Below are 57,671 nucleotides of genomic sequence, written 5' to 3'. Positions count from 1 at the left end.
TAAAGCAATAAAAAATAATACAAATGAAACAAAAGATATTAGTTATTTTGAATTTGAAGGGCAAGGAATATTGGTAGTAAATCAAAATAATGATCAAGAAATATATCTTAGTAAAGGTGCCGCTGCCATATTAAAACTTCCTGCTGGTCAAAAAGCATTGAGCAGTGAAGTAATACAGAAAATGAAAGAGAGAATCGTAACTGCTTTTGAATAGTTAATTATAAACTGAACAAATATATGTATTTAATATGAAATTTCATGTACTGTATTATTTTTAAAAATGAATCATTTCATAAATAATACAGTAGAAGGTGTAGAAAAGATAACAAGAGAAACCAGTGTGGGATGTTATGAAAAATGATGATTATAGTAGGAATAGTTGATTCTTATTTGTTATTTATACGTGGGTGAAAAGAGATCAGGTAAGAGGATTCATGCCAGGGGTATAAACATAATAATGCATATAAAAAGGTTAGAGAGGCTAATTCTCTAGCCTTTTTATGTGCATTCCAGAAGTTTTAAAAATAGTGAAGTTACTCCCTACTCATCAAGGTGAAATCTCATACCATCTCCAAAAAGAAAATATTATATATTTTGTTTGGAAGGATACTGTTCGTTTTGTATAGAGTTCGATTCAAATCACGACTATCATTTGGAATGTTTAAATAATTTAAATAAATCAAACAGAAAAGCTTGACCTTCACACTATGTAAAGGTTTACAGTAAGACAGAAAAGGAGGTTAAGAAATGAAAAAAATAACGAATTTGTGTATGAGTGCTGTACTAACCACATCTATTATCAGTGGTTATGCTTTAGGTAAGGGGATTGAGAAAGTTCAGGCGAAGGAAATTGAAAAAACGCAGAGAAAAGATATGAAGAAAGTAGAGGTGCAAAAACAAGTAGGAAAGTATACAATGCCAGATGAAAAAAGCAAACATGAAGGAACGTGGCTACAATGGCCTCATGAATTTACATATGGGCAAAAATATCAGCAAGAGGTAGAGCCGATTTGGATTCAAATGACAAATACTTTAAGCAAAGGCGAAAAAGTTCATATTGTTGCATATGATCAAGAAGAAAAAGAAAGAATTACTGAAGTTTTAATGGATCAGGGGGTGAATATGGGAAAAGTTGATTTCTTTATCGCACCTACTGACGATGTATGGGCTAGAGATACTGGACCGATTTTTGTTTATGATAATGACAAAAACCTAAAGATATTAGATCCAGGATTTAACGGATGGGGAAAGAAAACACCATATAAGAAAGATGCTCGTCTTCGTGAGAGTCTTAGCAAACAGTTAGGTATTGAAAGAATTGATTGGAATAAATTTGTTCTTGAAGGCGGCGCATTTGAATTAGATGGTAATGGAACTGCTTTATTAACTAGAAGTGCTGTGACGAATAAAAATAGAAACGCTAAATTGTCAGAAAAAGATATTGAAAAATATATGAGTGACCTTGGGATAACAAATTTTATTTGGTTAGATGGAGTACCCAACTTAGATATTACTGATTTTCATATTGATGGATTTGCAAAATTTCACGATAAATCTACTATTATAACGTTAAACAAAAAAGATTTAGCTGAATGGGGAACGTCTGATAAAGATATTAACAAGTTGTTGCAGGCAAAAGATGCTGAGGGGAATAAATACAAGTATGTATATCTGCCGCTAAGCAAGAATAATGTTACATTAGCAAATGGGAAGCAGCTTGATTATAAAGGTTCATATATTAATTATTATATAGCGAATCAAGTTATCTTAGTTCCTAACTATAATGATCCTAATGATAAAATAGCAAATGAGATGATTCAAAAACTTTATCCTGATCGTAAAGTGGTGGGGATTGATGTAAGAGAGCTTTATAAAAATGGTGGTATGATTCATTGTATTACTCAACAACAACCAATCAATTTGAAATAATATATTTATAGATTTTTTTAGTTGTCTATTTCTTATGAAGACTTGTTTATCCATAAGATAGGTAAAGATGCCATGGTATTTTTACCTATTTTGTTGTGTTTTTTATGAGTTAATTATTATTTTCCTATAAACTGCAGAAACTAATATATTTTATGTATAAAAGTTAGATTATTTTAATGCTCTTATTGCAGTAATATGCTGTTTAAGGGGAGTTCAAAATTACACAATTTGACTTGTGTAATTTATTGCGTTATGCTTTTTTTTAGTATAAACGAAAGGCTTGAAGATAATGATTCGTCGTTTGAGAAAGCTAAAGAATGTAGCAGTCGTAGTAAGCTTCTAAGTAAATTGCAAAAATCTACACTACTTAGAAGCGAGGAATAAAGTTATGAAGCATCCATTATTTAATCATTGGTCAGAAACAAAGTATATAAAAGATATAGTAACAAATCCACTCATTAAGGTAGGAGAGTACTCCTATTATTCAGGCTATTATGGTCATCAAAATTTTGAAGATGGCTGTGTAAGGTATTTGTGGGGGGATGCTAAGTCCCGAGCGCTTTTCAATCCAATTGAACAGATGGGTTGGAAACTTGATAAACTCATTATTGGAAATTATGTTTGTATTGCAAGTGGAGTTGTCATTCTAATGGGTGGGAATCATAATCATCATCCTGAATGGATTACAGTATATCCATTCGCTGAGCAAATTGAACAATCATATGAACCGAAGGGTGATACAGTCATTAAAAGTGATGCTTGGATTGGAATGAATGCTATCATAATGCCTGGTGTTACAATCGGTGAGGGTGCAATTGTTGCAGCAGGAACTGTCGTAAGTAAAGATGTTCCGCCGTATACAATAGTTGGTGGAAATCCTGCTAAGGAAATAAAGAAACGATTCACTGATACAGAAATGAAAATGCTAATGGAAATGCGTTGGTTTGATTGGAATAGAGAATTAGTTGAGCAGGCAATTCCTATTTTATCTAGTGCATCCATAGAATTATTATATGATTTTTATAAAAAGGAAGTAAAAAATAAATAAATCAGCTAGAAAAACTACATTCAATATAGGGTGTAGTTTTTTTATTACAAAAAAATAATAGATTAGACTAAAGAAAATTCATCTCTGGTATGAGTCTAGCAATAGCTGAATTGAATAATTAAAATCCTTGATAGCTAATAAACGTATGCTTGGTTACCAGTGTGTCTCGATATTTAATCGGGACACACTGGTTTTATCCCGCTATTCGCCGGGCAGTAAGGCCCCCACCTCAAAATTCAGCGAAAGCGAAGAAGTTAGGTGGGGGATCAACTGCCCGTAAAAGCCCGATTGGTGTGGGCTGATAATCAGTGGGGGATGAACAAAACCCCCACTGATTAAAGTTTCACTTTATTTTTTGTAAATGTGGAACAAATGTATTATTTAGATTGTCTATTAATTGTAATCCTAAAAAATATGAAAGTACGGATCATTTTGAAAAATACAAAGGTATTAAAAAGAGGGATGTGTGTGGGAATACGAAGTGTCAGTGCCCTAAAAGGGTTTGATGAGATGGTCTATATGAAAGCGATCCTAACGTCTTATATGTATATAGAATTTGAGAACACTGTCTATTTTTTGGGGGATTATGTTAGAATAACGTTTTTTTGAGTACAAAGATATTGGAGGTAACAGAAGTGAAAGGTATGTTTTGCAAGAGATTTATTGCAATAGTAACAGTGCTTACACTATTTTGTAGCATTGTTGTTACATCTGGAAGAGCATCAGCGGAAACAGTTCCTGCTATAGACGTTGAAGCAGGATCAGCAATTTTAGTAGAAGCAAATTCTGGGAAAATTTTATATGAAAAAAATGCAGATGAATCATTAGCAATTGCTAGTATGACAAAAATGATGAGTGAATACTTAGTACATGAAGCGGTGGATAAAGGAAAACTTAAATGGGATCAAAAAGTTAAAATTTCTGAATATGCATATAAGATTTCGCAAGATCGCTCATTATCAAACGTTCCATTAGAAAATGGTGGCTCTTATACAGTTAAAGAGTTATATGAGGCAATGGCAATTTACTCTGCAAACGGTGCAACAATTGCTTTAGTTGAAGAGATTGCTGGAAAAGAAGTTAATTTCGTAAAAATGATGAACGCTAAGTCAAAAGAGTTTGGAATGAAAAATTATAAATTTGTAAACTCTACAGGTTTAACAAACCATGATTTAAAAGGACATCACCCAGAAGGAACAACTCCAGACGAGAAAAATAAAATGTCTGCAAGGGATTGTGCGATTTTAGCGCAACGTCTCATTCAAGATTTCCCAAAAATATTAGATACAGCAAAAATCCCCAAAAAAACATTCCAAAAGGGTGGCAAGTATCCAATTGATATGGTGAATTTTAACATGATGTTACAAGGCTTAATTAAGCAATACGAAGGTGTAGATGGGTTGAAAACAGGAACTACTCCAGAAGCTGGTGATTGCTTCACTGGTACAGTAGAAAGAAACGGTATGCGCCTAATTTCTGTAGTGATAAAAGCAAACTCTCATACAGCACGTTTTGATGAGACGAAGAAATTATATGATTATGGATTTGCGAATTTTGAAGTGAAGAAAGTTTATGGGAAAGATGCAGTAGTAAAAGGGCATGAAACAGTGCGAGTAGCAAATGCAAAAGACAAAGATGTAGTTGTTCAAACGAAGCAAGCTGTTTCACTTCCAATGCCAAAGGGCAACAATGACGTTTATAAAAAAGAATTTAAAGTACCGAATAAAGAACAAGAAGCGCCTATTAAAAAGGATGTAACAATTAGTAAAATGATTATTTCGCCTAAAGATAGTACAGATCCTGGATTTTTATCAGGTAAATCATTACAAGTAGACCTTGTAACAAACTCTGATGTAGAACAAGCAAATTGGTTTACACGTTTTATGCGCGAAATCGGATCTTTCTTTAGCGGTATGTGGGATAGTGCGGTTGATATAGTAAAAAGCTAATTTTATGGGATGAAACTAAATGTTAGTCTGAAACAAAAAGTTTCAAAGTATTATAGATTTTTATGTGGATAGCTTGGAATTGAAGATTACATTAATTTTCAAATTTGGTCCTTCGGAACTTTTGGTATTGCAATCAAGCTAAGATAAATTTGTATCCATATAATCAAAAAACGCTATTCTTTTTGTAGAAATATACAGAAAGGATGGCGTTTATTATGAATCTTTCGATTTAAAGGGTTCTGATGCAAGGTTAGTTTAATAAAGTTACATGATGAAAGAACATTCATTATTCCACCAAGTGAAAATGAAAATTGATACCTGGTACTTATTTCTGTTATCAAATTTTATAAAAATTTAATAAAATCTTTTCTTTCTATTAAATATTTTGCTTTAAATTAATTATATAAAGAAATGGAGGCCAAAAAATGAATTTTTTAAAGAAGTTTAAGTATCTTTTTATAGCATTTATCCCTTTGTATATAGTTATTCTTTAATTTCAATCGAATAGAAAACAAAGTATTCGAGAAAAAAGTACGATTTTAATGGGATATACCATATAGAGGGCTCCCTAATAATTTCACTTGAAAATCGGTAATTAATGAAACCAAGAATAATCATATGATACACGATTACGAGTTAATATACCCAAAAGATATGATTACTAGAGACAATCTTTGATACTGACAAGTGAGGTGACGTCGATGAGAGGGACATTAATAAAAATCGGAGTATTTATTTTGGTTTTAACAGTAGGGATATATCTTGCGAAATCCGTATATGACCATCATACGAACCGAGCTAAAGTAAGAGACACGATTCAACAAATATCAATAGAGCATGGTATACCGCCATGGATTCCTTTATCTATTGCATTCCATGAAAGTAAGTTTGATCGAAATGCAGTTGGAGATCAGGGCACATCATTTGGATTGTTTCAGCTTCATCGAGGTGGACTAGCACCTAAAGATTTAACGAATGAAGATTTGAAAAATGCAGAAACCAATACTCGAATTGCAATATCTAATATGATAAATGCGTATAACCGTGGTTTACAGCAAAATTTAAAAGGGCCAGAGCTATTAAAACATGTTGCAAATACCTCAGGGTGGCCTGGAAATAAGGGGGTTCAATGGACAGATAAACAGACAGACTATAACGAGGGTTTAGAAAACAGTTTTAAAATGTTTTCTAAACGACAATACGATTTTATAGAATGAAATTTCTTTTTTCTTTCTATTATTATATAAATTATGCCTAGATACGAAAGTTCCCTAAAACAGATACATAGATTAACTTTGTACTGCTTACATTAGGAATTTAAAGAAACAATATGTACAATTCTCCCACTACATTCGCATAGTGGCCTTTATGAACAGCAAAATTTACAATTTACAAGGAGAACATTTTATGAGTAAGAGAATAAAAGAATTAGATTCCATACGAGGGTTAGCGGCACTTACTGTGGTATTTGGACATTTTTGTTTAATGCTACCATCGTTGCCTAATTCTATTAAATTTTCCCCGCTTAGGTTTTTATGGGCGGGTGGGGAAGCTGTTATCGTTTTTTATGTACTAAGTGGTTTTGTGTTATCTATGGCACTTTATCATTCAAAAACAAATTATTGGGGATATTTAATTAAGAGATTTGTAAGAATCTATATTCCTTATTATTTTTGGATAATCGTTACCTTTGTTTTATTTATTTTATTTTCGTCGTATGAAGTGGTAGGACTACGGGATTGGTTCTATGATAGGTGGCAAGGGTCTATAACAAAATTAGATATTCTAAACCACTTTGTGCTTCTTAATAACTTTTTTACGGAAAATTATAATCCAGTTATTTGGTCATTGGCTCAAGAAATGCGTATATCTATTGTGTTTCCTTTGTTATTCCTTCTTTTTTATAAACTGAATTGGAAGAAAACGATACTATTTGCTTTGAGCTTTTCTTTAATTAGTGTTGTTCTTAATATGTTGCATATTGGGAAAGCTGAAGGATTTTATAATGGTTATGCTGATACACTGCATTTTACATCTATGTTTATGGTTGGAATGTTACTTTTTAAGTATCAGGAAAAACTTATCTACTCATATAGGAATATGAAAAAATTTAAAAAAGGATTTCTTATTGCATTAGGGATTATTCTATATTTATATTCCATTTTAATTTATGGTTTTTCCCGTAATGATACAACTTTCTTATTAAAAGATTGGGGTGTCGTAATGGGGGTTAGTATATTTATTATAATGGCTATGAGTAACCTAAAAGTAAAAGCATTTTTAAATAAGAGTGTATTTGTATATTTAGGAGAAATTTCATACAGTATCTATTTGTGTCATTTTCCAATCATGATGGTACTATTTAAACTTTTGTATACAAAGATACCTATCTTTTTCCTTCTTACTTTGTGCATTGCAATGACACTACTTTTTTCTATAGTTTCATATCATTTAATCGAAAAGAAATGTATCAACTGGGCAAAACAAAGAACAACAAATTTTTTGAAAAAAGTATAATTCCTAGATAGATTTTATTTCTTTAGTAAATATATGAATATGACCGATTCCTAAGTATACTTAGGAATCGGTCAATTTTGGATTCTAAATGTAAATATAGTAAAGTGGAATATAATTGAAATCGAAAATCACTTAGAAATAACAATACGGTGTGAGCTATTGTATAGTATAGATATGGTTAATAATAAAGGGGGAATACATATGTGGAAGCGATTTGTAGCAATTGGTGATAGTTTTACAGAGGGGATAGGGGATGAAGTTGAGGGAATTGCATTAAAAAGCTGGGTAGATCATTTTGTTCAACTGTGTGAAAACGATATAGAATATGCCAATTTTGCAAAGCGTGGGTTAGTAACTAAAGAAATTCGCTCGCAGCAATTGGAAAAGGCTTTAACTTTTAATCCAGATTTGGTTAGTCTCATTGCAGGGGCAAACGATGTTTTAAAAGGACGTTGGAATCATGATGCATATAAGAACGATATGGAATTTATGATAGATACATTAAGTAAAGCAGGGGCTGATATTATTATAGCAAACCTTCCAGATTTTACAGTTAGGCTTCCTTTTGCTTCTGAAAAAAAACAAGTAATAAAAGAACAATTATTAGAGGCAAATGAAGTTATACATTCACTGAGCAGAGAGTATAAGCTTCATCATGTTGATTTTTGGAATCATCATTTAGTTAATGATAATACGCTTTGGTCTAAGGATTTAATTCATCCAAACTCAAAAGGATATGTAAAAGTTGCTGAATTGATTTTTAGTAGTTTGCCTGTACATGACTCTTCTAAATAAGCTGTAGAATGACCTAAACCCCTGTCGCATGCTGTACAGGGGTTTTTGGTGCGAAAAAGAAGGATATAGAGTGCTTATAAATTATACTTTAAGTAATTCTTTTTATTGTTTATATTTTTGTTATTTTCTGTTGCAGAATCCTTAGTATAAGGATTCTTTTTTTGTATCAAAAATCTATAAAGAAAAAAAGATAAGATCGGTGAAAATGAACTAAAAGGTATTTTAAATGAAATTGTTAAAACAACACTAATAATGATAACGTTCGCTAAATATATTCGCTCCTTATGTTTGGAAGAAACTTGAAATCTTCCCTCTCGGAATGCAGCTTAACCATAAATTTAATCTTTTTGTAAATATGGAACAATTTTATAACTTACACTGTCTATTAAGCGTTAAAACATTTTTAACTAAGGGAGAAGATTGAATTGAAAAAATTATGGATACTGCTTTTCTTTTGTTTTGCAGTTATGTTGGTAGGATGTAATAAAAATGAACCGCCAAAACAAGCATTTGAAGAATATATCAATTTATGGAATGATAAAAAGTTTGCAAATATGTATGATCATTTATCAGAACATGCAAAAAAGACGATTTCCAAAAAGGATTTCGCAGAGAAATATCAAAAAATCTATGATGGTATTGGAGTTAAGAATTTAAAAGTCAAAACGAAAGGAGAGAATACGAAAGATAAAGAACTTTTTCTTTTTGAAGTTAATATGGATACGGATGGAGGAACTGTTTCATTCATCCATGAAGCAAAACTCGTGAAAGATAAAGATAAGGAGTCTTGGAAAATAGATTGGACACCAGACTTCATTTTCCCAGGTATGAAAAAAGATTACAAAGTCCGTATGCAAACAGAACAAGGAAAACGCGGAGAAATATATGATCGAAATGGAAAAGGGCTTGCAACGAATGGTAAAGCGACTGAGGTTGGAATTATTCCAGAGAAACTAGGTGAAACGGCAGCGCAGACAAAAGAAATAGTAGCACAATTACTTGATATGTCTACAGAAGAGGTCAATCAGAAGCTCGCAGCGAAATGGATAAAACCAGACTCCTTTGTACCAATTGGTATTTTAAAAGAGGGAACTAGACAGAATGATTATATTGAATTAGAAGGGGTTTCATCTCGCCCAGTAAATATTCGTACGTATCCATTAGGAGAAGCAGCCGCACACTTAACTGGATATATAGGAAAGGTGAATGCAGAGGAGTTAAAATCGCTTCAAAAAAAAGGTTATCAAGCAGATGATTTAGTAGGTAAGACGGGTTTAGAGAAAGTACTTGAGAATAAATTGCGTGGTGAAAAGGGTGGACGCGTATTTATAGAAGATGAGAATGGGAAAGAGATTAAAAACGTAGCAAAAAAAGAAGCAAAAGAAGGGGAAAATGTTACGTTAACAATTGATGCTGCAATTCAAGAAAAAATCTTTAATGAGATGAAAAATGAAGCAGGATCTAGTGCAGCGGTCAATCCTAAAACGGGTGAAACAATCGCACTTGTAAGTAGCCCTGCTTATAATCCAAATACAATAGTTAGAGGAGCATCAAAAGCCCAACGAGAAGCATGGAATAACGACTCGAAACTGCCAATGATGAATCGTTTCACACAAGCATTTGTACCAGGTTCCGTATTTAAAACGATTACAGGTGCAATTGGTTTGGAAACAAACACAATAAACCCTAAGGAAGAATTTAAAATTCAAGGATTAAAGTGGACAAAAGATTCATCTTGGGGAAATTATTATGTAACACGTGTGAAGGAAGCTAGTCCAGTTGATTTTGATAAGGCAATGAAGTACTCTGATAATATTTATTTTGCTCAACAAGCTTTGAAAATGCGAAAAGATCAGTATGTAAATGAATTTAAGAAATACGGATTTCATGAAAAATTACCAATCGAATACGAATTTCCTATTTCATTAATTGCAAAAGATGGAATAAAAAATGATATTCAACTAGCAGACACGGGATACGGACAAGGACAAGTATTAATGACACCACTTCATTTAGCATTAACATATGCGCCAATTGTGAATGAAGGAAATATTCCGTCGCCACATCTTTTAAAAGAAGCAACAGGAGCGGGGAATTGGAAAGAAAATGTGGTTTCTAAAAAGAATCAAGAGATATTAAAGAGTGCATTAATAAAAGTGATTAATGACCCTGATGGCGCGGGGAGAATTGCTAAGGTTGATGGTGTAACTCTTGCTGGTAAAACTGGTACAGCAGAACTGAAAGAGTCGAAAGAAGCAGACGGAAAAGAACTTGGATGGTTTGCAGCTTTTGATGCAAATGCGCCAGACATGATTGTTACCATGATGATCGAAGATGTAAAAGGAAGAGGAGGAAGTAACGTTCCAGGTGAAAAAGTAAAACATGTATTTCAGAAATAACACTTAATTATAAGGTGAACTTTTTCACTAAATTTATCCCGCATTAACGGGCAGTAAGACCTCCATCTCAAAATTCAGCGAAAGCGAAGAAGTTAGGTGGGGGTCGGGCTACCCGTAAAAGTCCGATTGGTGAGGGCTGATTAAAGTTTACTTTATTATATGTTTGCTTAACTCAAAGGTATAAACTGGTGGAAATATAGAACAATTAAATTTCAAAAAAGCATTCTTTCTAATCGAGAATGCTTTTTTGCTGCGACTCTAGAAAATTGATACCTTATCTTTATTTTCATTTCTGAAAAGTTGGCATTGCTAATGGTAAATAGAAGAGTATAGCAAATTGAAATGGACAAGTGGAGTGTTACGTTAAATTCAAAAAAACAGATTTTTATGAGTGGATTTTTATCATTGTATGCTTTACTTGTTTTTTAGTAGTATTATTCTGCCTGAAAAAAGATAAACAATGGAACAAATGAAACTTGTATCTTGTCTATATATTGAAACCATAATAAAAGTGAGGGCAGTTTTATGTTTATTCAAATAAGTTTGAGGTGTGGAAATGGAACAGACGTTTATTGAAAAGTGTAATCATGATGAGCTGGACTATGTTATAAGAGACTATTGGCAAGATGTATGGAATTATTCATTTATTATTACGAAAGATCCACACTTATCAGATGATATCACGCAAGATGTATTTATAAAGGTGTTTAAAAATTGGAATTCATTTCGAAAGGAGTCATCTATTAAAACGTGGATATTAAAAATCACAAGAAATACGGCAATAAACTATTTGAAATCCTCCTATTTTAAAAGGATATCTTTAATAGGATTTTTTAGTGACGATAAGCAATCCCTGTCAGCAGAACAAGAATTTTTTAACCAAGAAGAAATGAATGAGGTGTGGAAGGTTGTATTAAAACTACCTAAAAAGCACCGTGAAATAATTATATTGGACGCAAAATATGAATTATCTTATGAAGAAATGGCTGAAACATTAGGAGTATCCATTGGAACTGTAAAATCGAGATTAAGTAGAGCGAGAAGTAAGGTTTCAAAATTAATAGGGGAGGGTAGTAGTGATGAACAATAAACAAAATCCTGACTGGTATAGAAAAATAAAAAAAGGTCCAATGGAGAATCGTAAAGATGAAGAAGAATTTATTTTTAAAATTAAGCAGTCTATATACGAAAATAATGAAAGGGATTTTGTAAAACATAAAAGCCCGTTTCGTAAAAAAGCATTACCTATTGTAGTTGTTTTCGTTTGTACAATGTTATTTTTTATTGTTCAACAACCTTGGTTTGATGATAATAAATCACCGGTACAAAGTAGTACTCAAATTAAGTCGAAAACAAAAGATGAATCTGATCAAGATCCCTCACTAAAACAATTTATGAATGATTTATATCGAAGTACAAATTCAAAAAATGAAAATGACCTTTATAGAGCGTTAAATGATGAAGTTCTATTTAAAGGGATTATGTATAAGAAGGATGAATTACAGATTGATGATGATATTTTTCATGAGTTGCAAGTCGCTCTTACAATGGGGGGAGAATTTGTGAATGATACGAAGAAAGTTTACAAAGTGCCAAGTGGATCGACAGAAAGTAATCAATCAAATCAAGAACACTTTATATATGCAACTGTTACTGGAAACAAAACGAAAATTTTAGCTGAACCAAAACTAGAATCACAAGTTTTGTATGAAGTATCTAATGATATGGTAAAAGCTTGGATCCCGGAAAAATTGCAAAATGATGGATATATAAAAATATCGACTATTAACGGTGATACTACTGGATATGTACAAAAAGAGTATGTTTTAACTGATATTAAATATTCTTTCATGTTCGAAAAGAATCATGAAGGTATATGGAAAATAACGAATATAGAATCTATATGGTAAAAGAGGAAGGTTCACTTTAATGAACCTTCCTCTTTATTTTTATTCTCTTTTTGAAGAGTATCCCAGGAATCTAAAATTTCTGCTGTAACAAGAGCGGCACTATTCTTTTCTGAATTACCACCAGGAATAACAACAGAAATGGCGATTTGTGGATCTTTGGCAGGAGCATATGCAATGAAAAGAGAATGATTTATCACTCTTTCTTGCTCATTCGGTGAACCTGTTATACCCGTTTTACCTGCGACATCAAAGGGCAAGTTTTTAATCTCCTCTATATTGTGACTCATCCCACCTTGCACGACGCTCCAAAATTTCATCGGATATCGATTAGAACTTTCTAAGATTGGTTTAAACTTTTTTGAATCATTACCGTCATGATCAATAATGGCACTTACGATTTGAGGTTTATATTTATCACCTTTACTTGCAAAAGTTGCTGTATATTGGGCAAGCTGAAGAGGAGTGTGCACTTCATTTCCTCCCCAAGAAGCATTTAATAAAGAGGAGATTCCATTTTCAAACTTATTAGATGGATGAAATTCATATTTTCCGTCTTCTTCAAAGGGTAAATCGATCCCAGTTTTAGAACGAAGGCCGAATTGCATTAAATAATCTGTCCATATATTTGCTACTTTTTCTATATTCCCATTATTTTGGTTGAATAAGGGTAGCGCTACTTTTGCTGTCATAAATGTGTTAGATGAATTAATGATAGCCTGACTCGGTGTGATCTCACCTGTTGGCGTTCCAGGTGCATTCGTAATGTTATTTTGATTATCATACTGAAAAGTACCTTTATCTAAATAAGTATCTTCAGGTTGAAAAAGCTTTTCGTTTAATCCAATTAAAATAATAAGGGGCTTTATAGTAGAGGCCATATTTACATAAGATTCACCATACTTTAATTTTTGAATTGCTTTATTTTGCGACAATGATTTGATGTTTTCTTTTTTAGATGATACATGTGTATGTAATGTATTTGGATCAAAAACTGCTGAGTTGGCCATAGTTAAAATTGCACCAGTTTTTACATCGGTCACTACAGCATAACCAGCATTAGCATCAGGTATTTTCTTAAGTTGAGATCTTAATGCTTCCTCTGTTTTTTGCTGCAGCTTAGAATCTAAAGCTAGCCGGACATCTTTTCCTTTTTGTACTTTTTGAATGTTCCATAAGAACTTTTTATTATTCATTTTAAAAATCAGAGTTTTTTCTGGTTTTCCTTTTAAATCATTTTCATATTGAAGCTCAATCCCACTTTTACCAACAGGTACATACTTAGAATTAAGGTCATTTTCTACATACCCAATTACTTGTGAAGCAATTTCGTGCTTTGGATAATATCGAATCCATTCATCTTTGATTATTACATTATTGGGTTTGTTCTTGTTTATGAATGTAAGTTCACTCTCATTTATGTCAGAGTATAACGGTATATCATTCATAGTCTGCTTTTTACAAGATTGTTGTAATTGTGATTTCATGTCCTCTGCAGAAATGTCATGTTGAAACTCGCTTGAAAATTGATTGAAAAAAGCTAATGTGTTTGATGTATCTTGATTCGATAGTTTTTCATCATTAGAAGTGCAATATAGAGATTTAACTTTCTTATTTGTAGCTAGTATTACACCATTTTGATCAAAAATTTTTCCTCTTTCAGCTGAAGAAGTTGCGATAGTAATTGAAATGAAGTTGATTTTTAATAAAATTAGTAAAATCAAACCTACAAAAGAAAGAATCGCAAAAAATCTCCATCTTTTTATTTTTTTATGTAACATAAAACCCTCCCTTTTTTAGCTTATTTCATCTTATAGTTAATTATTTTTTTTGTAAATGTGGAACAACTTTATTGTTTAGGTTGTCTATTAAGTATTACAGCAGTCAGAAAGGAACAATCAGTATGAAAAATTAATAGTAAGTCTACGTGTAAGTTTAATATGAGTCATTATACAGTTTAGCATTTCTAATGCAAGCGACAAAAAAATAACAGGAAGGGAGATTTATTAATTACCCGGCTAAACCAAAAGGAATGGATGCTTACAAGGATTTAGCAAAAAAGTTGAGACGATATTTATAACCGGCCAGCGGTATCTAATATATAGGGAACGCTTTTTGTATTTACTAAGTATTAGAAGCAATTCTCAGAAGAATTATATGGAGGATTTATGATAAAACAAAAAGGAAATAAGCAGAAAACATATATATCTATTCGATTAAATATAATGTTCCTTTGCATCTTTCTGCTATTCTCGGCTATTATTATGCAGCTAGGAAAGGTACAAATTGTTGAAGGAGAGGCTTATAAGAACCAAGTGGAAAACAGTCAAAATGAAAAAACTAGTATTCCGGTTCCACGTGGACAAATTCTAGATCGAGAAGGAAAAATGGTTGTTAATAATCAATCTCTTCGTACGATTACGTATACAAGGGTGAAGGGGATAACGAGTAAAGACATTTTAAAAACAGCAAAAGACTTGGCAATAGTACTTGAAATGCCTGAGCAAGATATAAATAAATTAACTGATATCGATAAAAAAGATTTCTGGATGCAATTGAATACAAAACGTGCGGAATCAAAGATTACTAAAAAAGACATAGGAAAGTTTAAAGAAAAGGGAATAGAGGGAAAAGAGCTAGACAAAAAGATTGAAGATTTAAGACGAAGTCGTGTGACAGAAGTGGAATTGGCAGAATTAACAGCACAAGACTTAAAGGTGTTAGCTATTAAAAGTAAAATGAGTTCAGGTTATCAACTGACACCACAAATTATTAAAAAAGATGTAACAGATCAAGAGTATGCGCGCATAAGTGAAAACCTTGCGGAGTTTCCAGGAGTAGATGCAACAGTTGATTGGGAACGGAATTATGTAAATGGTAATTTATTTCGTTCCGTGTTAGGTAATATTACAAGTAGTGAAGAAGGATTACCGAAAGAAAACTTAGATTCTTATTTGGTACGTGGATATAACCGTAATGATCGTGTAGGAAAAAGTTATATTGAACAACGATATGAAGATGTGTTACACGGCACAAAAGAAGAAGTGAAAAACATTACTGATAAATCAGGAAACATTGTTAGCGCAGAAATAATCTCTAAAGGAAAAAGTGGTAATAGTTTAACATTAACGATTGATATGGAATTACAAAAAAAAGTGGAAGAAAGTATTGAGAAAAATTTGAGAGCTTTTAAGAGTTCAGAGCCACTGTTGGACCGAGCTTTTGTCGTCATGACGAATCCAAATAATGGGCAGATTTTATCTATGGCAGGCAAAAAGATTGTAGAAAAAGAAGGGAAAATAGAGATTGAGGATTTGGCATTAGGTAACATGACAACTTCGTATGAGCTAGGGTCAGCTGTAAAAGGTGCTACTTTATTAACTGGATATGAGACAGGGGCAATACATCCAGGAGATCAATTTTATGATGCACCGATGAAATTTAAAGGTACACAAGCTAAGAAATCGTGGAACGTATCTGGTTTTGGTAATATTAACGATTTAAGAGCTTTACAAGTTTCTTCGAATGTATACATGTTCCAGACAGCTTTAAAAATTGCGGGAGTTAATTACGTACCAAATGGTTCGTTGGATATTAAACAAGAAGCATTTGATACGATGCGCTATTATTTTAAGCAATTTGGTTTAGGCGTCCCAACAGGTATTGATTTACCGAATGAAATAATTGGACAAACGAGAAAAGTAGATAGTCAACCTGGTTTTTTATTAGATTTTTCTATCGGTCAGTATGATACGTATACGCCATTGCAATTGGCACAATATATTTCAACGATTGCAAATGGTGGATATCGTATGCAGCCCCAAATTGTACAAGAAATACGAGAACAATCAATAAAAGAAGAAGAGGTTGGCAAAGTTATACGCTCTATAGAGCCTGTCGTATTAAATCGAGTTGATATGAAGAAAGAACATATTGATCGGATAAAAGAAGGCTTTAGATGGGTATTCCAAGAAGGTGATGGAACTGGAGTGAAGTATTTCAAAAATGCTCCATATAAACCAGCAGGAAAGACAGGGACAGCTCAAACTGTATATGGTGGAGATGATCCTATTGGTAGAAATGCAAAAGGAGAACGTATGGAATGTTATAACTTAACATTAGTTGGATATGCTCCATATGATAATCCAGAAGTAGCATTTTCTGTAGTAGTCCCATGGCTTCATGATGATAAAAATGGAATTAATTCTATAATTGGAAAGGAAGTTTTAGATGCATACTTTGATTTAAAACAGCAACGTATACATGGTGAAGCTGCTAGTACAGTTAGTTCGAATCAAAATTAGAACAATATGTGCACTTTTCTCAGGGAAAGAGCCCCTGTTTATATAAAAACCTTAATAAGTTAAATAAAAAGGAAGATTTAAGATAAGAGATAGCAGCTAACATAGTTGCTATCTCTTATTTTTGTTAATATCTTGGCTACTAGTTAAAAAGGTTTTAAATTTATGGAACAAACTTGTTTCCTAGTTGGTCTATTATGTGTACGTATAAAAACAGGTGTTCAAATTGGATACAGTGTATTGAAAATTTGAAAGGAATGATGATTTTGAAAAACAAGAGGATGCAAATAATAGGGATCTGTGCTGGCATATTAGGCTTAGGTCTTACAAGCTTAGGAACTTTTACAGGAGGGGCATTGCAAGTTGAAGCGAAAGAAAAGACAGGACCAGTTAAACATAATAATCATGCGACGTATAAAGAATTCTCTCAACTTGAGAAAAAATTTGATGCTCGATTAGGTGTGTATGCTATTGATACTGGTACAAATCGAACAATTTCTTATCGACCTAACGAAAGATTTGCCTATGCATCAACCTATAAGGCCTTAGCGGCAGGGGTATTGCTACAGCAAAACTCAATTGATAAATTAAATGAAGTCATCAACTATACGAAAGATGATTTAGTTGAATATTCACCCGTTACAGAGAAACATGTAGATAGTGGAATGACATTAGGAGAAATTGTTGAGGCCGCTGTTCGTTCCAGTGATAATACTGCAGGGAATATTTTATTAAATAAAATAGGCGGCCCTAAGGGATATGAAAAGGCACTTAGACAGATGAGTGATCGGGTTACTATGGCTGATCGCTTTGAGGCAGAGTTAAACGAAGCTATTCCAGGAGACATCCGTGACACTAGTACAGCAAAAGCAATTGCTACAAATCTCAAGGCTTTTACGGTCGGAAATGCGCTTCCAGCTCATAAACGTAACATTCTTACAGAGTGGATGAAAGGCAATGCCACAGGAGACAAACTTATTCGTGCAGGCGTACCAACTGACTGGGTAGTTGGAGATAAATCAGGAGCTGGAAGTTATGGGACAAGAAATGATATTGCTATCGTTTGGCCGCCGAATAAAGCACCTATTATCATCGCAATTTTATCCAGTAAAGATGAAAGAGAGGACACCTATGATAACCAACTAATTGCAGAGGCAGCTAAAGTTGTAATCAATGCTCTTAGGTAATAAACTCTCAGTTTTCTCATTTCTTTACCTAATTTTATACAAAGTCTTATGCGGGGGAAAAGTGGGGAAGACTAGAGGGGAACAAATAGTATGAAATTATTTAAGAATAATAAATAATAAAACGGACAAATTCAAGAAAGTATGAATTCGTCCGTTTTATTTACTACTTATAATGAGGATTATCTAAACCAAATGTGAATATGGTATACAACTTAATTAAGGCATACGCAATTGGTAAATTTTATTTTAATTGTTTTTCGTTAGACTAGATAGTTCAACAGATTTTTGAGTACAACGCTTCATAGCTGAAATGATGGCTGTTCTTAAACCTTTTTCTTCTAATGTTGCTACAGCTTCTATAGTCGTTCCACCTGGAGAACAAACCATATCTTTCAATGCACCCGGATGTATTCCTGTCTCTAGTACCATTTTTGCAGAACCTAATACAGCCTGGGCTGCGAATTTATATGCTTGATCCCTTGGCATTCCTTCCAATACAGCAGCATCTGCCATGGCTTCTATAAACATATATACATAGGCTGGCGACGAACCACTTACAGAAGTTACAACATCCATTAATTTTTCATTTACTATCTCTGTTTGACCAAAACTATTAAAAATGTTTAATATATCTTCTAAATCTTTTTCTGTAACCAGTTTATTAGGGCATAATGCAGACATTCCTTCGCCAACAAGAGCTGGTGTATTAGGCATTACTCTTACAATCTTTAACTTTCTACCAAAAGCATCCTCAGTACTCATAATGCTTTTTCCAGCAGCGATAGTTACGATTATTACATCGCCATTTATTTGGTCTTTTATTTCGTTAATTACTGATAAGTATAAGTCTGGCTTAATTGACAAAATTAAAATATCAGCATTTTTAGCTACTGCATTGTTTTTAGAAGTTATAGTTACGCCATATTTTTCGCTAGCATTTTTTAAATTAGTAACGTTTACGTCTGAACAAATTATTTTTTCTGCAGACACTATATTTTCGTTTATCATTCCGCCAATCATAGCCATCCCCATATTTCCGCATCCGATGAATCCAATTTGTTTGTCCATAATAACTCTATCTGGCTCCTTTTATAATCAATTTTATCGGTTTTAAAATATTATTCTGAAAAAGTTAAATAATATCCCATACAATATAAAGAAATATTTTAAGAGAGTGTAGTCCTTTTTGCAATACTAAAAATAAAGATAATAATTTTATTTGAAACTATATAAGTTGAATTAAAAGATTACAATCGAATGCATAATCGATCGATCACTTTTTCAGGTGTGCGATTTAATTCCTGAATAAAAGCCTGTACATTTTTTTGAATTTCATAAATCGATGAATAAAAAACATTATGAATGATGTCTGATTTGAGCCATTTCCATACCCCTTCAATTAAATTTAAATCGGGACTGTAGGGAGGTAAAAACACTAATTCTAAGCGATGACAGTGTTTCCTTAAAAGTGGTTGGATGAGCTTCGCATGATGAATACGCGCATTATCTAGAATAAGAGCTATTTTCCCGTTGGGATACAGTTCAAGTACATGCTGAAGAAAACGAAGAAATGCTTCGGCATCATACCGCTCCTCTTCTACACAAACTAACTCACCTGTTTCATAATTAAGTGTACCAATAAGTTTAACACCTTGGTGTTTCCCATAAGTAGGAATACTGCGTTGTTTTCCTTTTAAAAACCATGTATGCTGCAGTGCTTGGTAATCGCGGATCATGGACTCATCTTGAAACAGAAGATGGTCAATCTCCTCGTTTAAAAGTTTTTTTTTTATAGGCGGGGAAGGTAACTTCCCTAAACTCTTGTTGTTTCACCGGGTCTGCTTTCGCTAATGTATACGTCGGTTTTGTGTAACTAAGCCCTAAATCATGTAAAAGTCGAGACACCCCGCGAAGTGTGTAACTTACGTTCCATTCTCTTTTAATGAAAGAAGCGATAATGGATAAAGTCCAATTATGTTTAGCTGGAAATCCAACATCAACGGGTAGATGAGATGCAATCACTTGAACTAACTCCTGTTCTTGTTCAGGGGCTAATTTACGTGGTGCTCCTGTTGATTGTCCCATGAGTAAGCCATGCAATCCTTTTTCTTTGTAAGCATTCACATAATTATAGATTGTTTTTTCAGAACGACCAATCATGTTCATTATTTCTTTTATAGAAAAGCCTTGTACATAGAAATAGATCGTTTGATAACGTTCATACATTCGTTTCGTTTTAGTCGTTTTCATTGCTACAAGTAGGCTTTCTTTTTCGTTTTGGTGTACATGTGTCATTTTGCTCCGCTCCATTTGTCAATATATGTTACTTATTATATTTCGACAAACAGTAGCTGTAACCTTTTAATTCAACTTATATATATAAGTACATGCAGTATAATTTAATGTTTTGTATTGTCTACACTTGATAACATCAAAAATCATGTTTGATAATAGCAAAACATTCTATTATTCGCATAAGGAATTAGGAGAAGTTTTAGGATTTGTAACATAACTAGCTCTATGTGTTGCAGGCTAAAAAGCTGTAAGTTGATTAATAATCGATAAGGTATAGTTAAATCCACATTTTTAAGAAATGGTGATGTTCATAATTTTATACTAAAAACTTGTCGCTCTAATAATTTTTCAAAATATCTCTTGACACAAAAACAAACAATATCGCATAATATAAAAAAATTAGATCGAAAATCGTTGAAGGGAATTAGTACATATGTCTTCTTACGAAAGAGAGTGGAATTCACCGGCTGAAAGATTCCTCGTATAGAATGTATCGAACCTATCCCTGAGTCTTAAATGAAAGTTTAGGCGTACGCCTGCGTTATAGGCGCCAAGTGGATATCTATGTATATCAATTAAGGTGGTACCGCGGAACAATGACCGTTTCGTCCTTTTTATTTTATTAAGGGCGAAGCGGTCATTTTTATTTTGCTCTTTAATAGGCTAGGTGCGGCATTGGTGAGAATAGAAATCGCTGCAAGCTGTATGAATAGAAGTGTAATTTATAAAAAACTTTGATTTTAGACTTGGGGGATACAAAAGTGAAAAAACAACGAATTGTTGTAAAGATTGGGAGTAGCTCTCTAGCAGATAGTCATGGAGGCATTTCTAAAGAACAACTTTTAGATCATGTTGCCGCATTGGCTCGATTGAAAGAGGAAGGGCATGAAGTTTTGTTAATTACATCTGGGGCCGTCGCTGCAGGTTTTTCTGCTCTAGGGTACCCTAACAGGCCAGTAACAATTAAAGGTAAACAGGCTGCTGCGGCTGTCGGGCAAAGTTTGTTAATGCAGGCATACACGGAGGAATTCCGTAAATATGATATCGTTACCGCGCAACTTTTACTAACAAGAAGTGATTTTTCAAGAAAAGAACAATACAGTAATGCTTATGCCACTTTAGGGGAGCTACTAAACCGTTCCGCTCTTCCTATAATTAATGAAAATGATTCTATTTCTTTAGAGGAGTTGACGTTTGGTGATAACGATATGCTGTCTGCTTTAGTAAGCGGACTTGTTTCGGCGGATATGCTCATGATTTTTACAGATGTGAACGGTTTATATGACCAGAATCCCCAGAATAATGCAAATGCGAAAAAATATTATTTCCTCCCTGAGGTTACGGAAGAAATCGCTTCTCTTGCTGGTGATGCTGGATCAAAACTGGGAACTGGCGGTATGAAATCGAAAATCGATGCTGCAAAAACAGCACTTTCTCTTGGTGTGAGTGTATTTATCGGAGCAGGTCGTGGACATGAGAAGTTTTTAGATGTTTTGAAGGGGAAAGGTGATGGAACGTATATCGGTAATGCTCCTCCAAAAGCGATTAAGATGAATAAGCAGTGGATTGCGTTACATTCACTTGTTAGCGGACAAATCGAAGTGGATGCTGGAGCTGCTGCTGCTATCATTCAGCATGGAAAGAGTCTTCTTCCTGCTGGTGTTACTAGTGTGTCCGGGTTCTTCCAAGCAGGAGAAGTTGTGGAGGTCGTAACGCAACAAGGGCGTGTAATAGGGAAAGGTCAATGCAGATATAGTGCAGAGGAAATAAAAGATCTAAAAGGTATGCAGAGCCAAGACATTCAAGTTCGAGGTGAAAGGCATAGCTATGAAGTCATCCATAGAGATAATTGGGTTTCATTTTAAGAATAGAGTAGACTCATCTGAATCTTAAAGAAGGAGGAAATGAAAATGAATGAAGTGTTGGCAAAGGGACAAATAGCGAAGAAGATCGCTAGAGAACTTGTACTAAAATCTACAGATCAAAAAAACGAAGCACTTATCGCGATTGCTGATCAATTGATATTAGAAACCGCATATATTTTAGAGGAGAACAAACGAGATATTGAGGAAGGGAAGGAAAAAGGATTGTCTGCTTCTCTCCTTGATCGCCTTATGCTGAATGAGCAACGTATTATTGATATGACAGAAGGTATTAAGCAACTGATTGATTTGCGTGATCCTGTTGGAGAATGTGTAAGTGCATGGGAACTGGAAAATGGTTTATCTATTCAGGAGATGCGCGTGCCACTAGGTGTTGTCGGGATGATTTACGAGGCGCGCCCAAACGTGACAGTGGATGCGGCCACGATTTGCTTAAAAACAGGAAATGCAGTGATCTTACGTGGTAGTTCTTCCGCTACGTATTCTAACAAAGCCATCGTGGCTGTTATTCACCGAGCGCTTAAACAAACGAGTTTGCCTTCAGAATGCGTACAACTTATAGAAGATACGTCACGTGATAGTGCAAAGCAACTGTTTACACTAAACGAATACTTGGATGTTCTTATCCCAAGAGGTGGTAAACAGTTAATCGATACTGTAGTGAGAGAAGCATCTGTTCCGGTATTGGAAACTGGTGCAGGGAATTGTCACATTTTTATTGATGAAACTGCAGATAAACAAATGGCATTTGATATTATCATAAACGCCAAAACGCAGCGTCCATCTGTATGTAATGCAATTGAAACGATTATACTTCATGAAAATTGGGGGCACCGATTTGGTAACGAACTGTTTTCTTCGTTAAAGGAAAGAGGAGTAGAACTACGTGGAGATAATAAAGTATTAGCAATTGATGCTTCTATTGTACCCGCTATAGAAGCAGACTGGGGGACAGAATTTTTATCTCTCACGCTAGCAGTCAAAATAGTTTCCTCTGCTGAAGAAGCGATTAATCATATCAATACTTATGGATCCATGCATTCTGAAGCGATTATTACAGAGAGTGAAGAAAACGTTAGCAAGTTTTTCACATCCGTCGATGCTGCGGCACTCTACCATAATGCTTCGACACGCTTTACTGATGGTTTTGAATTCGGCTTCGGCGCAGAAATCGGCATCAGTACGCAAAAGCTACACGTAAGGGGACCAATGGGGCTTCCTGCATTGACTTCCACAAAATATATGATTCGTGGGAATGGACAGATTCGGAGATAATAAATATAAGGGAAGAGAAAAAAGCTAAATGCCTACTAAACTAACAAGACAGGTTGAGACTTTATTAAAATGCGTATGCTGAAGATTTTTAAATTGATAACATTAAAATAGAAAGAGGACTGGAATACGGTCCTTTTTGTTTTTTATCGAAGCATCATGCTCGTGAAAATTTTTTAATAAAAGGGCATGTCTATAAGTTGAAATGACCGATTCTTTTTCTATTAGGGTTACATTAGCGTTAATATCGAAAGTAAGTACAAATATATAACAGGAAGACATACGAAGCCATTCAAGGTTCCAATGTTATGGTGATCCGGACTCGATTTTTGTGTTATCGTTATGGAAAGCAGATTAATACAAGTTAAGGAAATAAAGTAGTAAGGAAATAGTTATGGATTTTGGTGCTGAAAATAATTAGAGAAATAATTCTATATGTTAAATTAGTGAAAACCTTTTAGGAGAAACTATGAAAAAAAATATTAATAGAATCATATTTATTATTGGTACATTAGCGGGTATTAGTATATTTTTATATTTGCAGAACAATTTAATAAGTGTAAGTGAAATTAAAATAACATCTAGTAAAATCCCCTCCTCTTTTAAAGGCTTTAAAATCCTCCAGCTTTCAGACTTACATAATAAAATGTTTGGTGATAATCAAGACGTGTTAATTAAAAAAGTAAAAAGTATTCAACCGGACATTATTACTATAACGGGTGATTTAATAGATAGTAAATCGTACGATGCAGAAGGTAGTTTGCAAGTAGTACGAGAGCTTGTAAAGGAGTATCCGGTATATTTTGTGACAGGGAATCATGAAAAGTGGTCAGGGCAATATAACAGTTTAGAGACAGAATTGAAGAAGCATCATGTCACTGTTTTAAGAAATGAACATATAAACATTCAAAAAGACGGACAGGAAATATATTTGTTAGGTATAGATGATCCTGAGTTTACTAGTGGAAATCATAATGAAGGATCTATAGTGAAAAATGAGATTGCTAAAGCAAAAAATGAAGTAAATCCAGATGGATATAAGGTATTACTTTCTCATAGACCTGAATTTTTAAATGTGTATACTGAGGAAAAAATAGATTTAGTTTTATCTGGGCATGCCCATGGCGGACAAGTAAGACTACCATTTATAGGTGGGTTGGTTGCTCCTAATCAAGGTATATTACCTAAATATACAGCGGGTTTATATGAAAAACAAAATACATCAATGATAGTTAGTAGAGGATTAGGTAATAGTATCATTCCGCAAAGAATCTTTAATAGACCCGAGATTGTAGTCGTGCAGTTAAATTAATCTGTACGGCTTTTTTGTTCAGGGGAATAATTTAAAGTTAATTTTTCTTCAGTACAAGTTTTCATTACAATTTTGTTAAATTTTCTCCTCGCTACATAAAGTAACAAAATTTGACTCAATAAGTTTGTTATAGTTTAAATAATCAAAAAATTAAGAATGTCGAATTGAGATGGTCAATATTAGACGTAATTAAAATATAAAGGGGTGTACAAATGCATAAAGAATTTGAAATTGAGGAATATACGGCGATTGAGGAACAAATTCATTATTATTGTAAGTCTTTATTAGTAAGTCATCCTGAACAAATTGTAAAGTATTTAGAAAAAAGATTAGAAAAGTATGCAGAAACTTTACAGTATGCACATTTATATCCGGAAACAGTTATTTTGCCAATACAGCAAATAGTTATCGAATATTCATTAGATGTTGCTAGAATTAGAAAGTATTTAAATTTAAAAACATAAACAAAATCGAATGATTTACAATGAAACAGAGTCGACTTTCAGAAAAAGTATTCTAATGTCGACTCTGTTTCATTGTTTTAGTTATTAACAGAAAAAATATTTATTAGTAAAGTTTGACATATAATAACTCAAGAGTAAAATAAAAGTGAGTACTCACTCATTTTATAGAAAAGGGGGATTTAGAGTGCAACAACCTTCAATTATTTTACGAGATGTATCAAAAAGTTTTGGGAAAAAAGAAGTTTTGTATAACCTTTCATTGCAAGTAGAAAAGGCAGAAATTTTTGGATTGGTCGGGCCTTCCGGATCAGGGAAAACAACACTCATTAAAATGATTGCAGGTATTAATGAATCAACTACAGGAGATGTAATTGTTTTTAATACAAACATGCCTAATTTAAATGGCATGAAAAGAATTGGTTATATGGCTCAGGCTGATGCATTATACGAAGAACTATCGGCGTATGAAAATGCAGATTTTATTGCAACAATGTATGGATTAAAAGGTAAGCGTAAGAAAGAGAGAATTGTAGAAGTTTTTGAACTTGTGCAATTATCCGAGCATATGAAAAAAACAGTACAGCAATTTTCAGGTGGAATGAAAAAACGTTTATCATTGGCGATAGCACTCCTTCATGAACCAGAAATATTGATTTTAGATGAGCCAACAGTTGGCATAGATCCTCTTCTTCGAAAATCGATTTGGGAGAAGTTTTATGACCTTAAAAAGAAAGGCACAACCATTATTGTAACAACGCACATTATGGATGAAGCGGAGTTTTGTGAACGTCTAGGGTTAATTAGAGAAGGGAAATTAGTTGCGATTGGCACACCTGAGGAATTGAAAAAACAAACATCATCTGGACGAATTGAAGATGTCTTTTTATTAGAAGAGGTGGCTGAGTGATGAGAGTTAATGGTGTAATCATTCGTATTATTCGTCAATTTTTTCGAGATAAGCGTTCGTTAGCTATGATGTTTGGGGCACCAATGTTATTACTTTGGTTATTGTCTCTCGTGTTTACACAAAAAGATTATATACCACATATCGCTGTTGTGGATGTGCCGGCTCCAATAGTGAAGGCGATGAAGAATCAAGAAGCATCAATTTATGAATATGAAAAAGAAAAGGCATATTCTGAATTAGAAAAGCAAAAGGTGGATGCAGTGATCTATTTAGAGAATGGAAAAATGAATTTTCTATTAGAAGGCAGTGATTCATCAAAAAATCGTGCTGTACTGCAAGTATTGCAAAAGAGCACAGAGAAGAATGCTGTATCGATTATGAAACCTGAAGTGGAGTATTTACATGGTTCTAAAGACTTTACGATGTTTGATGGGCTTGGGCCAGTATTAATCGGTTTTTTTACATTTTTCTTTGTATTCATATTGTCAGGAGTATCCTTCGTAAGAGAACGTTTAAGTGGCACTTTAGAAAGGCTATTATCCACTCCGGTAAGAAGATGGGAAATAGTTGTAGGATATATTATTGGTTTTGGAATTTTTGCATTTATACAATCTATTATTATCGTAAGTTTTTCAGTTTATATTTTAGACCTTTATGTAGCTGGCTCTATATGGCTAACGCTACTTACTACATGTATGCTATCTTTAACTGCATTAACATTAGGGACATTTTTATCGGCATACGCAAATAATGAATTTCAAATGATTCAGTTTATACCGCTTGTAATTGTACCTCAAGTCTTCTTTTCTGGATTGTTTCCAATGGAATCCATGAATAAGTGGTTACAAATATTAGGGGAATTATTCCCACTCACATATGGTGCTGACGCAATGAGACAAATAATGATTCGGAATCAAGGGTTTACAGAAATTGCTTTAGATCTTACTGTTTTACTTCTTTTTTCACTATTATTTGCAGTAGGGAATGTATTTGCTTTAAAAAAACATCGCAAAATATAATGAAGATAAAAAGGAGCATTATAAATGAAGAAGGATTGGCTGGAAGAATTAGTTGCCGCAACGAATACTGATAAACGTAATGAACGTCAAATGCGTATATTAGAGGCAGCTGTTGATATGTTTGGAGAAAAAGGATACGCCTCAACTTCAACGAGTGAAATTGCAAAGCGTGCGGGTGTAGCGGAAGGAACAATCTTCCGCTACTATAAGACGAAAAAAGATTTATTGTTTGCAGTTGTGATGCCGACCTTAACAAAGTTCGCTGCACCATTTTTCATACAAGCTTTTGCCAAGGAAATATTTAAAACAAATTATGAATCGTATGAAGGTCTTTTAAGAGTAGTAATTCATAATAGGTTTGAATTTGCGAAAAAGCATTTTCCAATGATAAAAATACTAATTCAAGAAGTACCATTTCAGCCGGAACTAAAAAGTGAAATACAACAATTAGTAGAAACAGAACTGCTTTCACATTTTAAAAAGTTAATTGTAAAGTTTCAAGAAGAACGGGAAATTATTGAAATGCCACCATCTTCCGTATTACGTCTTACTTTATCAGCTGTACTAGGATTTCTCTTAACGAGGTTTTTATTATTGCCTGAAGAGAAATGGGATGATGAAGTGGAAATTGAAAATACGATTCAATTTATATTGTATGGACTAACGCCACGGAGGTAATGTGATGCATCAATTTGCTAAACCAACAATTGTTGTAAGTAAATGTTTAGAATTAGATGCCTGTCGCTATAATGGAGAGATTATTTAAGATATAACAATTCGAAGCTTGCAGCCATTTGTTACATTTATCCCTGTTTGTCCTGAAGTAGAGATTGGTTTAGGCGTCCCTCGTGAAACGATACGAATTGTAGAAGAAAACGGTTTGAATAAACTTGTGCAACCGTCGACACGAGAAGATTTAACTGAAAACATGGAGCAATTTTCAAATGCGTTTTTACAAACATTATTTGAAGTTGACGGTTTTATTTTGAAGAATCGTTCGCCAAGTTATGGCACTTTTTATGTAGAAATTTATTCTAGTTTTGAAAAAGGACCAGTAAAAGGAAAAGGAACTGGATAATTTGGCGGAGCAGTAATAAAAAATTTTTCACATCTTCCAATTGAAGAAGAAGGTAGATTGTCGAATTTTATTATAAGAGAGTATTTCTTTTACAATCGCGCATTACAAAATGATTAAATATACTAAAAACATGAAAGAACTTGTAGCGTTTCAATCAGATTATTAGTATATATTTATGGCATAAAATCAGGAGAAACAAAAAGAATTAGGGCGTATTATTGCAAATTTTAAAAAATGAAACGGTTGAAGTTGTATTTGACAACTATGAGAAGATTTTAAATGAATTATTTATGCGCGCGCCCTGCTATCCATCAAATGTAAATGTATGTGAGCACATTTTCGGATATTTTAAAACAACTCTAAAAAACAAGAAAAACTCATTTTTTAGAGTTGCTATAGAAGTATTTTGAAAAGAAAATCCCTCTTAGTAGTTTACTTGTAATTTTAAAAACATGGGCCATTCGATTTGATGAAAAGTATTTATGAAAACAAACATATTTCGAACCATACGCTGAAGCTTTAGTAAAAATTTCTGATTTGGGAAAAGGTAGAGATTATTAAACAATATAATACATAATTCGACAAGAAAATTCCTATGTTGTTGTAGAACAATGTAGGAATTTTTTTGTGCATTGGTACAGAATCTGTTTTAAAATTAAGTTATGACAGAATTATAGCAATTGTCTAACTAATATTCGTGTCTTTTAAGAAGTAATGTTTGTAGTAGTAACTCGCACGCTGTCGAAACTCAATATTCGATAAGGGGTGTGTAGCGTAATGGAATTTACTCTAACTCGCGAAAAACAAATGATTAAAGAAATGGTACGTGACTTTGCTGAAAAGGAAATCGCACCGAAAGCTGTATATTATGACAAAACTGCGGAATTTCCATATGAAACATTTCAAAAAATGGGCGAACTAGGATTATTAGGCATCCCATTCCCGGAAGAGTATGGAGGTTCAGGTGGCGATACTGTATCGTACGCACTAGCAGTTGAAGAAATTGGTCGTGCTTGTGGTGGTACTGGTTTAAGCTATGCTGCAACTATTTCATTAGGTGCTTCTCCAATTTATTATTTCGGTACAGAAGAACAAAAACAAAAGTATTTAGTTCCAATGGCATCAGGTAAAACATTAGGTGCTTTCGGATTAACAGAGCCGAACGCTGGATCTGATGCAGGGGGCACTCAAACAAAAGCTATTTTAGATGGCGATGAGTATGTAATTAGTGGTGAAAAGTGCTGGATTACAAACGCAGAGTATGCAAATACAATTATTGTAACCGCTATCAACGGTGTTGAGGATAATGGTAGAAAACGTATTTCTGCATTTATCGTACCGACTACAAGTGAAGGATTAACGATCTCAAGTCCTTACGATAAGATGGGTGTTCGCGCTTCTAATACTTGTGAAATCGTACTTGATGGTGTACGTGTACCGAAAGAAAATATTCTTGGTGATGTTAATAAAGGATTTAAACAATTCTTATATACACTTGATGGAGGACGTATTTCAATTGCGGCATTAGCAGTAGGTATTGCACAATCTGCATTTGAACGTGCTCTGCAATATGCGAAAGAACGTCAACAATTTGGAAAAACAATTTCTAATTTCCAAGCGATTCAATTTAAATTAGCTGATATGGCGACTGAAGTGGAATTAGCGCGTAATTTAGTACATAAAGCAGCTTGGTTAAAAGATAATGATAAACCTTTCGGTAAAGAAGCGGCTATGGCAAAACTGTTTGCATCTGAAGCAGCAAGTCGTATAGCGAATCATGCAGTACAAATTCATGGTGGATATGGCTATATGCGTGAATATGAAGTTGAACGACATATTCGTGATGCAAAACTGTTAGAAATTGGTGAAGGTACTTCTGAAATTCAACGTCTCGTAATTGCAAGACATTTAGGATGTAGATAAAAAGGAGGAATCACTATGTTTCAAAAAATATTAATTGCAAATCGCGGGGAAATCGCAGTCCGCATTATAAAAACTTGTCAAAAACTTGGCATTCGCACTGTTGCTATTTATTCTGAGGCTGATGAAAATGCCCTTCATGTAAAAATGGCAAATGAATCTTATATAGTAGGCGGCCCGCGTGTCCAAGAAAGCTATTTAAACCTTGAAAAAATTATAGAAATAGCTAAGAAGTCAAAAGCTGAAGCAATCCATCCAGGATACGGATTATTATCAGAGAATCCATCTTTTCCGATTCGCTGTAAAGAAGAAGGAATTGTATTTATCGGTCCTTCAGAAGAAATCATTACTAAGATGGGAAGTAAAATTGAATCACGTTTAGCGATGCAAGCAGCAGATGTACCAGTAGTTCCGGGTATTACTACAAATATTGAAACTGCTGAAGAGGCAATTGAAATTGCAAAACAAATTGGTTATCCATTAATGCTTAAGGCATCCGCGGGCGGCGGAGGCATTGGAATGCAATTGATGGAAACTGAGCAAACGCTCACCAAAGCATTTGAAAGTAATAAAACAAGAGCGCAAAACTTCTTTGGTAACGGAGAAATGTATTTAGAGCGATATATTGCAGATGCACATCATATTGAAATTCAGCTTTTAGCAGATTCACACGGTAATACAGTGTATTTATGGGAACGCGAATGTTCAGTACAGCGCCGAAATCAAAAAGTGATTGAAGAAGCGCCGTCCCCATTTTTAGATGAGGGTACACGAAAAGCGATGGGAGAAGTTGCTGTACAAGCTGCTAAAGCTCTTGGCTATACGAATGCTGGGACAGTTGAGTTTCTTGTAGATGATCAAAAAAACTTTTATTTCTTAGAAATGAATACGAGATTACAAGTAGAACATCCAGTTACCGAAGAAATTACTGGGTTAGACCTAGTTGAACAACAACTACTTATCGCATATGGTGAGAAGCTATCATTTACACAAGATGATGTAAAACGTAGTGGTCATGCCATCGAGGCTCGTATTTATGCAGAAGACCCGAAAACTTTCTTCCCATCACCTGGGAAGATTACAGATCTATCTTTACCGACAAATGTACGTATTGATCACTTTTTGGAGAATCAAGTAACGATTACACCGTTCTATGATCCAATGATTGCGAAAGTAATCGCTCATGGTGAAACTCGAGAAGAAGCGATATCAAAATTACAGGATGCGCTGCAAGAGTTAAAAGTAGAAGGTATTAAAACGAATACACCAATGTTACTACAAGTATTGGAAGACGATGTGTTCAAAAGTGGTATTTATACAACGGGTTTTGTAACGAAACAACTTGTTAAAAAATAAGAGTTATGAATATTAAGGGGGAAAAAATGATGACGAAAGTATATGCATCGATGGCAGGAAATGTTTGGAAAATTGTTGTAGGAGTAGGAGATACAGTAGAGGAAGAGCAGGATGTCGTCATTTTAGAATCTATGAAAATGGAAATTCCAATCGTTTCAGAAGAAGCCGGAACTGTTATGAAAATCAACGTGCAAGAAGGCGACTTTGTAAACGAAGGAGATGTATTACTAGAAATTGAATAGGGAGATATAGGGGGAAGCGAATTGAAACTACCTAATTTTGCTGTCATTAAAGAAGTCGGGCCACGTGATGGTTTACAGAATGAAAAAAAGATTGTTGGCACAAAAGATAAAGTAAAATGGATTCAACTACTTACAGAAGCCGGATTATCGTACGTTGAAGTTTCCTCATTCGTTCACCCTAAATGGGTTCCTGCATTAGCAGATGCAAGTGATGTATTTTCTGAGCTAAAAAGGGATCCAAATGTTACATATGCAGCGCTTGTTCCAAATCAAAATGGTTTGGAACGAGCTTTTTTGCAAAATGTAGATGAGGTGAATGTTTTTTTATCAGCAAGTGAATCTCATAATAAAAGTAATATTAATAAATCAATTAAAGAAGCATTAGCTGTAATTGAAGATATAACAAAACAGGCAACATTTGAAGGGAAAAAGGTAAGAGGTTATGTTTCTACTGTATTTGGATGTCCTTATGAAGGAGATATAAGTACCACAGCAGTTGACGAAATATGTAATCAACTATTTTCATACGGTATTTATGAAATCTCTCTTGGTGACACGATTGGTGTAGCGAATCCATTACAAGTAGATCAAGTATTAGAATATTTATTAAAGAAGTATGATGCTTCACAGTTTGCCATGCATTTTCATAATACGTATGGAATGGCACTGGCAAATGTAGTTAAGTCTTTAGAACATGGTATTACAACGTTTGATAGTTCTTGTGGCGGGCTCGGAGGATGTCCTTATGCACCAGGAGCATCAGGTAATGTTGCTACTGATGACTTAGTTCATATGCTCCATAAGTTAGGTGTCCAAACGAATATTGATGAAGAGAAGTTATTAAGAGCTAGTCAATTTATTCAAAGTAAATTAAATATCCAATTACCGAGTCATGTGTATAGAGCGCTTCAACATAAAACGATAAGTAGGTGAGAAGATGCTACAATTACAAAACATTTCAGTTGATTATGTAACACCTCACGTTGTAAAGATTTCGTTAAATCGTGAAAGACAAGCAAACTCATTATCTTTAGCGTTATTAGAAGAGTTACAAAACATATTAACTCAAATAAGTGAAGAGTCAAATACTCGTGTAGTAATTCTAACAGGTGCTGGCGAAAAAGCGTTTTGTGCTGGTGCTGATTTAAAAGAACGCGCTGGCATGAGTGAAGAACAAGTTCGCCATGCTGTGGGTATGATTCGTTCTACTATGGAGATGGTGGAACAATTACCACAACCAGTTATAGCTGCTATTAATGGAATCGCACTAGGTGGAGGTACTGAATTAAGCTTAGCTTGTGACTTTAGAATTGCTTCTGACACTGCAAGTCTAGGTCTTACTGAAACCTCTCTGGCAATTATACCTGGAGCAGGTGGTACGCAGCGTTTACCGAGATTAATTGGAGTCGGTAGAGCGAAAGAATTAATTTATACAGGAAGACGTATTTCGGCGCAAGAAGCGAAAGAATATGGTTTAGTAGAGTTCGTAGTACCAGCTGATTTACTAGAAGAGAAAGCAATTGAAATTGCAGATCGAATTGCTAATAATGGTCCAATTGCTGTTCGATTAGCAAAAGAAGCAATTTCAAATGGTATTCAAGTAGATTTACATACCGGATTACAAATGGAAAAACAGGCGTATGAGGGCGTAATCCATACGAAAGATAGATTAGAAGGATTACAGGCATTCAAGGAAAAACGCAAACCAATGTATAAGGGGGAGTAAATATGTTAGATCAAAAACAACAATCTAATTCATTTGAAGAACGAGTTGAAACAATTAAGCAAGGCGGGGCACCGAAATATCATGAACAAAACAAAGCAAAAGGAAAACTCTTTGTTCGAGATCGTTTAGCTCTTTTATTTGATAATGGTGAATATGTGGAAGATGCACTATTTGCAAATTGTGAACAAACAGGATTACCAGCTGATGGAGTTGTAACTGCAACTGGTAAAATACATGGTCGTACTGCATGCGTAATGGCAAATGATTCGACTGTAAAGGCCGGGTCATGGGGAGCACGTACAGTTGAAAAGATTTTACGTATTCAAGAAACGGCTGAAAAGTTACGTGTGCCATTGTTTTATTTAGTTGATTCTGCTGGGGCACGTATTACAGATCAAGTTGAAATGTTCCCTGGACGCCGTGGTGCAGGAAGAATCTTTTATAATCAAGTGAAATTATCAGGTAAAGTTCCGCAAATTTGTTTATTATTTGGACCTTCAGCAGCTGGTGGCGCATATATTCCAGCATTTTGTGACGTTGTTATGATGGTGGAAGGAAATGCATCTATGTATTTAGGATCTCCTCGTATGGCTGAAATGGTTATTGGCGAAAAGGTAACTTTAGAAGAAATGGGCGGAGCTCGTATGCATTGCTCTGTATCAGGATGCGGAGACGTATTATGTAAGACAGAAGAAGATGCGATTACACAAGCAAGACAATACATTTCATATTTCCCAAGTAACTACCTAGAAAAGACTCCATTGACTACACCTCAAGAGCCGAAACAGTTCGATAAAACGTTAGAACAAATCATTCCAGAAAATCAAAATGCTCCTTTCAATATGAAAGATCTCATTAACAGAGTAATTGATGAAGGCTCTTTCTTTGAAGTGAAAAAATTATTTGCCCAAGAACTAATTACAGGTTTAGCTCGTATTGACGGTAAGCCAATTGGCATTATTGCAAATCAGCCGCGTATGAAGGGCGGCGTTTTATTCCATGATTCAGCTGATAAAGCAGCGAAGTTTATTAATTTATGCGATGCATATCATATCCCACTATTATTCCTTGCGGATGTGCCTGGATTTATGATTGGTACGAAAGTAGAACGTGCTGGTATTATTCGTCACGGTGCAAAAATGATCTCTGCAATGAGTGAAGCAACTGTACCGAAAATTTCTATCGTTGTTCGTAAAGCATACGGTGCTGGTTTATATGCAATGGCAGGTCCAGCATTTGAACCAGATTGCTGCTTAGCATTACCGACAGCTTCTATTGCAGTAATGGGTCCAGAAGCGGCGGTCAATGCTGTATATGCAAATAAGATTGCAGCTTTACCAGAAGAAGAGCGTGCAAGCTTCATTGCTGAAAAACGTGAAGAGTATAAGAAAGATATTGATATTTATCATTTAGCATCAGAGATGGTGATTGATGGTATTGTTCATCCAAACAATTTACGTGAAGAGTTAAAAGGGCGATTCGAAATGTATATGAGTAAATATCAAGTATTTACGGATCGTAAACATCCTGTATATCCAGTTTAAAAGCCCTATTAAGGGCTTTCTTGCTCAATAAGTCAAGGAGGGGAAAACATTGAAACAAGCAGTTTGGTTTCCAACAGAAGAATATAAAGAAAAAACGCGACTATTTAGTTGGATGAAATCATTAGGTTATGAAGATTACGAAGCTTTTTATAATAAATCAATTGAAGAAACAGCGTGGCTTTGGGGAGAAGCTGAGAAAGCAGTTGGTTATCAGTGGATGGAACCATATACAGAAGTGTTAGATTTAGAAAATGGTACACCGTTTGCACAATGGTATACTGGGGGCACTTGTAACGTTGTAGAATCAGCTTTATCTCGCTGGCTTGCAGACGATAGAACGAAAACACAAGCAGCACTCATGTATGAAGGGGAAAATGGAACTTCGAAATCATTTACATATGAAGAGCTTGACAGCTGGGTAAGCCGTGTTGCCAATGGTTTGAAACATGCTGGTATTGAAAAAGGTGATCGTGTAACAATTTACATGCCAATGATTCCTGAAACAGTTGTTGCTATGTTAGCAGTAATGAAAATTGGAGCGATTATTTCACCAATATTCTCAGGTTTTGCTGCTGATGCAGTAATGACACGTGTACAAGCAGCGGGTTCAAAAATGATTATTACCGCAGATGGTTTTTCACGCCGCGGGAAAATTGTTTCTTTAAAAGATGAAGTAGATAAAGCTTGTGAGCATTGCCCAACTGTTGAAAAAGTTGTAATTGTTCGTCATGCAGGAAATGATTTTACACCGCATAATTACGATTATTCATGGAGTACGTTAGAAAAAGAAAAACCATTTATACATGCTGAAGAAATGAACAGTGATGATCCATTAATGCTTATATATACATCAGGAACAACTGGTAAGCCGAAGGGGACAGTACACACACATGCTGGTTTTCCGCTAAAATCTGCATTTGATGCAGGATTTGGAATGAATATAAAACAAGGCGACCGTGTATTGTGGGTAACTGATATGGGCTGGATGATGGGACCATTTTTACTATTTGGCTCTCTTATTAATGGAGCAACGATGGTTATGTACGAAGGTGTTCCAGACTTCCCAGAGGCAGATCGTTTATGGGAGACAGTCGATAAATATGAAATTACGCATCTCGGTATATCGCCAACATTAATCCGTGCGTTAATGGCTAGAGGCGATGAATATGTAAATAAACATTCACTCAAGAGTTTAGAAGTATTCGCATCAACAGGAGAACCTTGGAATCCGGACCCTTGGATGTGGCTGTTTGAAACGGTTGGAAAAGGGAAAGTTCCAATCTGTAACTATTCAGGGGGAACTGAAATTTCAGGTGGGATTTTTGGGAACGTCCTAATTAAGCCGATTGCACCGATTAGTTTTAACGCATCTTTACCCGGAATGGCAGCGGTTGTACTTGATGGTCAAGGTAAACCGATTCGTGATGAAGTCGGAGAATTATGTTTAGAAAAACCTTGGGTAGGTATGACGAAAAGTTTCTGGGAAGATGATGAGCGTTATGTAAACACATACTGGTCACGATTTGAAAATAAATGGGTTCATGGTGACTGGGTCATTTATGACGGTGAGCAATATATTATTACAGGGCGTTCAGATGATACGTTAAACATTGCTGGAAAACGTATTGGGCCTGCTGAATATGAATCTATTCTTGTGAAACATAATAATGTAATAGAAGCAGCTGCAATTGGTGTACCTGACGATGTTAAAGGTGAGGTTTGTCATTGCTTTGTAGTATTACGAGATGGTGTAATATTTACAGCAGAATTAAAGAAAGAATTAATGAGTTTAGTAAATTCTCATATCGGAAAAGCATTATGTCCAAAAGATATCCACGTTGTAGAGGATTTACCAAAAACACGTAATTCTAAAGTAATGCGACGCGTCATTAAGGCTGCTTACTTAGGGAAAGAATTAGGAGACTTATCTTCACTTGTAAATCCTGAAGTGGTTCCGTATATTCAGGGGCTACAGTCTAGCAAACTATAAAATTACGAATGAGCTCTATGTAAATAGAGCTCATTTTTAATGTTTACTAAAAGATACAAGAGAAAAAGTAAATTTGAAGTTAAAAAATCTACTATTAGTGGTAAGTATGTCTGTTTGTTTTTAGTTTTTATCAAAATAGGATACTGCGGCAGTCTATTCAATGGAGTGATTGAATTTTGTTAAGAATGAAAATTTAGTGAAGAAAAAAGTAATGAATAAAAGGAGAAATCCCTGGGGGACAGGGATTCAATAAGGGAGATAACATTGTCGTTCAATGTCGAAATTTGGCGTATCCGACAAATTAATATTATCATGAATTTTCAGGAGATTACGATAGTGGATGTGTCAAAAATGTGTACGGGTTTCATATAAAAATGTTATTTAAATAGGAAAAGGGAAAAGAATTAAGTTCACTCGTTCTTAAGATTTTCCCTTTTTAAATTTACTGTTTGCTCGTTGTTCTATATACTTCTGAAATTGGTAAATCTTCGCCATGTAAAGCTTGAGTACTGTCTTTTTTGTTTGAATTATGTGGCTCCGGAGATGTTTCTTGCATTTGCTCTTGGGCTTTACTAGGAGTATTCAGCGCATCCGATGACACATAATCAAGTTGTTGACTTAATAGATTTTTCTTATCCATGTTATGTAGCTCCTTTTTGAACTTAGATATAAAAACAATGTTTTTTTAAATAGTTACGTGGGTATTATGTATCTTTGAATGGACTTATATACATAAACTATATTGAGAATTTAACTAATAATAAAAAGTACTTGTGATGACAAGCTTAAGAAATATAAAGATCATTAGTCCTTATTAAAAGAGTTATTTTAGTAGGGTGTAGATTAAATAGGACCTGTTGTACGGAACAAGTCCTTTCAAAAAGGACAACGGATAATGAATGGGGGTTACTTGAACATTTCTATTAGTGGTAACTAGAGCCCATTCGTTGGATGCTACGAAATTTCATTTGAAAGGAACATCCCAATGATAAGATGAGCACTGTAAATCAGTGCTCATCTTATCAGAAATTGCTTAGTCCTTAAAAATAAAACCATTACGGACAATTCACAATGGTAATAGTGACGTTAGCCATTGTTCCAGGAGAATCAAGAAGTGAAGCAGTAACAGTTACTGTTCCAGGCCCATTAGCGGCTAGAAATACAGCGGTAAAGTTGCCTGAAGCATTGGTAATGACAGCAAGAGGAACCATGAAAGCAAGAGAAGGGTTACTAAATGAAAAACTGACCACTACTCCTGGAGTAGGATTACCGTTTACTAATACTTGCCCCGAAAAAAATAAAGTATTATTTCCTTGAGTGGATACACATGCTGTGGGGTCGTTAGAAGTTAAGGTAATAGATGCAGGCCCAGCAGGAAGATTAAATCCAGTTGGCCCAGTTGGCCCAGTTGGCCCAGTTGGCCCAGTTGGTCCGGTAGGTCCGGTTGGCCCGGTTGGTCCGGTAGGTCCGGTTGGCCCAGTTGGTCCGGTTGGCCCAATTGGGCCAGTTGAACCGGTAGCTCCTGTAGAACCGGTGGGACCAGTAGGGAATTGAAAGGGTGGAACAGGTGGAAGTGTAGGTCCAATAGAACCCGGATTAAGTGCAGCAAAAGATAAAAACTCGTCCATTATATATCACCTCTAAAAATCGTATTACTAATAGTAAATGTAATGATAGAGCAAAGTGAAATGGACAAGCGGTTGTATTTTAATAAATTAAACAAAATAGTTATTTAATAGAAAGAGAGAGTAGTATGATTCCTTTAGAAATTAAATATAAAAAGGCGATTATCTTCAAATCGCCTTTTGGTAATGAAGTGTAATTTTATTCAGTTATTTGAAATATAGTTTCATTCGGTTTAGAAAATCCATACAGTTTCCTTGCGAATTTTAAAACTTCTTCTTCACTACCTGTTAAAACTTTAACATCATTTTTAAGGGTATGACCATCCTTCTTTAAAGTAGATAATTTTTGTTGCTCCGTATTAACCGTGATTTGTTTTTCTTTAATCATTTCTTGTTGGTTATTAAGAGAATATTGAAGGACAAAAATTATAGGTAATATAAAAGCTAAAGTAGTTATAATACGGCGTCTTGTTTTTTTATTATTACCTTGTTGGGTGTTAGGGTTCACTTGCTGTGAGGGTATCTTAGGATTTGATTGTTGTGATGATATTTTTGGGATGTTTCCCATTAAAATGCCTCCATTACTGATTGTAGAATTTAAACCGTTTAAAAGTATTATAAATGTTCAATAGGAATTTTAGAAGATATTTTATTAATATAGGTGAGTTTTGTAAAGTTTAAACAAAATCATTATTTAAATAAAAGAAACCCCGATTGTCTGCGGAGCTCCTAAGGGTAATCATCAAGTGATGACGTACTCGACTAATTAACGATATCATGAATTTTTTTGGTAAAAATACTGGTAAATTCGTCCAAATTAATAAGAGCATCATTTGAAATAAATACGCTATTTTTATAGGGAGGGGAATAATGATGATTCTATGGGACAAACGAGTAAACCTTGTATCAAGGTGATTATTTTATTACAGAGGGGACAATTTTAGAGGTTAGTGAAAGGGTGAATAAATTATTAGATTGGCTTCGGTGCATATTAGCTCCAAACTATGAAAAAGTGTACGGTAATAGTACATAGCGACCTCGGTTGATTCGGATAGACGATGATGAAGAATGATATAAAAATTTCATTTCGTAGAGAAATATGTTGATTAATGATGGGCATTGAATATGCTATGTTTGTATTAAAAAAGAGCAGGATTTAGCCTATATATAGGTGTTGGAATTGTTCTAAAGGGGATCTACATAATTGTATATCCCTGAACCCTCCAAGAAAACAGACTTTGAATTAAGGGTTTTATCTACACGTATAGCGCTCGCTATCATTGCGCCTTGGCCTTATGGATACTTATAGTAACGATATAAAATAATCCTTTTCTAATAAGAAATATACTAAAATATGAGAAAATGCTGTAATAATAATTATACATTTAGTCCTACTGGAAGAACCAGTGGACATCAAACTAAAAAGGGCGTTGTTATATTGCTCTGTAGTTTGGTGTCCGCTTTTTTATTAACAAAATAGATTAGTGGTGTTTTTATAAATGACGCAATTTCGTTTTTAGTATATAAAAAGAAGTTTTAGTACAAGTGTTTGTTTTTTTGTTTTTTTGCTTTCGTCTCGTACACTTTTAAGCTATTGGACATACCTTACTAATAGAAAGGATTAGGGGGTGAGGTTTTGGGTTCTCGATTTAATAATTGTAAAAAGAAGTGTACATGTAAACAGGATGATTGTTGGGAAATATTCGAAGAGTGTAAAAAAGAAAAGCATGAGAAATGTGATAATTCTTGTGTACAAGGAATTAGAGATGAGCTTAAGAAATTAATTAATCAAACAGTTCAAATTAATACAGAGGGACGTACTTATGTAGGTACTGTTTCGTCTGTAAGTTGTGATGTTGTTAAGCTTGCAGCTATTCCTGGATCTGTTGGAGTAATTATCTCCATTTGCAAAATTGAAGCAATTTTCCCTCCTGTTACAACGGTTACCGCTGAGTTTGATTTTAATGGTGTTGACGTAGCAAACAAAGCATAATTATGCTGGTTTTTTGTAAAGCCATTCTTATGAATGGCTTTATTTTAATTTCGTATAAAAGGAGAATATATTCTTTATATAGAAATAGGTTTGAGGCTATAAAGAGTGATGTACGAAAGGAGAATGAGAGTGATTAAATTAGTGCCCTTTAAAAGATCTGATTTCAAACAATTAATAAATTGGATTAATTCCGAAGAATTTTTAATACAATGGTCGGGAAATGCATTTACATATCCTTTAAATGAACAGCAATTAGAAAAATATACAGAATGTGCAAACACACTGGCATTCAAAATAATAGATGAAGAGACTAAAGCAGTTATTGGTCATATTTCTCTTGGACAAATAGATAATATAAATAAGTCTGCTAGAATTGGAAAAGTGCTAGTTGGTAATACGAACATGAGAGGGCGTTCTATAGGGAAACATATGATGAAAGCCGTACTTCGTATTGCTTTTGATGAATTAAAACTACATAGAGTAACTCTTGGTGTTTATGACTTTAATAAGTCAGCTATTTCTTGTTACGAAAAAATAGGTTTTGTAAAAGAAGGTTTATTAAGAGAGTCAAAAAGAGTAGGAAAAACGTATTGGAATTTATGGAAAATGAGTATGTTAGAATATGAATGGAACAATAAATAATAGTATTTTATAATTATATTATGTTAACAAAAGGGGTTTGGTGGGAAGCGTGAATAAAAAAACTAAAATAATTTCAATTGCAGCTGTTTCAGGTGGAGGTAAAACTACTATTACAGAAAGTTTAACTCATGAGTTAACGAATTCTAAAGCGCTATATTTTGATAGTTATAAATTTGATAGCTGTCCTGCTGATATTTGTAAATGGATTGATGATGGAGCGAATTATGACGACTGGGTACTTACACCATTAATTCATGATATTCAGCATCTTATACGAGATAGTAAATTAGACTATATTATTGTAGATTATCCTTTTGCATACTTAAATAGAGAAATGGGACAATTCATTGATGTAACTATATTTATTGACACACCTTTAGATATTGCGATGGCTAGAAGAATTTTACGAGACTTTAAGGAAGATACTATGAGTGAAATACATAATGATTTGAAACATTACATGGCACATGCGAGAAAAGCTTATTTAGAGGCAATTCATACTGTTAAGCCGAATTCAGATATCGTATTGGATGGATCTTTTTCTGTAAATGAAATAATTGATCATATTGTAGAGGAACTTTGTCGAAGAGAAGTGATTGTCAATGGTTAAATGTATAGAGGAATATGTACAAGTTTATGACGTTAAAATATATACAAAAATATTCCAAGGAAAGAAACTGCAGCCTATTATTATAATGGAAGCAGGTTATGGTGATTATTCAAAGGCATGGGATCATATTGCTGAAGGGCTGACGGAATATGGGACGGTACTCACATATGATCGAGCTGGATTAGGAAAAAGTGGGAAGAGTTCTAAGCGACGTATTAGTTCTGAAATGGTAAAAGAATTAAGAGATTGCTTAAAGCAATTACAACTTAAGCCACCCTATATTTTTGTAGGACATTCCTTTGGGGGTATAAATATCCGTTTATTTACGACCTTTTATCCTGAAGATACGATGGGAGTAGTTTTAGTTGATTCGACACCAGGAAATTATAAAGAGGATTTTTTACCAATAATGTCTTCTGAATTTCAAGATGCATATTATAAGCAATTTATATATGAAAGCTCATACGAAGAGTTCATGTATAGTTTAGGTGAAGCAGGGAAACGTTGTAAGTCAATGAGTGATATTCCACTTGTCGTGTTAGCTGCTGGTAAAAAATCTTTTTATTCGCAAGCTGCACAACTGAAATGGTTACAATTACAAAGAGAATTATTACAATTATCAAGCAAAAATAAATTTATAATTGCAGAACATAGCGGTCACTATATTCAAAAGGATGATCCACATTATATCATAGATGCTATTAAGTGGATCATTGAGGTAAGGGAGAGATAAATGTGTACACTTTATTGCAATATAATTGGCAAGTAAGGGATGATTGGTTTAAGTGGTGTGAGCAACTTACTGAGGAAGAATTGCTTTGCAAACGTGTTGGAGGTGTTGGGAGTATTTTAGAAACACTTTTCCATATTGTAGATGTTGAGTATAGCTGGATTTGTGATTTGAAAGGAAAGGAAGTAGATGAGCCGCAATTTAAGGATTATCAATCAATCAAGAAACTGAAAGCGTTATCTGATTTGTATAACAAGGATTTAGAGAGATTTTTACAATCGTGGACAGAAGACTTAGAGAATAAAATATTAAAAGTTTCATGGATGGATAAAGAGTATAGGTATGGTGAAGTGTTACGACATGTTATTGCACATGAAATTCATCATATAGGTCAGCTATCAATATGGGCAAGAGAATTAAATCTTCAGCCCGTTTCAGCGAATTTAATTGGAAGAGGATTATAGATTTAGAAACCGACTTGCTAAATGCAAGTCGGTTTTTTATATAAAAGAGAACGGTTAGCTAAAGTCCTCGGATTTTTTCTGACGTAGATGTAAAAACATTAAGATCGTAATGATTAAAAAGATTATTACTGTTTGTATGATTAAATTTTTAAACTGAAGTAAAATGGTCCAAGATGTAATAGTGTCTTTGAAAGCTTGAAGTGCAGAATATGAGGTAGGTTCAAAACCGTATTGAAGTAACTTTTTTGTTTCGACAAAAGCCGTGTTTTCTTCATTGGTGTCTAATACTACAGAAATAAACCGTGTGTCTCCTTGTTTTGCTGTGCTAACAAAACTGTAATTACCGTTAGTTGACAAACTAGATTGCAAGCCATCAACACCTTTTAATTTAATGTTTTTATTAAGAGAATAAATCATTTTATTTGTGTTGAAAACTTGAACATCTTTGAAGGTAAATTGGTAAGAGGTTTGTTTAGTAATATTTAATACATCTGGATAGTCTTTTATTAATTGTGCAGCTATTTCGGCTGCGTCTATTGCTGTTGTAATTGATTGTCTATTCTTTTCACTATTTATTCCGGTTGAATTTAAAAATGGAGATTGTTGTGATAATTTTAGTTGTTTTGCTTTTTCATTCATTAACGATGTAAAATTATCTTCATTTCCAGCAATGTGTTCTGCAAGTGCAAGCGCAGAACGATTATTTCCGGTTAAAAGCAAAGCATGAAGTAAGTCACGAACGGTAGTGTTATCCTTTGATGTTACTTGGATCGGACTTGTTTCTGTTTGAAAAACTTCGTTTCTAATTTTCACAGATTCATCTAATTGTATTTTGCCATCATGAAGTTGTTCCATCACAATATATTCTGTCATTAATTTAGATAAAGCGGCCGACTGAATAGGAGTACGTTCATTTTTTTTATAAACAATTTCACCAGAATTAGTATCTATTAAAATAGCTGATTTAGCTCGAATAGTTGGACCATTTACATAAAGATAAAAATATAAAACGATAAGTGCAGTAATAAGAAAAGATAATAATAAAATTGTTATTTTTTTAAAAAATTGCATACGCGATCCTCCTACAATTACATCAATAATATTATTGTAAGAAGGAATGCTTAATTAGTAAGAAAGAAAAGGTAAAGAATTTCTAAAGAATTTTAAGGAATTCTTTAATTTTGGATTTTGATGGAAAATTAAAGGTTCAATTTCTTATTAAATAAGAAATTGAACCTAAAAATGTACCTTATGATCATTTATATGGAAGTAATTTCACAGTGAAAGTTGTCTTTTCATCATCACTATATACTTCAATTGTTCCTTTATGCAGTTCGACAATACTTTTTGCAATTGCTAATCCGAGACCAGATCCACCGGTGTTTGTCGATCGTGATTTCTCTACGCGATAAAAACGTTCAAAAACATGTGGTAAATCAGTACTTGGGATAGCTTGTCCGTAATTTGTTATATCAATTGCAATCGTATTATTGCTTTCGTAAGCTGTTATATCAATATGATTTCCATCATTTCCATAAGTAATAGCGTTTATGATTAGGTTTTCAAACACACGTACTAATTTATCCCCATCAGCGAGTACCATTAGCTTTTGAGATGGGAAAGAAGGACGACATTCAATATTAGCTTCTTGAAGCTGTATCCGAAATTGGACAGTTAATTGTCCAAGTAATTCTACAATATCAATAGGAACAGAATTTAAACTTAACTCTTTATTTTGGACACGTGTATATTCAAACAAATCATTCATTAATGCGTTAAGACGGGTTACTTTATCGTATATAACTTGTATATAATGACGCAATTCCACTTCATCTCTATAATTATCATGATGGATTAAATTCACATATCCAACTATAGATGTAAGAGGCGTTCGTAAGTCATGTGATACATTCGTAATTAGTTCGCTTTTTGCTTGTTCCGCCTGTCTTTCTTCATCAATTGATACTTTTAACTGTTCGACAATTTGATTAACGCCAGTTGCTAATTCTTCTAAATAATTATGCTGTACAATAGAAACTTTATGATTAAAGTTTCCATTCGCAATATATCGAATTTCTTCAATCATTTTTTTAATACAAGTTTCATAGTAAAGCTTTCTTTCATGACGATAAAAAATGTAAAGATAGGATGAGAAAATAGAAAATAAAAACAAATAAGAAACGATTATCATCCATAAAGATTCCTTTATCCCTCTATACTTTTCATAACCAAAAATTCGAATGAATTCTTTACCTAGTTCGCTTAGAGTAAGTGAACTCTCAATTACACTCGTTACGAGGCGAAATATAATTAATTCGGTAATCGGTGTAAGAGTGATAGCTAATAAAAGCCAAAAAATAAGCTTCCACTTTGGTATATCCTTTAATATATCAAATGCTTCATTTCTCAATTTTATATCCTACTCCCCAAACCGTATGAATTAGTTTTTCACCATTCATTACGGTTTCAAGTTTATCGCGTAAATTACTAATATGGACCATTACCGTTTTATTAGAACCATAACCGTCTTCATTCCAAACGCGTTCGAATATCTCTTCAGAGCTAAATACTCTTCCAGTATTACTCGCTAGTAAATATAAAATATCAAATTCGATAGAAGTGAGCTTAATATATTCACCATTTACTTTAACCGTATGATTATGTTTATGAATTTCAACTGTACGAATGCGAATAATACCATCTTCATTCTTTGGTGTGGCAGCGTTTTGGAAAGATGATCTACGTAATAATGCTTTCACTCTAGCAACTAATTCTAGTGGATTAAACGGTTTAATCATATAATCATCTGCACCGGTCATAAGTCCTAATATCTTATCCATATCTTCAGCTTTTGCACTAAGCATAAGGATAGGTACAGTATTATTTTCACGCACTTCTTGACAAACTTCTAATCCATTTCGTTTTGGCATCATAATATCCAAAATCATAAGGTCAACTTCATATGTAGATATCATTTGTAATGCTTCATCACCATCATAAGCTTTATAAATGTTATAACCTTCATTTCGCAAATAAACAGCGAGTAATTCTACAATATCTTTATCATCATCAATAATTAATATGTTTTTATTCATCATATAGTTCCTTTCCTTGCGAATCATCAACATTACTATAATATCAAACATTTATGTATTTTGTAGTAATGTTTCTACAAAAAATTTCACGTAACGTATTAAAAAGGAATTAACACAATTATAACGAATACAAAATAAGAAGGATATTTGAATTTTACGTTATGTTGAAAGTTAGTTATAAGGGGGACTTGCTATGTTATATAATGATATATATTCATTTACTCCAACTGGAAAAATAGAAAATGACATTAAAGCTTTTCTATTAAAATACAATAAAGAATTTACATATAAACATTCAATTCGTGTGGCAAATGAGGCAAGAAAAATTGCGGGAATATTTTATGAAGATGAAGAAAAAGCAGTGATTGCAGGATGTTTACATGATATTAGTGCAATCTTTCCGAACGAGGAGCGGATTGCAGTTGCTGAAAAATTTGGAATAGAAATATTACAAGAAGAACGAGAATTTCCAATGATTATTCATCAAAAATTATCGAGAGTAATTGCAAAAGAGATATTTAAAATAGAGGACGAAGAAGTTTTAAATGCTATCTGTTGCCACACTACTTTGCGTAAACATGCTACAAAAATGGATTTAGTACTATTTGTTGCTGATAAATTAGAATGGGATCAAATAGGGACACCTCCATATTTAATAAATGTTAAAAAAGCTTTAGGAAACTCTTTAGAACATGCTGCTTTTGTATATATTTCATATTTGTGGGAAAGAAAAGATACATTAAAAGTCATACACCCGTGGCTAGTAGAAGCATATTGGTATTTAAAAGAAATTGTAGAGTAGAAAGGGTATGAAAATGCAATTAAAAGAATATATGAATCAAACATTCCCAGGAGTTACATTAGTACCGTCCATATACTTTCAGTGGGAAAATCATCTTCATTTTGATTTTGGGAAAGATAAATATCAATTCAAAGAAGATGGTAACACGTATAATATGGAATATTTTACACAACTATATAGGTATAATAAAAGTCTATTTAAAGATATATTTTCAAAAGAAGATACCGTCTTTTTAGTCACAAATGTTTATCGATTTAAACAGGAAAATATAAAAAATTCGCAGAAAATAAATGTATACAATAGATTTATTAAAAAGAGGGATTTAAAGTTTCATATAAGACAAGAAACATTCCCTTTTCCATTTGAAGATGAAGAAGCTGACTTATATTGTACATATCAACTTTCTTTACAATGTTTTGCGGAAGATATTAAATATGAGCCGCTTATTCAAGCTGCTAATCATGAAGATTTCCCTGACCTACGCCCACGCCTAGGACGAAAAATAGAAATTTCATATCCAGATGTATTTTTTATAAATGTAACAAAGGATATAATCATGTTTATTTATGATGATAGAGGATGTGAAGTAATCGCGAAGAATAAAGAAATGATACGGGATTTATATGAGGAGTATAAAGAGTGGGTACCAGATTATGAACGAGAAAGTATAGATAGCTTATTTAAATGACAATAGGGGAAGTGAAGCGTGTAATGAAACGTATCGCCATCGTATCCGCATGGGAACCAGAACTTACGTATTTGCATCAACATTATCCAAGTGAGCGTGTAGAGAAGATAGCAGCTTGGGAATTTCATTTTCATTCTATTAATGAATTAGAAGTGATATCAGTTGTAACAGGTGTTGGTAAAGTAAGTTGTGCTAGTTGTGTGCAATTATTAATTAGTGAATTTCAGCCGGATGAGTTGTTTATGACAGGGATATGCGGAAGTTTATCAAATAAGGTGAAAAATGGCCACATTGTAGTGGCACTTAATGCAATACAACACGATGTTACTGCCGCTGGCTCAGGTGAGGATGTTTTTAATTTATACGATGGCAGAACAGCACCTATTGAAACAACAAAGTCAATTGTAAGAAAAATAAAAAAAATACGATCTTATGATCCAGTGCACTACGGTACGTTCTTATCTGGAGATCAACGTATTCGTAGTTCAGAAATGAGATATTTACTGCATACTGTATACGGAGCATTGGCGGTTGATCAAGAAGTAGCAGCTTTCGCTTACGTATGTCATATAAATAAAAAACCATTTTTATGTTTAAAAGCTGCTTCAGATCAAGCGAATGATAAAACGAAAGAAGAACAAAAGGTTTTTAAAATGCTAGCGTGTGAAAGAGCGTGTGAGCATCTAATTACTTTTTTACGTGTTTATGAGATTACTGTAGTAAATAGTAGATAGTTAGAGGGTTTTAATATTGGAAACTACAAATAAAATAGCAATTCTTGGTGCGAATGGTAAAGTTGGAAAATTCATCCTAAATCATGCGTTAGAAAAGGGATATCAAGTACGAATACTAACAAGGAATCCTAAAAATACGAAGATATCTAGTGAAAATATAGAGACTATCATTGGGAATGCTCGTGATTTTTCAGCTATAAAGGAATTACTTCAAGGGTGTAAAGCTGTAATTAATGCAGTAGGTCAGCCAAAAAATGAGCCTTATATTTTTAGTACAGTTACGAAGCATATTTTAAAAGTAATGAAGGAATATGAAATAAAACGTTATATTCTTATTTCTGGTGGCTCCTTAAATGTAAAAGGGGATCAGAAGGGAATGGTAAATAAAGTAGGGGCTAATTTGTTCCAATTATTTATTCCAAAGATGATGAGGGATAAATATAAAGAATTGGAAATTATACAAGGTAGTGATGTAGATTGGACAATTGTTAGATTACCATTTGTTATAGAGGGAAATGGTATTGAAAATATAAAAGAGAGTTTAGTAGATATGCCAGGAATGAAAATCCAAAATGGAGATATTGCACCGTTTGTTATAAAACAAATAAATAGTAAGACATATGTAGGGAAATGTCCATTTATTTCAAATTAAGGGGTGAAATAATATTGATTACGTATTATGGAGAACTTTGTACAAAGATATATGAAAGTGATAAATCAATTGCGAGTGGAAAAGAATTGGATTTTTATCTTTCTTTTGCCAAAGACAAAAACATGACAGTGTTAGAACCGATGTGTGGAAATGGTAGAATGCTAATTCCTTTTATACAAAATGGTGTGAATATAGAAGGATTCGACCTTTCAGAAGATATGCTTAAAGTGTGTAAAGAGAAAGCGGAAAAATTAAACTTAAAACCGGTTGTGTCACTAGGAAGAATAGAAGAATATCATAGTGATAAAAAATATGATCTTATTATGATTCCTATAGGTTCATTTTCACTGTTACCTGATAATTTAGTAGAAAATAGTCTTCAAAATATGAAAAAAAACTTAAAGGAAAATGGAAAATTGCTTCTAACAATTGTACAAGGTGGAAGTGAGACAGAACAAATTCTAGATTGGTTAGAGACAAATAGAAAAGAAATTAATAACGAATTAATTGTTGAGTATAGAAAAGTTTCATATGATAAGACGCAAAAACTTCTAAATATTATACTGAAATATGAAGTCATTCATGATGAGAGAATTGAAGAAACTGAGATTATGGATTTTCCTATAAGACTATATGATTTAAAAGAGTTTGAAAATATACTTATTGCTAATGGATTTAGTCAAATTGTTATTCATGAAATAAAAGATGGATATGGTGTAGGGAATTCATTTCATGTATTTGAATGCAGTTTATAACAAGTCAAAACGGAGGATTATACTTATATGATTCAATACAAAAGATGTAGTGAAGTAAGTATAGATTTAGTGTATAAAGCTTTTAAGGATGGATTTTCAGATTATATTATTAAAATGGATGTTTCAAAAGAAGATTTTATAAAAAGGTTTTTTGGGCCAGAAGGCAATTCGTTAGAACACTCCTTTCTTGCTTTAGACGGTGACAAATGTGTTGGTGTAATACTTGGTGGTATTAAGGTATATGAAAGTATAAAAACAATGCGCTGCGGAACATTAGCGGTTCATCCAGAGTTTCGCGGCATTGGTGTAAGTCAAAAGTTATTTGCGTTACATAAAGAAGAAGCAACACAAAATAAATGTAAGCAGCTTTTTCTTGAAGTTATTGTAGGAAACGATCGGGCGATTCATTTTTATAACAAATTAGGTTATGAAAAAGTATATAATCTTTCTTATTATAATTTAAATGATTTAACTGAAATAATGAATAAAGGTAATAAAAATATTGAGGTAAAACAATTAGAATTTCCAACATTTAAAGTTGAAATTCAAAAATGGTTAAACTTCCATATAAATTGGCAAAATGATATTGATTATATCGAAAAAACAAATCATACATTTTACGGTGCATATGTTGATAGCGATATAAAAGGTTCTGTATGTGTAAATGAACAAGGAAAAATTAGTTTTATTTTCATAGACAAAGATTATAGAAATATTGGCGTTGGGACGAAATTATTACAGGTAGCAAGTGAAGAATTAAAGTTATCAAGTTTATCAATTGGGTTTCCAAACAACAATTTACTGGAAGGTTTTTTAAAGAAATCTGGATTTGAAAAGAATTCTTTAGCGCAATATGAAATGTATTTATTGCTATAAAAAGCGGAAGGAATTATTCTTTTCGCTTTTTATTTTGTACTATAAACGTTTTTGCTGTATGTGGGGGGATAAGTAAAAACAACAGAAGTTTTGTTACCTCTCTTATTGAGTTAACTGACACTTTAGTTGAAAAAGGAAAATATATAGTAAACATTGAATATATTAATACATAAAAAGATTTATGAGGTGAAAGTGATGACAATTAAGCAAGACGAAATTAAAGTAGTAGTCGGAGCTGGAGTATTTAATAATAATCCAGGTTGGGTTCAAACTCAAGAAGATGAACTTAATTTACTAGACAATACCACTTGGGAAGCAAGATTTGAATACAATTCCATTTCAGCTATTTTAGCTGAGCATGTATGGGAACATCTTACTTTTGAAGAAGGTGTAAAAGCAGCTGAAATTTGTTATAAATTTTTAAAGCCATCAGGTCATATTCGGTGCGGAGTCCCTGATGCATTTTTCCGAGATGAGACCTACCAAAATATAGTTCAAATAGGCGGACCTGGTCCGAAAGACCACCCAGCTGCAAGCCATAAAATCGTTCATAATTATAAAACATTAATGAAAATGTTTGAAATCGCTGGATTCGAGGTAGTTTTACTTGAATATTGTGATGAAAATGGTAAATTTCATTACAATGAATGGGATGCAAACGATGGTGTTATTTTCCGTTCGAAAAGGTATGATTCTAGAAATAGAGGCGATAAACTTGGTTTTCCATCGCTAATTGTTGATGCGATTAAAAGGTAAGTCATTCACCTAAAGTAGGTGTTAGTTCCATCAGTTCATTAGTCACAAGTGCATTTTTTTATTTGTGATGTAATTCTATGTTTAACAAGGAAGCAGACATATATAATAAGTTATTTTGAACATTACATAACTTGATTTGAATACTATATTAGCGCTTCTTAACACCATTTACCTTAAAGGAAATTGCTTTCAAATATTTAATGGGAAAATCATATAAAGTAAATAAATCTACGTTTTCTCAAGTTGAATTTTTTTGTAAAAATGTTGAGGTACGCCTATTGTAATAAACACATGGAGAGAATATATAATAAATCAGTCAATTAATGTTCAAGTTAACATTCCCACATTAAATTAATATTTCATTCCCATAGTGATTTCTTTTATACATAAATTCATGTAAAATAAAATAAGAACATACATTCTGCATAAGAGTAGGAGGCAATAAATATGTTAGCTCAAATAGAGAAACAAACTGATGGCTATATTATAAAATTTGAACGCCAATTTCCCAATACAATAGAGGAAGTTTGGTCTGTTTTAACTGAAAACAGCAAACTTAAAAAATGGATGTCTAATTTACAGATTGAAAACCTTAAAGCAGGTGGAATTATAAAGTTCGACATGATGGATGGTTCATTTTTAAATATTGATATTTTAGAGTGCCAACTAAATTCAGTACTTGAATTCACATGGGATAAAGATCGTGTCCGATTTGAAATACATAAAGAGGAAAATGGTTCTCTTTTACTTCTTAAAGAATACATTCATGAATTAACTGATCATACACCGAAAGATATAGCTGGTTGGCATATTTGTTTAGATCTTTTTTCTTCCGTTTTAGAAGGGGAAGAGAAAGAATTTTCTAAAAAAAAATGGAGAAAATGGTTCGAAAAATACAAGGATAAGATTCATGAAGTGAGAGGATAATTGTATAATAGGTAATATTTATTATGTAATTATTATACTATAAAAATGATTTTGTGGAAAAATAAGAATAGAGGTTAATATGAAAGTAAATCAACTAATTGCAAATAACATAAATAAACTTGATACTGTTGTTCCGTTTAATAAATCACTTGGTATTGCTGGTTTATCTGGATCTGGAAAAACAACTCTTTGTCAAACAATTGGTGAAGAATCAAAGAAGCGTCTAGTTTCCTTATTGCCAAAGGCTGAATATCAATATTTATTTCCTAATATTATGGAAACTAATTTTAGCGCAATTAAAATGGAAGAAATGCCTTTAGTACTTTTTTTAGGGAAATCATCAATTTCTTCCAATCCGCGTTCGACGATTGGTACTCATACAGGTGTTTTTAAAGAGATTCGTGAAAAACTAGCGGAAGAATTTAATCTTTCTCCTGAAGTCTTTTCATTTAATAATCAATTAGGTTGGTGTGCTGGCTGTAAAGGGCGTGGTACTACTAAAAATATTGAGTGTAAAAAATGTAAGGGGAAACGTTATAGTGAAGAAGTTGAACAACGTACTATTGAGTTATTTGCTAAATCACATACAATCTCGGATATTAACGATTTAAGCGTTGAATCTATTCTTTTATTAGCAGAAGAATTAAATATTAGCGAAGCAAAACAACATATACTGCAAAATATAATTAATATGAACATTGGTTATTTAACATTAAATCGTATTATGGGTACGTTGTCAGGTGGAGAGTTAACACGACTTTATTTGGCTGAATTCATGGCGGTAAGTGAAAATGCTGTAATTATTATTGATGAGATTTCCGTGGGGCTTGATCACGAAACATTATTACAAATATTAGAAGAAATCAAAAAATTAGGGTGCAAAAATCAAGTTTGGCTCATTGATCATTCAGATACAGTACTGGATACAACGGATGAGAAAATGTTCTTCGGACCTGGTAGTGGAAAATATGGTGGGAAAATCGTAAAAAAATCACCAAGGCCAAAGCCAATACTATCGGAACGAAATTACGAAATGCCAACAGAATATTATACATTCCATGAATTATATTGTCGAAATATCCAAATGACTGAGTTTCAGATTCCTAAAAATAGACTTGTAACTGTTACAGGAGAGTCTGGATGCGGGAAATCTACACTTGTTAATGAATGTATCGCTAAAGATTTTCAAAAGCGATATCCAAAAGACAAACTTGTTATGGTAGGACAAGATCGAAACCAATCGATTACAAGTCGATCAACTGTAGCAACTTTCCTAGATATTAAAAAGAAACTGACAAAGTATAGTGAAGAAATTGATGATATTTTTGAGCGCTCAATTGAGGATATTATTGATGAAATTCCAAATGAAGATATTGCGTATAAACGCTTGAGCCTACTAATCAAATTAGGACTGGGCTATTTAACATTAGAACGAAAAACACAAACATTATCAACGGGTGAGTTTCAATGTGTTCATTTAGTTTCTGAGTTATTTGCAAAAACAAGAAACCCACATACATTATTTATTTTTGATGAACCTTCAAAAGGTTTATCACAAAATATTTTAAATCAATTTATAGATAGTGTTAGAGGGATATTGCAAGATGAATCAGTCTCTATCATTATGATTGAACATAATAGTTACATGTTAGAAAGCTCTGATTATATTGTCGATTTTGGAAAAAGACAGCTTAAATCTATAGAGCATCTTGATGTAGTAAGTCATGAGGATTATTATCGTCAAAAAAGCAGTGTGAATAATACTGAGCAAATATATATTTCTTCAACATTGAATCAACAAAATGGAATTAATTACTTAGAAGAAAATCATATTGATTATTTTAAAAATGCAGAAAACATCTATAAGGGTGGCATATTAAAAAGCTTATCATCAATGGCTCGTTTAATTTACGGTGAATACGAATCTGATACAATTGCACCTGTTGTTGCTATTGATCTCGAAAGACATTTGTATAGTCAATATAGTTTCTTATATGAAATTGGTGGATTGATCAATCATATTGTAGCTGCTCATCCGACTAATAAAGATACGAGAAGTTTTGATTTCTATTCCCAGGACAATCATTGCCCATCATGTTCGGGACGTCTTCAAATTGAAATTTTTGATAAAGAAATTACAATTCAAGATAAAAATGTTCCATTTTGGGATGGTCTATTCGATCCGGAAATCATGAAAGTATTAAAATTTTATCAATATGAAAAAATAGAATTTCTATTTGAAGAAATTAAAAATGAGCTTGGCCATGATTTGTCAAAGAGCTATAATGATATGTCTGAGGAAGAAAAGCATACATTTTGGTATGGCTATTTTGATAAGTCATTTTATGATAAGAAAGGCAAGACACGTAGAACATGGGTAGGATTTAATACAATTATTGGCGGATATATTGTTATCTCAAAAGCAGCTATTAAAGAAGAAATTAAGACGTCTAAAGAATTGATGACATGTCCAATTTGCGAGGGTACTGTATTAAATCACCATAAACCACTTAAATTTAGAGATACAGATATTCGTGAAATTATCAATCAGCCGCTTGATGAAATAATAAAAATTGTAGGAGATTTACCTGTACTCATCAAATTGAAATCTATCGTAGGTGACAATATGATTATGACAGAAGATGTCTCTTTACTGCCTAGGAAAACACAGGTCGCACTGAAAATGTTTGAATTAGAACAAGCAAGCTTTTCAAACTATGAAATGGTATTACAAAATGTTTTACCATTCTGGGGCGAAATTAAAGGTAATATCGAATCAATCAGCAATAATAATAAAGTGACTATTTGTGATTTCCAAAATATCAATGAAACAAGAAAAACTATCATAGATAAGTATTTCACAAATGGAAAATATAAAAAATTAACATATGTGTATGAAGCATTTGGTTATAAAAAATTAGTTACCCAAATTAATAAAATTAAAAAAAGTAACCCATGTCCATTCTGTAACGGAAAAAAAGTTATAACCGAAGATAATCTACATGATGGCGTGTTTAAATTAACAATTCCATGTATAACTTGTAATGCAACTGGTATTAATGATGAAGGGCTAAAAGAAATTGTTGAGGGCGTGGATGTACAAACATGGTTAACTGGAAAAGTTAGTGATGTTGTGGATGAAAGCTTACGAACTGAGGATGTTGCAGACATTCTAATATTTAATCGAATTCGTGAGTTGAATAAGCGAGAAATGATGGCAGTTTATGAATGTCTGGAGAAAAATAATTAAGTTAAGAAGAATAAAATAGTGGTCAGCTAGGGATTAAAAACTCATTTGCAATAATCTGCAAATGAGTTTTTATGTTGAAGAAAAGTTTCTTTAAACGTGTTAAGGTAGATAGATAATATAGCAAGAAAAATCTATTTGTAATACTAATATAAATTATTCTTAAATTATTAAATTTTAAACTGAAAGGTATTACAGGTTGGCATTTATGTTTAAGTTTTTTTAGTCTTTCTAAGATATAAATACATTTGTCTGTGAGAGTTAGTTTTAAATCGTTAATTATGATTATTTATTATGTAATTATTGATGTATAAAAATGTTTTTTGGAGATGATAATTTAGGTTATTTGGATAATACAAAAAGAATATGCTGCTTTTTTAGTGATTGTATAATTATCGGAATTTTTGAATTTAACAGAAATATATACTTGAATGAAGTATATATTTCTGTTAAATTTATCCTATGGATAGAACAAGTTTAATTAAAGGGAATTTAGAAATGTGTGTATTGTCTATTTTGTCTACAAAGAAAAGTTATGGTTATGAAATTATGAAAGAACTCGAAGTACATAATTTAAAATTGAAAGGAGTAGGAAGTATTTATCCCATTTTAACTAAACTGAAAAATCAAGAGTGGGTTAATACTTATCAAGAGGTGACGGATAGTGGTAAAGTTAGGATTTATTACGAAATTAATGAAAATGGAAAATTACGTCTTGAGAAGAAAGTTAATGAATGGTTAGAGTTGCAATCTGATATTAAAAAATTATTAAAGAGTGGTTTGAAAGGAGACCTTCTGAAATGAGGAATGAATTAAAAGAAAAAGAACAGCAATTTTTAACGGGCGTACTTAAGGAATTAAAGCAATATGATATAAGTTTAGAAGAAAGGGAAAATATTAAACAACAAATTTTAGAGCATATCCAAGAATGTCGTGAACATGGTGAGGAAAGTATAAATGACCTAGGAACGCCTCAATTATTTGTTCAAGACTTTTTGGAGATAAATGAAATTGATCTGCGAGTGAAAATGAAACAACTTCAAAATGTAAATAAAAAATCTAATACATTAATCATAATTGGCATATTCGTCGCATTTATTACGTACCTCATTTCACAAACTACACTTTCAATATTTTTAACTGAATCCCTTAATCCAACCAACAGTGAAAATAACTTTAATTTTAATCTTTTATATCGAATAGCAGAAAATCAATGGTGGAACTCTATATTAATAATGATTAGTTTAATGGTTTCTTTATTAATATCTATAATTTTAGTAATTTATAAAAAAAGAAAGTTATCCGAAGTACATTAAGATGAAGATATCGAAATATAAATTGTTTCTAATTTGTATAGTTTGTAATGTATTAATATTATGTATCGTACATCCAAAAGTTTATGCTGAGCAAAATATTAAAGTTACTTTAGATAAGTACATTGAAAAATTTATAAAGGAGCAGAACATTCCAGGAGCTTCTGTTGCAATTGTACATCATAAAGATGTATTCTTCGCAAAATCGTGGGGAATTACTGGAGAGTCTGAAAAAAAGGTAACTAGTAAAACGCCGTTTGCAATCGGTTCAATAAGTAAATCTTTAACAGCTTTAGCTATAGTAAAGTTAATAGAAGATAAAAAAATAAAATTAAAGGATTCAGTTCAACAACATCTTCCTTGGTTTAAACTAAAAGATACACAATCAACTTCAAATATAACAATCCAACATCTACTAACTCATACAAGTGGAATAAACACATATGAAGGCTTAGCATTATCAGATAAACAATTAAAGAGTTCTAAAGCATTAAAAGAAAATGTAATGGAACTTTCAAAAGTAAAATTAAATGCCCCACCAGGGGAAAAGTATCAATATAGTAATGCAAATTATATGATACTTGGTGCCCTTATTGAGGCTGTCACAGATGAAACATATTCTTCATATATAGAAAAGCATGTTTTTCAGCCTTTAAAAATGAATGGCGCAGCGGCAAATAAAGATAGTGCATATGAAAAAAGCTATTTAACAGGTTATCAGT

52 protein-coding genes, 3 pseudogenes and 1 other annotated feature (1 of these 56 running past the window's edge) are annotated in these 57,671 nt (G+C 33.2%); of the genes and pseudogenes, 46 read left to right on the top strand and 9 right to left on the bottom strand.

Going from position 1 to position 57,671, the window contains the following annotated elements; translation table 11 throughout:
• The 10 genes from ACP6L7_RS10725 to ACP6L7_RS10680 form a co-directional block, all read left to right on the top strand.
• Nucleotides 1-214 carry the end of a hypothetical protein gene (locus ACP6L7_RS10725; RefSeq protein ID WP_071772520.1) on the top strand. Its footprint begins 389 nt before the window's first position, so only the last 214 of its 603 coding nucleotides appear in the window; the start codon falls outside the window, past its left edge; it ends in the stop codon at nucleotides 212-214.
• Between the two features lie 533 nt (nucleotides 215-747).
• Nucleotides 748-1,929: an agmatine deiminase family protein gene (locus tag ACP6L7_RS10720; RefSeq protein WP_141533602.1), complete on the top strand. Its 1,182-nt coding sequence runs from the start codon at nucleotides 748-750 to the stop codon at nucleotides 1,927-1,929.
• 388 nt (nucleotides 1,930-2,317) lie between these two features.
• Nucleotides 2,318-2,977: a CatB-related O-acetyltransferase gene (locus ACP6L7_RS10715; RefSeq protein WP_430529218.1), complete on the top strand. Its 660-nt coding sequence runs from the start codon at nucleotides 2,318-2,320 to the stop codon at nucleotides 2,975-2,977.
• A gap of 635 nt (nucleotides 2,978-3,612) precedes the next feature.
• Nucleotides 3,613-4,926, top strand: coding sequence for a D-alanyl-D-alanine carboxypeptidase family protein (locus ACP6L7_RS10710; RefSeq protein ID WP_097833289.1), 1,314 nt, complete (start codon nucleotides 3,613-3,615; stop codon nucleotides 4,924-4,926).
• A gap of 701 nt (nucleotides 4,927-5,627) precedes the next feature.
• Nucleotides 5,628-6,143: a transglycosylase SLT domain-containing protein gene (locus tag ACP6L7_RS10705; RefSeq protein WP_071772524.1), complete on the top strand. Its 516-nt coding sequence runs from the start codon at nucleotides 5,628-5,630 to the stop codon at nucleotides 6,141-6,143.
• A 151-nt stretch (nucleotides 6,144-6,294) separates the two neighbouring features.
• Nucleotides 6,295-7,443 (top strand): acyltransferase family protein, encoded by a 1,149-nt coding sequence (locus ACP6L7_RS10700; protein WP_080990780.1) that lies wholly within the window; start codon nucleotides 6,295-6,297, stop codon nucleotides 7,441-7,443.
• Nucleotides 7,444-7,644: 201 nt separating this feature from the next.
• A complete protein-coding gene (locus tag ACP6L7_RS10695) occupies nucleotides 7,645-8,238 on the top strand; it encodes an SGNH/GDSL hydrolase family protein (RefSeq protein ID WP_141536808.1) in 594 nt (197 codons plus the stop codon).
• A 425-nt stretch (nucleotides 8,239-8,663) separates the two neighbouring features.
• Entirely contained in the window at nucleotides 8,664-10,637 is a 1,974-nt protein-coding gene (locus tag ACP6L7_RS10690; protein ID WP_097833452.1) for a penicillin-binding transpeptidase domain-containing protein, read from the top strand.
• 556 nt (nucleotides 10,638-11,193) lie between these two features.
• Nucleotides 11,194-11,727: an RNA polymerase sigma factor gene (locus tag ACP6L7_RS10685; RefSeq protein ID WP_141533582.1), complete on the top strand. Its 534-nt coding sequence runs from the start codon at nucleotides 11,194-11,196 to the stop codon at nucleotides 11,725-11,727.
• On the top strand, nucleotides 11,717-12,547 hold the full coding sequence (locus tag ACP6L7_RS10680; protein ID WP_264449000.1) for an SH3 domain-containing protein: 831 nt from the start codon (nucleotides 11,717-11,719) through the stop codon (nucleotides 12,545-12,547). Before ACP6L7_RS10685 ends, ACP6L7_RS10680 begins: the two co-directional genes overlap by 11 nt.
• Before the next feature lie 11 nt (nucleotides 12,548-12,558).
• On the opposite strand, the gene ACP6L7_RS10675 is transcribed toward ACP6L7_RS10680, so the two are convergent.
• Nucleotides 12,559-14,325 (bottom strand): peptidoglycan D,D-transpeptidase FtsI family protein, encoded by a 1,767-nt coding sequence (locus tag ACP6L7_RS10675; RefSeq protein ID WP_430529217.1) that lies wholly within the window; start codon nucleotides 14,323-14,325, stop codon nucleotides 12,559-12,561.
• Between the two features lie 387 nt (nucleotides 14,326-14,712).
• On the opposite strand from ACP6L7_RS10675, the gene ACP6L7_RS10670 reads away from it, so the two are divergent.
• Both ACP6L7_RS10670 and bla read left to right on the top strand, forming a co-directional pair.
• Nucleotides 14,713-16,848, top strand: coding sequence for a peptidoglycan D,D-transpeptidase FtsI family protein (locus ACP6L7_RS10670; protein ID WP_097829179.1), 2,136 nt, complete (start codon nucleotides 14,713-14,715; stop codon nucleotides 16,846-16,848).
• A 257-nt stretch (nucleotides 16,849-17,105) separates the two neighbouring features.
• A complete protein-coding gene (bla, locus tag ACP6L7_RS10665; protein WP_373605127.1) occupies nucleotides 17,106-18,032 on the top strand; it encodes a class A beta-lactamase Bla1 in 927 nt (308 codons plus the stop codon).
• Nucleotides 18,033-18,278: 246 nt separating this feature from the next.
• On the opposite strand, the gene proC is transcribed toward bla, so the two are convergent.
• Both proC and ACP6L7_RS10655 read right to left on the bottom strand, forming a co-directional pair.
• The gene (gene proC, locus ACP6L7_RS10660) at nucleotides 18,279-19,100 is read right to left on the bottom strand and encodes a pyrroline-5-carboxylate reductase (protein ID WP_430529216.1); all 822 of its coding nucleotides are present in this window, start codon (nucleotides 19,098-19,100) and stop codon (nucleotides 18,279-18,281) included.
• A gap of 179 nt (nucleotides 19,101-19,279) precedes the next feature.
• Nucleotides 19,280-20,327: pseudogene (locus ACP6L7_RS10655) on the bottom strand (IS630 family transposase).
• A gap of 405 nt (nucleotides 20,328-20,732) precedes the next feature.
• Nucleotides 20,733-20,943: a binding site (T-box leader), on the top strand.
• Between the two features lie 145 nt (nucleotides 20,944-21,088).
• Between ACP6L7_RS10655 and proB the strand changes: the two are divergent.
• The 15 genes and pseudogenes from proB to ACP6L7_RS10580 all read left to right on the top strand — a co-directional run bounded on the left by proB (nucleotide 21,089) and on the right by ACP6L7_RS10580 (nucleotide 37,040).
• The gene (gene proB / locus ACP6L7_RS10650; protein ID WP_098361866.1) at nucleotides 21,089-22,192 is read left to right on the top strand and encodes a glutamate 5-kinase; all 1,104 of its coding nucleotides are present in this window, start codon (nucleotides 21,089-21,091) and stop codon (nucleotides 22,190-22,192) included.
• 45 nt (nucleotides 22,193-22,237) lie between these two features.
• Entirely contained in the window at nucleotides 22,238-23,485 is a 1,248-nt protein-coding gene (locus tag ACP6L7_RS10645; RefSeq protein ID WP_097829183.1) for a glutamate-5-semialdehyde dehydrogenase, read from the top strand.
• Nucleotides 23,486-23,951: 466 nt separating this feature from the next.
• Nucleotides 23,952-24,794 (top strand): metallophosphoesterase, encoded by an 843-nt coding sequence (locus tag ACP6L7_RS10640; RefSeq protein WP_097829184.1) that lies wholly within the window; start codon nucleotides 23,952-23,954, stop codon nucleotides 24,792-24,794.
• Nucleotides 24,795-25,006: 212 nt separating this feature from the next.
• Nucleotides 25,007-25,258: a hypothetical protein gene (locus ACP6L7_RS10635; RefSeq protein ID WP_071745955.1), complete on the top strand. Its 252-nt coding sequence runs from the start codon at nucleotides 25,007-25,009 to the stop codon at nucleotides 25,256-25,258.
• Between the two features lie 184 nt (nucleotides 25,259-25,442).
• The gene (locus ACP6L7_RS10630) at nucleotides 25,443-26,165 is read left to right on the top strand and encodes an ABC transporter ATP-binding protein (RefSeq protein ID WP_097829185.1); all 723 of its coding nucleotides are present in this window, start codon (nucleotides 25,443-25,445) and stop codon (nucleotides 26,163-26,165) included.
• Nucleotides 26,165-27,184, top strand: coding sequence for an ABC transporter permease (locus ACP6L7_RS10625; RefSeq protein ID WP_097829186.1), 1,020 nt, complete (start codon nucleotides 26,165-26,167; stop codon nucleotides 27,182-27,184). The genes ACP6L7_RS10630 and ACP6L7_RS10625 overlap by 1 nt, the downstream gene beginning before the upstream one ends.
• A 24-nt stretch (nucleotides 27,185-27,208) precedes the next feature.
• Nucleotides 27,209-27,862 (top strand): TetR/AcrR family transcriptional regulator, encoded by a 654-nt coding sequence (locus ACP6L7_RS10620; protein WP_097829187.1) that lies wholly within the window; start codon nucleotides 27,209-27,211, stop codon nucleotides 27,860-27,862.
• Nucleotides 27,863-27,953: 91 nt separating this feature from the next.
• A pseudogene (locus ACP6L7_RS10615) lies at nucleotides 27,954-28,823 on the top strand (YbgA family protein).
• 216 nt (nucleotides 28,824-29,039) lie between these two features.
• On the top strand, nucleotides 29,040-30,185 hold the full coding sequence (locus ACP6L7_RS10610) for an acyl-CoA dehydrogenase (RefSeq protein ID WP_000397266.1): 1,146 nt from the start codon (nucleotides 29,040-29,042) through the stop codon (nucleotides 30,183-30,185).
• Nucleotides 30,186-30,200: 15 nt separating this feature from the next.
• Nucleotides 30,201-31,538: an acetyl-CoA carboxylase biotin carboxylase subunit gene (locus tag ACP6L7_RS10605; RefSeq protein WP_097829188.1), complete on the top strand. Its 1,338-nt coding sequence runs from the start codon at nucleotides 30,201-30,203 to the stop codon at nucleotides 31,536-31,538.
• 26 nt (nucleotides 31,539-31,564) lie between these two features.
• A complete protein-coding gene (locus ACP6L7_RS10600) occupies nucleotides 31,565-31,780 on the top strand; it encodes an acetyl-CoA carboxylase biotin carboxyl carrier protein subunit (protein WP_001985297.1) in 216 nt (71 codons plus the stop codon).
• Between the two features lie 21 nt (nucleotides 31,781-31,801).
• Nucleotides 31,802-32,713, top strand: a complete 912-nt coding sequence (gene mvaB / locus ACP6L7_RS10595) for a hydroxymethylglutaryl-CoA lyase (RefSeq protein WP_097829189.1) — start codon at nucleotides 31,802-31,804, stop codon at nucleotides 32,711-32,713.
• Between the two features lie 4 nt (nucleotides 32,714-32,717).
• Entirely contained in the window at nucleotides 32,718-33,506 is a 789-nt protein-coding gene (locus tag ACP6L7_RS10590) for an enoyl-CoA hydratase (RefSeq protein WP_097829190.1), read from the top strand.
• Nucleotides 33,507-33,508: 2 nt separating this feature from the next.
• On the top strand, nucleotides 33,509-35,050 hold the full coding sequence (locus ACP6L7_RS10585) for an acyl-CoA carboxylase subunit beta (protein ID WP_097829191.1): 1,542 nt from the start codon (nucleotides 33,509-33,511) through the stop codon (nucleotides 35,048-35,050).
• Nucleotides 35,051-35,099: 49 nt separating this feature from the next.
• Nucleotides 35,100-37,040 carry an AMP-binding protein gene (locus ACP6L7_RS10580; RefSeq protein ID WP_430529215.1) on the top strand — a complete coding sequence of 647 codons (1,941 nt, stop codon included), beginning with the start codon at nucleotides 35,100-35,102 and terminating at the stop codon, nucleotides 37,038-37,040.
• A gap of 442 nt (nucleotides 37,041-37,482) precedes the next feature.
• On the opposite strand, the gene ACP6L7_RS10575 is transcribed toward ACP6L7_RS10580, so the two are convergent.
• Nucleotides 37,483-37,680 carry a hypothetical protein gene (locus ACP6L7_RS10575; RefSeq protein ID WP_097829193.1) on the bottom strand — a complete coding sequence of 66 codons (198 nt, stop codon included), beginning with the start codon at nucleotides 37,678-37,680 and terminating at the stop codon, nucleotides 37,483-37,485.
• A gap of 431 nt (nucleotides 37,681-38,111) precedes the next feature.
• Here ACP6L7_RS10575 and ACP6L7_RS10570 point away from each other — a divergent pair, with 431 nt between their 5' ends.
• Both ACP6L7_RS10570 and ACP6L7_RS10565 read left to right on the top strand, forming a co-directional pair.
• Entirely contained in the window at nucleotides 38,112-38,357 is a 246-nt protein-coding gene (locus ACP6L7_RS10570; protein WP_000237381.1) for a hypothetical protein, read from the top strand.
• A gap of 15 nt (nucleotides 38,358-38,372) precedes the next feature.
• Complete coding sequence (locus ACP6L7_RS10565) at nucleotides 38,373-38,594, top strand: hypothetical protein (protein ID WP_430529214.1); 222 nt, start codon at nucleotides 38,373-38,375, stop codon at nucleotides 38,592-38,594.
• Nucleotides 38,595-38,611: 17 nt separating this feature from the next.
• Here the strand turns inward: ACP6L7_RS10565 and ACP6L7_RS10560 are convergent.
• Both ACP6L7_RS10560 and ACP6L7_RS10555 read right to left on the bottom strand, forming a co-directional pair.
• A pseudogene (locus ACP6L7_RS10560) lies at nucleotides 38,612-38,668 on the bottom strand (exosporium leader peptide-containing protein); the annotation flags it as partial.
• A gap of 196 nt (nucleotides 38,669-38,864) precedes the next feature.
• Entirely contained in the window at nucleotides 38,865-39,233 is a 369-nt protein-coding gene (locus ACP6L7_RS10555; protein ID WP_097829195.1) for an FtsB family cell division protein, read from the bottom strand.
• A 1,068-nt stretch (nucleotides 39,234-40,301) separates the two neighbouring features.
• On the opposite strand from ACP6L7_RS10555, the gene ACP6L7_RS10550 reads away from it, so the two are divergent.
• The 5 genes from ACP6L7_RS10550 (at nucleotide 40,302) to ACP6L7_RS10530 (ending at nucleotide 43,104) form a co-directional block, all read left to right on the top strand.
• Entirely contained in the window at nucleotides 40,302-40,658 is a 357-nt protein-coding gene (locus ACP6L7_RS10550; RefSeq protein WP_002136449.1) for a hypothetical protein, read from the top strand.
• 129 nt (nucleotides 40,659-40,787) lie between these two features.
• Nucleotides 40,788-41,300: a GNAT family N-acetyltransferase gene (locus ACP6L7_RS10545; protein WP_141533604.1), complete on the top strand. Its 513-nt coding sequence runs from the start codon at nucleotides 40,788-40,790 to the stop codon at nucleotides 41,298-41,300.
• 49 nt (nucleotides 41,301-41,349) lie between these two features.
• Nucleotides 41,350-41,910: a nucleoside/nucleotide kinase family protein gene (locus ACP6L7_RS10540; RefSeq protein ID WP_097829485.1), complete on the top strand. Its 561-nt coding sequence runs from the start codon at nucleotides 41,350-41,352 to the stop codon at nucleotides 41,908-41,910.
• Complete coding sequence (locus tag ACP6L7_RS10535) at nucleotides 41,903-42,643, top strand: alpha/beta fold hydrolase (RefSeq protein WP_430529221.1); 741 nt, start codon at nucleotides 41,903-41,905, stop codon at nucleotides 42,641-42,643. The genes ACP6L7_RS10540 and ACP6L7_RS10535 overlap by 8 nt, the downstream gene beginning before the upstream one ends.
• Before the next feature lie 2 nt (nucleotides 42,644-42,645).
• Nucleotides 42,646-43,104 carry a DinB family protein gene (locus ACP6L7_RS10530; RefSeq protein ID WP_097829198.1) on the top strand — a complete coding sequence of 153 codons (459 nt, stop codon included), beginning with the start codon at nucleotides 42,646-42,648 and terminating at the stop codon, nucleotides 43,102-43,104.
• A gap of 54 nt (nucleotides 43,105-43,158) precedes the next feature.
• On the opposite strand, the gene ACP6L7_RS10525 is transcribed toward ACP6L7_RS10530, so the two are convergent.
• The 3 genes from ACP6L7_RS10525 to ACP6L7_RS10515 all read right to left on the bottom strand — a co-directional run bounded on the left by ACP6L7_RS10525 (nucleotide 43,159) and on the right by ACP6L7_RS10515 (nucleotide 46,202).
• Nucleotides 43,159-44,175, bottom strand: a complete 1,017-nt coding sequence (locus tag ACP6L7_RS10525; RefSeq protein WP_097829199.1) for a D-alanyl-D-alanine carboxypeptidase family protein — start codon at nucleotides 44,173-44,175, stop codon at nucleotides 43,159-43,161.
• A 184-nt stretch (nucleotides 44,176-44,359) separates the two neighbouring features.
• On the bottom strand, nucleotides 44,360-45,514 hold the full coding sequence (locus ACP6L7_RS10520) for a sensor histidine kinase (protein ID WP_097829200.1): 1,155 nt from the start codon (nucleotides 45,512-45,514) through the stop codon (nucleotides 44,360-44,362).
• The gene (locus ACP6L7_RS10515) at nucleotides 45,504-46,202 is read right to left on the bottom strand and encodes a response regulator transcription factor (protein WP_000981333.1); all 699 of its coding nucleotides are present in this window, start codon (nucleotides 46,200-46,202) and stop codon (nucleotides 45,504-45,506) included. The genes ACP6L7_RS10520 and ACP6L7_RS10515 overlap by 11 nt, the downstream gene beginning before the upstream one ends.
• A gap of 190 nt (nucleotides 46,203-46,392) precedes the next feature.
• Between ACP6L7_RS10515 and yqeK the strand changes: the two genes are divergently transcribed.
• From yqeK to ACP6L7_RS10455, 12 genes are all read left to right on the top strand, one after another.
• Entirely contained in the window at nucleotides 46,393-47,001 is a 609-nt protein-coding gene (gene yqeK / locus ACP6L7_RS10510; protein ID WP_097829201.1) for a bis(5'-nucleosyl)-tetraphosphatase (symmetrical) YqeK, read from the top strand.
• Between the two features lie 13 nt (nucleotides 47,002-47,014).
• A complete protein-coding gene (locus ACP6L7_RS10505) occupies nucleotides 47,015-47,689 on the top strand; it encodes a DUF3885 domain-containing protein (protein ID WP_141533605.1) in 675 nt (224 codons plus the stop codon).
• Nucleotides 47,686-48,423, top strand: coding sequence for a 5'-methylthioadenosine/S-adenosylhomocysteine nucleosidase (gene mtnN, locus ACP6L7_RS10500; RefSeq protein ID WP_128854594.1), 738 nt, complete (start codon nucleotides 47,686-47,688; stop codon nucleotides 48,421-48,423). The genes ACP6L7_RS10505 and mtnN overlap by 4 nt, the downstream gene beginning before the upstream one ends.
• Nucleotides 48,424-48,439: 16 nt before the next feature.
• The gene (locus ACP6L7_RS10495) at nucleotides 48,440-49,075 is read left to right on the top strand and encodes an SDR family oxidoreductase (protein WP_097829202.1); all 636 of its coding nucleotides are present in this window, start codon (nucleotides 48,440-48,442) and stop codon (nucleotides 49,073-49,075) included.
• Between the two features lie 14 nt (nucleotides 49,076-49,089).
• On the top strand, nucleotides 49,090-49,830 hold the full coding sequence (locus tag ACP6L7_RS10490) for a class I SAM-dependent methyltransferase (protein WP_097829203.1): 741 nt from the start codon (nucleotides 49,090-49,092) through the stop codon (nucleotides 49,828-49,830).
• A gap of 27 nt (nucleotides 49,831-49,857) precedes the next feature.
• Nucleotides 49,858-50,706 carry a GNAT family N-acetyltransferase gene (locus ACP6L7_RS10485; protein WP_097829204.1) on the top strand — a complete coding sequence of 283 codons (849 nt, stop codon included), beginning with the start codon at nucleotides 49,858-49,860 and terminating at the stop codon, nucleotides 50,704-50,706.
• Between the two features lie 195 nt (nucleotides 50,707-50,901).
• Nucleotides 50,902-51,462, top strand: a complete 561-nt coding sequence (locus tag ACP6L7_RS10480; protein ID WP_097829205.1) for a class I SAM-dependent methyltransferase — start codon at nucleotides 50,902-50,904, stop codon at nucleotides 51,460-51,462.
• 447 nt (nucleotides 51,463-51,909) lie between these two features.
• Nucleotides 51,910-52,389 (top strand): SRPBCC family protein, encoded by a 480-nt coding sequence (locus tag ACP6L7_RS10475; protein WP_430529213.1) that lies wholly within the window; start codon nucleotides 51,910-51,912, stop codon nucleotides 52,387-52,389.
• 79 nt (nucleotides 52,390-52,468) lie between these two features.
• Nucleotides 52,469-55,639, top strand: a complete 3,171-nt coding sequence (locus ACP6L7_RS10470) for an ATP-binding cassette domain-containing protein (protein ID WP_097829207.1) — start codon at nucleotides 52,469-52,471, stop codon at nucleotides 55,637-55,639.
• Nucleotides 55,640-56,098: 459 nt separating this feature from the next.
• On the top strand, nucleotides 56,099-56,440 hold the full coding sequence (locus ACP6L7_RS10465) for a PadR family transcriptional regulator (RefSeq protein ID WP_097829208.1): 342 nt from the start codon (nucleotides 56,099-56,101) through the stop codon (nucleotides 56,438-56,440).
• Nucleotides 56,437-56,952 (top strand): DUF1129 domain-containing protein, encoded by a 516-nt coding sequence (locus ACP6L7_RS10460; RefSeq protein WP_097829209.1) that lies wholly within the window; start codon nucleotides 56,437-56,439, stop codon nucleotides 56,950-56,952. Before ACP6L7_RS10465 ends, ACP6L7_RS10460 begins: the two co-directional genes overlap by 4 nt.
• Nucleotide 56,953: 1 nt before the next feature.
• Nucleotides 56,954-57,671: serine hydrolase domain-containing protein (locus ACP6L7_RS10455; protein WP_430529212.1), on the top strand; the 718-nt coding region annotated here is incomplete at its 3' end.

It is taken from the genome of Bacillus silvicola (assembly GCF_050524305.1).
GTDB classification, from domain to species: domain Bacteria; phylum Bacillota; class Bacilli; order Bacillales; family Bacillaceae_G; genus Bacillus_A; species Bacillus_A cereus_AT.
Note: the sequence above shows the minus strand (reverse complement) of the source record. Positions and strands in the feature narration are given on the sequence as shown.

What these genes read in the sequence shown, in the direction of transcription:
- ACP6L7_RS10505 (WP_141533605.1), top strand. Translation starts at nt 47,015, where the DNA reads ATGCAATTAAAAGAATATATGAATCAAACATTCCCAGGAGTTACATTA.
- ACP6L7_RS10675 (WP_430529217.1), bottom strand. Translation starts at nt 14,325, where the DNA reads ATGTTACATAAAAAAATAAAAAGATGGAGATTTTTTGCGATTCTTTCT.
- yqeK (WP_097829201.1), top strand. Translation starts at nt 46,393, where the DNA reads ATGTTATATAATGATATATATTCATTTACTCCAACTGGAAAAATAGAA.
- ACP6L7_RS10515 (WP_000981333.1), bottom strand. Translation starts at nt 46,202, where the DNA reads ATGATGAATAAAAACATATTAATTATTGATGATGATAAAGATATTGTA.
- ACP6L7_RS10635 (WP_071745955.1), top strand. Translation starts at nt 25,007, where the DNA reads ATGCATAAAGAATTTGAAATTGAGGAATATACGGCGATTGAGGAACAA.
- bla (WP_373605127.1), top strand. Translation starts at nt 17,106, where the DNA reads ATGATTTTGAAAAACAAGAGGATGCAAATAATAGGGATCTGTGCTGGC.
- ACP6L7_RS10460 (WP_097829209.1), top strand. Translation starts at nt 56,437, where the DNA reads ATGAGGAATGAATTAAAAGAAAAAGAACAGCAATTTTTAACGGGCGTA.
- ACP6L7_RS10575 (WP_097829193.1), bottom strand. Translation starts at nt 37,680, where the DNA reads ATGGATAAGAAAAATCTATTAAGTCAACAACTTGATTATGTGTCATCG.
- ACP6L7_RS10535 (WP_430529221.1), top strand. Translation starts at nt 41,903, where the DNA reads ATGGTTAAATGTATAGAGGAATATGTACAAGTTTATGACGTTAAAATA.
- ACP6L7_RS10620 (WP_097829187.1), top strand. Translation starts at nt 27,209, where the DNA reads ATGAAGAAGGATTGGCTGGAAGAATTAGTTGCCGCAACGAATACTGAT.
- ACP6L7_RS10720 (WP_141533602.1), top strand. Translation starts at nt 748, where the DNA reads ATGAAAAAAATAACGAATTTGTGTATGAGTGCTGTACTAACCACATCT.
- ACP6L7_RS10670 (WP_097829179.1), top strand. Translation starts at nt 14,713, where the DNA reads ATGATAAAACAAAAAGGAAATAAGCAGAAAACATATATATCTATTCGA.
- ACP6L7_RS10605 (WP_097829188.1), top strand. Translation starts at nt 30,201, where the DNA reads ATGTTTCAAAAAATATTAATTGCAAATCGCGGGGAAATCGCAGTCCGC.
- ACP6L7_RS10600 (WP_001985297.1), top strand. Translation starts at nt 31,565, where the DNA reads ATGATGACGAAAGTATATGCATCGATGGCAGGAAATGTTTGGAAAATT.
- ACP6L7_RS10485 (WP_097829204.1), top strand. Translation starts at nt 49,858, where the DNA reads ATGATTCAATACAAAAGATGTAGTGAAGTAAGTATAGATTTAGTGTAT.
- ACP6L7_RS10640 (WP_097829184.1), top strand. Translation starts at nt 23,952, where the DNA reads ATGAAAAAAAATATTAATAGAATCATATTTATTATTGGTACATTAGCG.
- ACP6L7_RS10475 (WP_430529213.1), top strand. Translation starts at nt 51,910, where the DNA reads ATGTTAGCTCAAATAGAGAAACAAACTGATGGCTATATTATAAAATTT.
- ACP6L7_RS10555 (WP_097829195.1), bottom strand. Translation starts at nt 39,233, where the DNA reads ATGGGAAACATCCCAAAAATATCATCACAACAATCAAATCCTAAGATA.
- ACP6L7_RS10525 (WP_097829199.1), bottom strand. Translation starts at nt 44,175, where the DNA reads ATGCAATTTTTTAAAAAAATAACAATTTTATTATTATCTTTTCTTATT.
- ACP6L7_RS10700 (WP_080990780.1), top strand. Translation starts at nt 6,295, where the DNA reads ATGAACAGCAAAATTTACAATTTACAAGGAGAACATTTTATGAGTAAG.
- ACP6L7_RS10695 (WP_141536808.1), top strand. Translation starts at nt 7,645, where the DNA reads ATGTGGAAGCGATTTGTAGCAATTGGTGATAGTTTTACAGAGGGGATA.
- ACP6L7_RS10705 (WP_071772524.1), top strand. Translation starts at nt 5,628, where the DNA reads ATGAGAGGGACATTAATAAAAATCGGAGTATTTATTTTGGTTTTAACA.
- mtnN (WP_128854594.1), top strand. Translation starts at nt 47,686, where the DNA reads ATGACAATAGGGGAAGTGAAGCGTGTAATGAAACGTATCGCCATCGTA.
- ACP6L7_RS10590 (WP_097829190.1), top strand. Translation starts at nt 32,718, where the DNA reads ATGCTACAATTACAAAACATTTCAGTTGATTATGTAACACCTCACGTT.
- ACP6L7_RS10465 (WP_097829208.1), top strand. Translation starts at nt 56,099, where the DNA reads ATGGATAGAACAAGTTTAATTAAAGGGAATTTAGAAATGTGTGTATTG.
- ACP6L7_RS10470 (WP_097829207.1), top strand. Translation starts at nt 52,469, where the DNA reads ATGAAAGTAAATCAACTAATTGCAAATAACATAAATAAACTTGATACT.
- ACP6L7_RS10585 (WP_097829191.1), top strand. Translation starts at nt 33,509, where the DNA reads ATGTTAGATCAAAAACAACAATCTAATTCATTTGAAGAACGAGTTGAA.
- ACP6L7_RS10610 (WP_000397266.1), top strand. Translation starts at nt 29,040, where the DNA reads ATGGAATTTACTCTAACTCGCGAAAAACAAATGATTAAAGAAATGGTA.
- ACP6L7_RS10680 (WP_264449000.1), top strand. Translation starts at nt 11,717, where the DNA reads ATGAACAATAAACAAAATCCTGACTGGTATAGAAAAATAAAAAAAGGT.
- ACP6L7_RS10480 (WP_097829205.1), top strand. Translation starts at nt 50,902, where the DNA reads ATGACAATTAAGCAAGACGAAATTAAAGTAGTAGTCGGAGCTGGAGTA.
- ACP6L7_RS10715 (WP_430529218.1), top strand. Translation starts at nt 2,318, where the DNA reads ATGAAGCATCCATTATTTAATCATTGGTCAGAAACAAAGTATATAAAA.
- proC (WP_430529216.1), bottom strand. Translation starts at nt 19,100, where the DNA reads ATGGACAAACAAATTGGATTCATCGGATGCGGAAATATGGGGATGGCT.
- ACP6L7_RS10625 (WP_097829186.1), top strand. Translation starts at nt 26,165, where the DNA reads ATGAGAGTTAATGGTGTAATCATTCGTATTATTCGTCAATTTTTTCGA.
- ACP6L7_RS10685 (WP_141533582.1), top strand. Translation starts at nt 11,194, where the DNA reads ATGGAACAGACGTTTATTGAAAAGTGTAATCATGATGAGCTGGACTAT.
- ACP6L7_RS10645 (WP_097829183.1), top strand. Translation starts at nt 22,238, where the DNA reads ATGAATGAAGTGTTGGCAAAGGGACAAATAGCGAAGAAGATCGCTAGA.
- ACP6L7_RS10570 (WP_000237381.1), top strand. Translation starts at nt 38,112, where the DNA reads ATGGTAATAGTGACGTTAGCCATTGTTCCAGGAGAATCAAGAAGTGAA.